Here is a 57,671-nt window from a genome sequence, read left to right as displayed (position 1 = left end):
GTTTTCACCCGGATTCTGTACAGAGCAAGCCGCTGCGCATCCTGCGAGGACGTATCCGCTCTCTTCCGCAGTATTTTCGATATCCGCACTTCCGTACTTAAGGCCGTTGATGATGATGACTTCCTTTATCCTGCCAGTAATGACCAACTCGTTGTCGATGATTCGAGCAAGATCGCCGGTAATGAACCAGCCATCCTTGCTGAAGCTACTCCGATTCTCTTCCTCGTTTGCTTCGTAGCCTGCCGTTACAGTCTCCCCATAGATTTCAAGCTGGCCCTCTTCTCCCATCTCGACGGGGGTTCCGTCATCTCCGACAATTCGCAGAGATGTTCCAGCCACTGGGCAACCTACAGCCACGAACTCAGCAGGATTTGCAGTATCGCCAATGCTAAACGAGGTGGAAAAGGTCACGCCTGAAGAAGTCTCCGTCATTCCCCACGAAGGATGCATGGCGGTTTGAGGAAGCGATTTGCTTTTCATCAATTGCATGAACCGCCTGGCCGTCCGCGCCTGGATTTTTTCTCCTCCATTTAAAATAAATCGCAGTCGACTCAAATCCCACGACCGGCGCAACACTTCCTGTTCTTGTTCGGCAATGAGTCCAAAGGCAAAATTGGGTGCCCACGTCACCGTTACTCCATAATCGTTGGCATAGTCCATCCACAACAATGGATCTTGCAAAATATGCTCTGTCTCTGCATGGATTTGGCATGCTCCTGTGTATACGTCAAGCAAATGAAACATCACGAGACCACCTACATGGTCAAGTGGCATCCAATTCAAGCTGACCTCTGTGCTGTCAAATCGATTGTGTTTTGCGACAGCCTGACTTCGTTTGAGTACATTTCGGTGGGTAAGCCGCACACCTTTTGGCATGCCCGTACTCCCAGAGGTAAACAAAATGACGGCCACATCTGCTTCCTCTATCGCGACGTTATCACTCCACTCTGTCCTAGCGACAGGGACATTCAGGATTGCAGATGGTTCCAGAATGTCCTGCTCGTGCAAAGTGATATCTCTCACATGAAAATAGTGCTGCAATTCCTCACGTTCGTCGCAAATGATGCGTGGATTCCCAAGAAAAGCCCGCACCGCAAGCAGTTTATCGACAGCGCTTCCTCCGCCCGTGTTCCTGTCCGCCATTTTGGGAACTCCGATCGGAACTGGTATCGCTCCTGCCAATACACAACTCCAAAAGATCTGGATCCATTGGTCAAGCTCGTGCACAAATAAAAGGATTCGTTCTCCTTTTTTCACTCCCGACGCTCTCAAGTGTAAGGCGCCTCTCTCTGCCAATTGGAGTAGTTCGGCATAACTGAAGGCTGTACGGCCGTTGCTGCCAACCGTCATCAACTGGTGATTGGGGAAATATGCTGCCGTTTGTCGTAACAACTCTGGCAACGTCTTCACCTGAAGTTCTTCCAGTGGAGGGCCTTCACACAGCGAGAGCTTTCGAAGAGGAGAATGACGGCTGTCAGCCAATGCATCCGTACCTTCCTTTTTTAGGTGGGGAAGACATAATTCGCGGATCGGTATGGTCAACTGTGCGAACCGGTCTTCTCCTGGAAGAACAACTACGGTTTCCGTGTCAGGATGGTCAATGAGTCGCTTTCGTTGTTGCAGTGCCTGCTCAACGGCGTCTGACCACTGCAGCCTTAGCCAAGAAATATCCGGCCATCCCCAGGCATTGGATGGGATATGACGAACTCGGCAAACGAGCCACTCACTTTCCCCTTGAACACCGCCTGCTGGTGTTGCCAACAATTGTTGAAACATACCCAACGGCTTAGCCTGTGCCGCTACATAATAAATGACGATTGCCTCTGTTCCCGTGGGGGTTATGTATCGATCCACACAACTATCCTGCAAATCTGGAAGCTTTCGTATGGCTTGCTCGAGCGAAGCAGCCGTCCACGGCTTTTGCTTTGCTGAATCGAGATACGACAGCTCCATGTGTTTCGACAATCGCAAATGCAAGCTGCCATCCGCTCCCCATTCGCCGAGGTCTCCCGAAGGCAGCCACTCATCTAATGTCTGTTCAGAAACGTACACATGTCCCGGAAATCCAGGCGGACAATCGTTTCCCTCAGTATTCAGGATTGTTACCCATCGATCGCCATTCCTCTGACACATGGACGGGTGCACTCGAAGCGTCTGTCCTTGTGCGATGGACCAAACTGGTATCAACCCTTCATCTTGCCTGACACCAATTCGTCTTTTCCATGCGTCCTCTGTTGAGGGGGACATCAAGCGGTATTCTTTTATTTTTAAGCCAGAATTATTACCGATTTCTCCTAGAAGCCCAATGAAATGCTGCAAAAAGAGCTGCATTCGCTCCTGACTGAATTTGTCTTTCTGGTAGGTCAGTCGAAATCCGATTCCCCCCGTTTGCTCAACTGCTGTCAGGATCATCGGAAGAGAAGCGTGCTCCACAATCTCATTACCTGGCAACTGCACACACACTTCTGTATCCCCGATCAATTTTGCAGGTGTTTCCAACCCTAGCGGCGATAACGATGAATTTTGCAAAAGAAACATCGCTTGCAAATAAGGGTCCATACCTGGGCGTCTCTCGGCTCCAAGGGCATCAATCACGCGATCAAAAGGAATATGTTGATGTTCAAACGCTTCTAGAACCTTTTCTTTGAAATCGTCCAGCGTCTCGCTAAATGTTCGATCGGGGTGAATGCTCTGATGAAGCAAAACTGTATTAGCAAACAACCCCATCGTTTTTTTGAATGGTTCGTTGCCCCGATTGGCTGCGGCTGTTCCGACATTGAGTGCAGATTGCGAGGTGAATCGGGACAGCGCTATATAAAAAGCGGATAACAGAACATGGAACAAGGAGCAGCGTCTGCTTCTAGCCAACTCCTGCAATGGTTCGCATTCCTCTGCGACCAGAAGGAAAAATTCTGCACCCCCTCCTGACTTCTTCTGTTCTTGATTGCGTGTATCATAGGGCAGATCGATTGAAACAGGCGCCTCCTTCAACTGTCGCTTCCAGTATGCAAGAGAATCTTGCCATGCTCCTTCGCCGATCTGTGACTTTTGCCAAACCGCGTAGTCAACGTATTGAAGATCAGGGGCCCCGGGAAGTATTTCTCCCTCCTGCTCATTGTCCTGCGCCCGCCCTTTGTACGCTTCTATCCACTCTCCAACGAATAATCCGATCGACCATCCGTCTACTGCGATATGGTGGATGGTGATTACCAATTGGGCATGACCTTCGGATATATCCAGCAAGAGAGCTCTAATCGGAAAATCGTTTTCCAAATCAAATGCCATTGCTCTTTCCGTTTTGAGCACATCTTGTACAGCATCGATTCCTTCTATCTCCGTAATTGCTTCTCGGCGGAAGTGGAACTGTTCAGCGGATAAATCAGGAATTTGAAAAGGTTGACCGTCCAGCGTGATGATTCTCGTCCGAAGCACTTCGTGTCGCTCGATAACCAGACGCAATGCCCGGAGGATTCGCTCTTCATCGACAATCCCTTTGAGTGAAAAAGTAAAGCATATATGATAGGAGGGATCGTTCGGGTTTGCTTGATCTAAGAACCACATCCGTTTTTGTTCGGCTGACAATGGAAATACGCCGTATTCCGCTCCATTCTGTTCGAGCTTGTGGAGGAGTCGTTTCTTTTGCTGTACAGACATCGACTGCCATTGGTCTTGCGATAACATCCTGTCCATCCTCCTACTTATTTGTCTAGGTCAGCGATCAGATCATCCCATGTTTTGTTACCTCGTGCGGCAGCAGATACCGTGTTTTTTTGCTCATCCTTATCGCTCTCCACGCGCTGACTAACAAAATCAGAAATCGCAGCGATCGTCTCCAACTCGAACAATTCTCTCAAACTGATAGACACAGCGTATTGCTTGCGGATGGCTCCGCCCAATTCGAGATACGCCAAGGAATCCAGACCTTCTGACAAGAGTGGCTCATGCAAACTGGATGGAATCCGACCCGTCACATCATAAAATAGGCTGGCCAATACACGATCCATATCATTGCGATAGGTCAGTTCTTCTTCCAGTCCAACTGTTGCCGTAATACCTGTGTCGCTTTCTCCCTGCTGTTCATCTAAATTTATCAACGCTATTTCCTTCTTTAACAAGCGCGGGGTTGCACTATCCGTTTGAATAGTCGGCATCATCCAGTACTTTTTGCGCGTAAAAGGATAGGTTGGCAACGAGACTCTTCGTGGTTGGCCCTGCCCGTACAACGTCTCCCAAGCAATATCAGAACCGCTTTGCCACATGCGACCGACAGTATGCAAGAAGTGATTCCATTCTCCCGTTGGTTCCACCTTATCGGGAATCGTAGCGGCGATCTGGGTTGTTTTTCGGTCCAATTGTTTTCTGGACAGCATACCGAGTTGTTCTCCCGGTCCAACTTCCAGTAATATTACTGGGCGTGAAGACCGCTTTTTCAAATTTTGCAACGCCTGAGCGAAGTGTACGGTTTGTCGGGTTTGCTTTGACCAGTAGGCGACTGTCGCCATCTCATCCTGGTCAATCCAGTTGCCAGTCAATGTAGATACGATCGGGATAGCCATCGACCCAAACGCAACGCTTGAAAGCTGTTTTTCCAAAGCTGGCAAAATCGGATCCACGAGCGGTGAATGCCCTGCTCGATCCGAAGGAAGTAACACGCTAGGTACATTCCGCTCACTTAGCTCCTGCTTCAATTGTAGAATGGCCTGTTCTTCTCCAGACAACAGGAGTCGATCAACTGCATTGACTGCTGCGATGGAGATTCCATCGTGCAGAAACGGCTGAACCACTTCTTCTTTCAAGGCAACACTCAGCATGGCCCCTTTTTCCAGTAATTGGAACTGCTTTCCCCTCGCAACGGTGAGACGAATGGCCTCTTCAAGCGGGAGAAGTCCAGATATGCATGCTGCCACGTACTCGCCAAAACTGTGCCCGATTAGTGCATAGGGGCGTATACCAGATGCCATCCACATTTTGGCGAGGGAATAGCTCAAGCTGAAGTGATAGACGAAATGTTCGGTCAGTTGCGGTTCGACTATCGTCCTTTGTTCCTTGCAAAACAACATGGCATCATAATCCGCATAGTGGAAACGCCGAGCTACTTGGAAGCAACAGTTCATTTCATCTCGGAATACCGCATGTCTCTCGTACAGTCCGGCCCCTAACCCAATGGCATTTGCTCCTGCTCCTGGGAACAGAAACACGATGTCAGCCTCGGCTGGACTGCCCTGCGTACTCAAATGCTTGAGTCCCTCCTCGACATCCTGATGCGCGGAAAAGCGCCGATAACGGTGATGCTGCCTACCGATTTGAAGGGTATAAGCGACATCATCAGGGCGTAGATTCTCGTGACGTTCGGCAAATTGCTTCAGTTCACGCTCTACCTTTTCTAACTCCTCTGGGCTATCCGCACTAATGACATACAAATGCGCAGTGTCTTCCATAGCTTTTCGCGGTATACTTGGAGCTTGCTCCAGCACAACATGGGCATTCATTCCGCCCAACCCGAATGAGCTAACGGCTGCTCGCCTGATGGGACCGCAATCCGGCCATTTCTCCAAATGACGATTCACGATAAAAGGAGAGTCCGACAATTCAGGATGCGGCTGGTCACAATAGAGCGAAGGAGGAATGCTTCCTTCCTTCAATGCCAGAATCGCTTTAATCAATCCAGCCGCACCTGCTGCTGTATTCAAATGTCCGACATTCCCTTTCACAGAACCGATGTAACATTTCGAGCCGTTCTCTCTTGATTTCCCATATAGCTCTTTCAATGCCTTCGTTTCCACGGCATCGCCTAACGGAGTTGCTGTCCCATGACACTCCAGATACCCAATCTCTCCCGGCTTCACATCGCTCATTTCCAAGGCATTGCGAATCACCGACATCTGTCCTTGAACGCTAGGCGCGGCATAGCCTGCCTTTTCATTGCCGTCATGATTGATCGCCGATCCTTTTATAACCGCATAGATTTGGTCTCCATCAAGCATGGCATCCTTCAATCTCTTCAGCACAACGAGGGCAATCCCGTTCCCAGGAACGCATCCCTGACCATTTTGATCAAACGGTCGGGTGTATCCATCTGGTGATAAGGTTCCTTCTACGGGAAGATAGCCGTCATCTTGAAAAGGAGTAATGGATACGCCACCCGCAACTGCTACATCACATTCGTAGTTCAACAAGCTTTGGCAGGCCAGATGCACGGTTGCCAGCGAAGTCGAGCAAGCTGCTCTTACTACCACACTCGGGCCTTGCAAGTTCAATTTGTATGAGATTCTGGCTGTCAATGAACTTTCCCCGAACAGCCTCATTCTCGCTCTTTCAAGTGGATGCATAGTAGTGGCGTACATGTTTTCCCAAACGTAGGTGAAGTCATCTGATCCACAAAACAGTCCGACAGTCTCCTTGCGTCTGTCACCCATATAACCCGCATCTTCTAGTGCTTCGTATACACATTCCAGCAAGAAACGCTGCTGTGGGTCCATCCATAATGCTTCGCGGTCCGGAATGTTGAAGAATTCTCCGGCAAACCATTCCATGTCTTGAAGCTTGCCAAAAGCACCAATAGATTTGTTGTCGTCAGCATCCTCATCTGCTGTCTGCCAACGAGAGACACTATCCGTTCCTTTGATAAGCGAATCCCAGAAGGCACTTACGGAGTTGCTTCCTGGAAACCTCCCGGCCATTCCCACGACAGCAATATCCCAATCACGCACATATTCTTGCGACTTATTATTTTCCGACTCCCATTTGGTCTCTATACTCATTTCTTCTCGTTTCGCCTCCTCGTCTCCCATAATTGTTTGCGCTTTGAAACGCGCGCCTGCGCCGAAAGCCCTGCTCCCTGCTGTTCTTGCTGATCTTCCGCACTCAAATAATCAGATAACTTTCGGATTGTTGGATATACCAAAAGATCAGCCGCCTCGATGGAGACATTCAACTCCTGACTAATAGCGAGAGCAGCTTGAAACAAATGCAGCGAATTACCACCCATTTCAAAAAAGCTATCATCGATACTTACCCTTTCCATGCCGAGCAAACGCCCCCAAATACCCGCTAAAGTCTGGTGCATTTCTGATTCGGGCAACTGAAAAGCATGCGCAGAAATACGATCATTTTCATTTGGAAATGGCAGAGCACGAACATCGATTTTTCCATTTACAGTTAAAGGAAGCTCGTCACACAAAACGGCATAGGCAGGAAGCATGGAAGCTGGTAGCCAGCCAGATGCGAATTCACGCAACTCTGACCGATTTAGTTGAGAACCTGGTTTCACCTGAACATAAACGACCCATTTCGCCTGTCCTTCTGTTTCGATTTGCACAGCAACGCACAAACGAATGGCAGGATGCTTGCGAATGCACGCTTCGATTTCCTCAGGATCTACCCGATGTCCGTTTTGTTTCCGCTGACGGTCCCCTCTTCCCAAATAGTAGAGTCGCTCTCCATCGACATCTTTTCGCCACACCCCTTGGTCACCTGTCTTGTACATCCACCCCTCTCTTACGTATGGATCAGGAAATACCGTGAGGCTGGCGTAGGAAGAATCAAACTCGGCAATTCCCATTCCCCCGATATAGATCTCTCCCGGAAAACCAAACCGACATAACTGCCTGTGCTCGTCTAGAACATAGATGCGTTTATGGTCAATCGGTCGACCGATTGGAATTTCTTGCAAGCTAGCAATCTCTTCTAGTGATATTTCCCCTGCTACAGAGACGCTGGTGCATTCCGTAGGGCCGTACACATTGAACAACCGGCATCGACCATTTGCCCAATTTGCCCATTCCGCCAATGGTTCTGGTCGCATCTTTTCCCCACCCAGGATCACAGCGGACAAGCTAGCGAAGTGAGAGTATCCATGCTGCTCCTCCACACCCACCCAGGCATAAAAAAGGGCAGGTACACAATTGACATGGGTGACACGATAACGGAAAATATGCTCCAGCATGCGCTGTGAGTCAGCTAGCGAACCTTCTGGGAGCACAATAGCTGCGCCGCATAATAGTGGTGCAAACAAGTTTTTTACAGACGCGTCAAATCCCATCGGAGTAGCAAGCATGACACGAGATCCTTCACACAGTCCGCATGTGTCAATGTACCAGCGGCATAAATTCATCACATCCCCTACTCGGCCATTAACCTGCTTGGGTAGGCCCGTCGTTCCAGATGTGAAGATGCTATAGCATTTACTATCTAATCGCTGCGGACTGCAAGCAGGTTGACTATCTAACCCAACCAGCTCATACCGCAAAGACGATACCTGAATATCGAGATCAGGCAATACGCTATCTTTTGCAAGAACTAGCTTGGCACCGGAGCTGTTCAGTATATATTTCTGTCTTTCTACGGGATAATCAGCTTCGATCGGCACATAGGTTGCCCCGAGCATCCCGATTGCCCATATAGCTGCCAGTGTTTCGACTGTGCGTTCAGCCCAGATTCCCACGCTGTCCCCTTCACCAATCCCTTGTCTGCTCAAATCCTGCGCAATATGACGCACAAGCTCGGCAAATTCACGATAGGTCCAAGTCCTTTTGTCAGATAGAACGGCAGGAAGATCGGGAGTTTTTTGCACCTGCTCCTCGAACTGGGCAATCAGGCTGCCGCAATGGGATGGAGCAGTTTTTCTCCCGTCAGCCATACGGAGCAAGTCATGTTTTTCCTTCTCAGTAGCAATCCGCAACTCACGGATCAGACTGTGAGGCTTTTCGGCGATCTGACTGGATAACTCCGGAAGCAGCTCCAGAGATGCCTGCATGCGATATCTCTCTGGGTGAGCTGAATTACAATCAAGGTGGACACAATATTCACCCTCACCTCGTTCAATCGTGATGAAAGGCAGCTCTTTCCCCGATTCTTTGACAAGGTGTAGACCTGTATGGACAAAGACGATTTCCGCTAATCGTCCATTCCCCTTCCACAGATTGGATAGGTCGATCTGCTGATACTGGTAAGCCTCCTTGATTTGTTCTAAGTTCCGTTGCAGAAACGCTGCTACTGTCTCATTCGGATTGATTTCCATTACGATTGGCAGTATTTGATGATTGCTTCCGGGTGTGGTCCCTACATCACCAGCGATGCCGTATGCTATGCCGTCGCTGGTGACACCTCGTAGCGCAGTATAATAGGCAGTCAGAAAGAAAGCATACTCCAGCAATTGAGAGCCACCTGTCAAGTTCTGAATGACCTGGGCCGTCTCTTTCCTGATCTCAACCGATTTTCTAATGAGTGATTCCGTCCCTACCGATTGATTGGCACCCGTTGGAAGAGAAGTTGCCCGCTCCAATATCGCAGGTAGCTTCTCTTCCCAATACCGTTTCGCTTCATATGTCTCTCTATCAAACCATTGGATCTCCCTTGTCATACCTCTCCTGCTTCCTGAAAAGTTTTTCCTTTCGTAGACATAAATCCAATTTGCCCAAAATATTCGAGCATACGTATCAAATTATGATGGGAAAACTTCTCGATTTGTGCCCCATGAGCAGACAAGATCCTATTGGTCTTCTCGGCAGTAAAATCAACATGTGGGATCTGAGAGAATACCCCTTCTCCCTGCGGGAACAATCCATACAGCCCAGACCAAAACGGATCAGGCGATTGTCGTATTTGTTCAGCCAGAGCGTGTAGCCACTCTTTGTAGGGCAGTGGTTTCAGCGGATAACCAGCATGAGTGGCCCACTCCATCAATTGATTAACCATGAGAGGCTTCTCCGGATGAAGATGATACACTTCACCATTCGTTCCATCGTAATGGAGAACAAGCTGCACAACAGCAAATGCCAATTGATCGACAGGAAGTATGTTCAACGGATAGGCGATATCCGGGTACACCCCCATCTCGATGCACCCCTTGAGCGCGAGACTAACGAACTCCTGCGTATGGCATTTTCCCGTTAATGTATCACCTAGTGTCGTTCCAATACGGAACAGGGAACCTGACAAACCAGCTAAAAATGCTTGTTGCACGAGGCGATCTGCTACCCATTTGCTCTGGTTGTACCCATTTTGTAGCAGCTTCATCAGATCGGCGGTATGCCCTTCATCTACCGTCGTACCATCTGGTAATGAATCAAAAATCGATAAGGTGGAAATATGATGAAATGTCTTTTTCTTGCCACACAGAGCAAATGCAATCAGTTCAGCCGTTCCGTTGACATTACATGCCTTCAGGCGACTGTACGGCAAGGCAAAATTGACAAATGCCCCGTTATGCAAAATTGTATCGATCTCTTCGGACCATTTGTGGTAATCCTCCTCTCTCCAGCCAAAACGCTCTCGCTCCAAGTCCCCCACTAGAGGAATAACCCGCGAGCCAAGCCATTGGCTTAGAGAATACGGCTCCAACAGCTTTCGAATTCGCTCCGTTGCCTGCTCCTCGGAATCCGCCCTTACCAGACAATACACGGTCGTTTCACTGTGTTTTACTAATGCGTTCAACAAATACTCTCCGATAAATCCTGTCGCACCCGTCAACAAAATACGAGAGGGAATCGGACTGGACGTATCAGGTGGTAACTGTTTTGGCAAGCAGGAAGCTACCTGTTCCACTTCGCTGTACAGTCGTTGTATATCAGATGCTTCCTCTTTACGCTCCTCACTGCCTCCTTCCATGCGAGCAGCCAACAAGGAGATCGTCGGCGCTTCCAGCAAATCACGGAATGAAAGCTGGACACCACACTGCTGTCGAATCTCATACAGCAATTTGGTCATGACTACGGAGCTACCGCCTGCGTCAAAAAAGTTTTCATTGATCTGAAGTTCATCAAGCTCCAACACCCGCTTCCATACATCCAGCAGCATTCGTTCACGCGGAGACAGATTGCGTTCAAGGGACTCTTTTGATTGAAGGCGATCCATACGGAGCAGCCTTTGTACATCGATTTGTTCCGCATGATTAGAGCGTCTGGGAATGCTCTCTACGAGATGCAGCCGCACCATTTCAGGATTCCAGCCCACCTGCTGTACCATCTGCTCTACTTTTTCTTCTATCAGAGAAGTCCTATCAAGCTCTGGGCAGGCTGCATAAATATCCGCACGCGGCTGCCATTCTGTCCATAATTCTCCTCGCATCGATTCACCTTCAGGGTCCAGCCCGATATAGCAGGAGTGGAGTCGTTGTTGCAGAGCAGACTGCATCGACAGAAGTGCCTTTTCCGTTGTTAGAGGGACAAAACCGTTCCGTTTCGATAATTGATTCACCTGTTCCGGGACTAAGGCACTCATCCCTGTTTGCTCCCACATGCTCCAGGAAAAACAATATGTATTCGGAAACTCACTGGAAATGGCCTCACAATAGGAATCCACAAAATGATTTGCCGCGGCATACGCACTTAACGAAACCCCACCGAAATGACCGATGACCGATGAAAATACGATTAAGGCTATTTCCGGATTATCCTTGCGTATTTCGTGCAGCTTCAGTAGGCCTTGCACCTTCGATTGAAGGACGGCATCATAGCTTTGCTTCGTCTCCTGTTCCAACAAATGCTTCTCCATCTCCTGCCAATGTGTTTTTCCCTCCGCAGTAGGTTGCGATAATTGGCCTGCGAGATGAAAAATAGCACGTAAAGGCCGACTGAATGTCGATTCAGCCTTTTTGATCGCTTCATGAAGGAAACCGGAATCGCACACGCTTCCCTGAAAAAATAACACCTCAGGATCCAGTGATCGCAGCTGCTCCAATGACTCCTTTCGTTCAGTCGTTCCGATCACGGCTAATTTGACATTAAAATGGTTGAGTAACCAGCGGCACACATGTAGACCTACATCACCAAGCCCTCCTGTAACCAACACCCAACCGTCATTCTGTAAAAAGCGTGGCATCTGGCTGTCTTTCATAGGCTCGCATGAGACGAGGCACTGGTCATACCGGACACCATTTCGATAGGCGATTGAAAAAGACGAAGTTGAAGAAAGAAGTTCCCGAGCCAATTCCTCCCTATATTTTTCCGGTTGAGCTGTATCCAAATCGATCATCCGCACCTGAAGACCAGTCGCTTCCAATGACAAGCACTTCGCTAATCCTGGCAAGATAGCCGAACTACTGAGCCAATCGTTTTCCTTGACCGAAAAAGCATTTCTCGTTACCACTGTGTATCCAATCGAACGTTGCTTTGAAGCACGAATAATAGAGCGAGATAACACTTGAAATCTCTCTAACGTCGAAGTGATAGATTCATAGCTTGGAAGTTTGCCTACTTTCTCCTGATACAGATGGGTCAAGTCGAGAATTTCATCAATCTCTTCGACCGGACTGTCCAGCCAAGCTGCGGCATCCGGCAAGGAAACGGGAATATACCTGATGGATCCATGGGGCAAGACCGCAAAGAGTGACTGCAATTGATTTTGCTCACCGATTACAAGAACAGTTTTTTTCGGCGCGACAAGAAGGCTCTGTTGGCGTAAGGACAAGCGCCATTCCTTCTGATAAAACCAATCGGGTATGAAATAGCGATCATCGAATCCACGAGATTGCAGACGAGCTGCAAATTGGCCAGATTCAAAAGCTGTTTTCAGCTTGGAGCGTTGGATCTTGCCGATATCTGATCGGGGGAATTCCTTTTCCTTTAACGGAATAACAAAGTCTGGTCGTATTCCAAAACGTTCGATTAGCTTTCTTCTTATCTGAGAAGCAAAATCCGCGAACTGTTTCTCCTCTTGCAAATCTAGCGTTTCGGTCTTTCTCGGCGTATAAAATACCGCGAGCTTTTCGCCTTCTGCTTCGTTCGTACGCACAGCACATACCGCGCAGCAGGTAGCTTTAACCACTTCGGAATCCATGACCGATTCTTCTACTTCCTGACAGTAGTAGTTGACTCCCTGAACCGAAACCATTTCTTTTTCACGGCCAGCAATATAGAGCTCCCTTTCTCGTATCCAAGCTAAATCACCCGTAATAAACCAACCATCAGCCGTAAAGGAGTCAAGTGTAGCCTGCTCATTTTTGTAATAGCCAGCCATCAAGGTAACCCCACGGATTTGGAGTCCGCCAACAGCTCCTTCCTCCGCAATATTTCCTTCTTCATTTACAATCCTGATGGATACACCTGGAATCGGGTGACCGACTGGTACAATCCCTGATACATCAGGGCATCTTTTTGTGTCAAAGCCACGTGAATACGTAATTCCAGAAGAGGTTTCGGACATACCAAACACCGGCTTCAGACTGTCGCTCGTCAATCCGTACGGCTCCAGCAATCGAGCGAATGTTTGCAAATCTTTCCACGATATATGCTCCGCTCCATTTAATAGGGAATGCAGGCAGGTCAAGTCCCAGTCTCTACCTGACAATTCATTTGCTTGCTCATTGATCAGAGAGAATGCAAAGTGTGGGGCCCAAGTCAACGTCACCCGATGACGGTCAATAAGATTCAGCCAACGTGTCGGATCACCAAGCACATAAGGTGCAGCTACCTGAAGTTGATTGCAAGTCAGATAGACATCTCGCACATGAAAGTAAATCAATCCCCCAACGTGACTGAAGGGCATCCAGTTCAAAGTCATTTCTTCGGAGCCAAAGCCATTAAACACCATGGAGCCATACGATCTAGCGACAAGATTCCGATGCGTCAGCATGACCCCTTTTGGTTTGCCACTGCTTCCAGAAGTGAACATCAGTAAAACTGTTTCTTCCGGTCGCCATTCTTCTCTCCTCATCAAGATCCGTTCCTCTGGATCTCTTTGTATCAACTCTTGCACTGTAATCAACTGAGCACTGCTCAAGTCATCGTACTGATGCCGTACGGCTTCTAAGATCGGTAGAACTTTGCAGCAGGTGGCAATAATCGGCTTGTCAAGCAATCTCCACGATTCATACATCCGGTCCGACGCGGAGTTCTTCTCTCCTTGTCCCGATGCAGCAGGCATAGCTACCGGAACCATGCCAGCCAGAATCGTTCCCCAGAACATCAAGATAAAGTCCATGGGTTCTTCCACTTGGAACAGCACTTTGGAACGTTCCGGCAACCCCTTGTCGATGAGGGAGCAGGCAATCCGTTGTGCCTTTTTCCACAACTCTGTATAAGTCAGACTGGTTTCTCTCCCGTCTTCGGCTAGAAACAACAGCTGCTTATTGCTCTTGGCAGCACGATTCAACAAATCTGGCAGTGTCAGGCTAGCTTCTCGTTCAGGCAGAATTTCTTCCTGTTGAATGATCGCCTTCGCTGAAGTCAAAACCTCCGCGTGCTCCCTCGATCGAACTGGTTGTTTTATTGGTAAAGGTTGCACCGCTATCTCTTTTTGGACAGGACTGTACGAAAATAATACGGCGGTATCTATTTGTTCAGCGGCCAAATTCTGTTGGATGGATGCAGCTTCCGCCGAATTTATAGGCTTCATTCTTGCTAGGAGAGCAAGGTCGAGCTGATTGTCGCCACCACGGGGTATCCGTGCAACTGGAAACCATTTGATCGTGAATTTTTCTATTGGAAACCATCGCTGCAATAACGTATCCAAGTCCTCTACAGCAAGCGGTTGGTTACTTTGGTAATAGATTTGCAGACAATCATTTGCAATATGTACTCCACAATCAGTAATCGAAGAGACACTTTGCAGGACAATTTCCACGTCCCTGCAGTGAATACATACTCCTGACTGATTAAGCTGTTCATTCGTTGGCGACATACGGATAATGCCATCCTGATGACGTACTCCTTGCAATCCGGTCTGATACAGAAATGCATCCGGTCGATACGGATCAGGATTCTTTTCCGAACTAACATCGACCACATCGTTTGCCTCAATAGAAAGGAAGATCTCCCCAGGAATCCGGTATGGCTGTAAAAGCAGATGCTCGTTCAGCACATAAGCAGGCCATTCTGTCATCGGCTTCCCTTGATGGGCATACGGCATTTCATATGTACCTTCACCAGTAATGCTAGTAACAAACGGTAGATGGGGAAAACCGTAAAAGTTGTACCACTTGGTTCCCATCGCTGTGAAATATTCTTTCTCCTGCTTACTAGAGATCAATTCTCTGCCGAACGAGAGGATAACGGACGGGGGACGCGTGCCAGATGCTCTCAGCCCTTCGGCAAAACGAGGTAAAAGATGAAGCGGTATCAGAGCACAACCAGAATTGGTAAAGCTGTCAGATGTAAAGAGCTCTGAGTCAAGCGTCTGAAAATGAATGGTGTTGCCTGATAATAGAATCGGGAGCCAGGATAGATGAAACACGTCCCTCATTTCTTCATAAATATAAAAACTTTCTTGAAAGTTCACTCCCAGAATTTCTGTGCAAAAGGAGAACCATTTTGCAAATATTCCTGGAAGAGATATCTTTTGTTCATCAAATAACGATTCATTCGCAAGCATATGTAAATCAGCCGTATTTATGGCAATTGGCACTGTCTTCGTTGTCATTTGGATACGATCAGCAATATTTACTGTACGGACAAATGCGCTCTCATAATGATCCGTCAATAACAGCTCTGCTTGATTTTTGATCAGCAAGTGCTCTGTTCGCCTCTGAGAATCTCCAGGCTCTAAGGGCAGAACGACCCCTTTATTCTGAAGGACACTAAGAACTGAAATAACAAATGCATACAACTCATTCGTACACACACCCACTGCCATTTGTCGGTCATGGGCAGTCTCCCATTGTTTTGCCAGTCTCCCCATATCTTCATACAGTTTCGAATGGGTATACGAGCGTGTTTGAATCGTTAGTGCATACGTATCGCTCATGGAAATACCTCCGTTCGTTGGTTGGAAGAATTAACCTAAATATAAACCATATTACTTTTGCCTTCAACCAACATTATTTACTATGAGAAAAAATAATTCCTCGGAACCACAGTTTTTCTCAGGTGCAAAACTTGCAAACACTGGATTATTCCATGTTTTATCTTGAGTAAAAAATTTTATGAGAAGCGATCTTTCAGACATTCTATAAAAACAAAAGCCAAATCTTGTCATCAAACAAGATTTGGCTCAATACCATCTCTAACCATAGCGTTTTTTCCGTATTTCTCCTTTAATTCGTTCGCAGCTTTTACTTTATCTGTTGGCAGTATTTTAGCATGGATATCATCAATGCCTATTTGTTTGGCAATCGCTTGATGAGTTGCTCGGTTATCACCCGTCATTATTACAGTGCGTTCGATACCCGCATCTTTGAAGCGTGCTACAGCATCGTAATCCTTCAATAAATTCTATCTGCACGTTAGTGACTATGCACCTTTGTTTTCACAACTTCAATTACCTGTCAATATTCTTCTCGATATCGTCTGTTGAAAGCACATTGATATTTTTCCCTTTAACATAGTCCAGTTTTGTCCGAGATACCTACGTTTTGGGACTCGCAATTTACCGGTGCCCATTCGCTAACAAATAAAAGGTTTCATCCCCGAGAGAATTATCTTTCTATTCACCAACATGTCAAGGATTCGCTTCGTCTTACTCCCTTGACTCTGTTGGCTCCGAAAAAGATTTCCAAATTAGGGGGATGAAACCTTTTGTAAAATAACGGTTGATCGAAATTACACAAAAATCTTGACAAACTCCATTCATTAACCATCATTTCTAATAATTGCTCGATAAACAAAATTCGGTAAAGTAGACTGTCTACGCCATCTTAATTTTTGAAATTTTGCCACGTGAAAGGTAAGCAAACGATGCAGCCATAATACACTCGGAATTTGACTGTTATTGTCTCAACTTAGTTTATTTCGAGGAACCCTAACCTTTCGGGTGTAACCGCAACATGGATGACAACAAATTTTTAGATATGGGGTGTTCTAACTGTTCAAGTTGATTTGTGTTATCCAGCATCTCAATGATTTGCCCTTTATACATCACCGCAAGACGGTCCGCCATGTATTGTACAGCCTGTAAATCGTGTGTAATGAACAGGTAGGCCAGTTGAAACTCTTTCTTTAGGTCGGCTAAAAGATCTAATATTTGAGCCTGTACGAAGACATCCAAACTGCTCACTGCTTCATCGAGCACAATGAGTTTCGGATGAAGAGCAATGGCTCTTGCGATGTTTACTCTCTGAAGCTGCCCGCCGCTTAATTGATGAGGATATTTATCCATGTTTCCAGGCGACAACCCCACTTTCTCCAGAAGCTCTCCAACTCTTTTTTTCTCCTCTTCCGGCGTGAGCTTCTCATAATTTTTGATGGGCTCTGCGATAATGTTGCCAATAGATAGTCTAGGATTGACGGAGCTGTAGCAATCTTGGAAAACGACTTGAAGATTTTGGCGAAGTTCTTTTTGTTCTTTGGCTGCTAGTTGAAAAAGGTTTTTACCTTGAAAGAATATCTCTCCATGATCCGGTCTTTCCAACCCAAGAATCATCTTTCCAAGTGTGCTCTTCCCTGATCCACTTTCCCCCACCAGACCTAAGCAGGCTCCCTCATGGAGAGTCAGAGAGACGTTTTTCACTGCTTCAAGACGTTTACCCTTCCCCCATAATGTGGTTTTAATCGGGTAAGTCTTGCTGATACCTTTAATCTCGAGCAAGCTCATTCTTCATTCACCTTTTATCTTCATTCTAATATTTCGCAAGCTTTCCTGGACAACGATTGTCGAGACTCTAGCAGAGCCTTGGTATATGGATGTGTGGGTCTGTTAAATAACGTAGACACTGATGCTCTCTCCACGATATTACCGCTATTCATCACTGCGACATCATCGGCAAGATAGGCAATTGCACCAAGATCATGCGAAACCAATAATATACTGGTGTTGTATGCTTTGCGCAGCCAATTGAGCTGGTCTAAAATTTGCAGTTGATTTGTCGCATCTAGTGCTGTAGTAGGCTCATCCGCAATGATGATGGAAGGCTGTAGAGAAACAGCAATGGCTATCATGACACGTTGCAGCATTCCGCCGCTTAGTTGAAACGGGTATTGCTTTAGCAATAGATCGGGTCGGGGCAGCTGCATCAGTTCTAGATACGTAATAGCCATCTCTTCTGCCTGCTTTTGAGTTACCTGAAGATGGGTTCTAAGTGTCTCCCGAAAATGTTGACCGATTGTAACCACAGGATTAAAAGCAGACATGGGGTTCTGCATAATCATGGCGATCTCTTTGCCTCGAATCTGCCTCATTTCACTAGCTGAAAGGTTTCGAAGGTCTTTATTCTTCAACTTGATGCTCCCTCGGACAACCTTGCTCTTATTCGGCAAAAGGTTTACCAAGGCCAAACACGTCATAGTTTTACCTGATCCACTCTCTCCAACAAGACCAAACACTTTTCCCGCCTGAAGATCAAAGCTCACTCCATTCAAAATGGGCACCTGACAGTGGTCCGTTGATACATAAACGTGCAAATCGTTTACCGTCAAGATCGATTGTGTTGTCAATTCCGGTTCTCCTAGTCTAGTCTAGTCTTGTCTTACATCGAGAGCATCCCGCAAGGTGTCCCCAAACAAATTAAAAGCCATGACGATTGTCAATATCATCAAGCCTGGATACATCATTAATGACGGATGGCTTCTAAAGAACTGCTTGCTGTCATTAATCATTGCACCCCACTCCGCGGTTGGGGGCTGAATGCCAAGCCCTAGAAAAGAAAGTCCGGAAATGGTTAAAATAATCCCTCCGATGTCCATAAAGAACAATACGGCTACTTGGGATAGAATAACAGGGAAAATATGCCTGATGACTATCATTGGTCCTGGTGTCCCTGATACTTTTGCGGCCAAGATATAGTTTTGCTCTTTTACACTAAGGACCATGCCGCGTATTATTCGTGCATAAAAAACCCACTGTACAAGTACCATCGCAAGGAAAAGATTCAGCGGACCTGGCCCCAAAATACCAATCAAGGCTAGTGCAAGAAACAAGCTTGGAAATGCCAACAAGACGTCACAGATACGCATGAACAGGTAATCGATCCTGCCACCTCTATAGCCTGCATAAGTTCCAATAAAAATACTAATGATCATGGTGACTCCCATCACGAGAAAAGCGGTACCCAATGATACCCTTGTTCCAAAGATCAATCTGGATAATATACATCTGCCCAAGTGATCAGTGCCAAGAGGAAAATCCCAGGAAGGTGCTTGCAGTTTGTGCTCAATATCAATTATGTTGGGATCATGGGGGGCTAATACAGGTGCGAGAAGGACAAGAATGGACATGATGAGAATGATGGCACCACTGAATAGTAGCGCCTTTTTTTGAACCAACCTTACCATCAACGTTCGAAACATCCTTAGCGCTCCCCTTTCCATCGAATCCGCGGGTCCAGTAAACCGTATCCAATGTCTACCAACAGATTACAGACGACAAAAATACCCCCCATAAGCAAGATACAAGACTGAACCACAGGATAGTCTCGGTGAGAGAGCGCGGAAACAAAAAACCTTCCCAATCCTGGCCAAGCGAAGATACTTTCGACTATGAACGCTCCAGTTAGCATGTTTCCAATGGTCATGCCAAATGCAGTGACGACCGGGAGTAAAGCCATTTTCAAAACATGTCTACCGATGATCACCCGTTCTTGCAAGCCTCTGACTCTCGCGTAGAAGACAAATGGTTGATGTAAGTTTTCCAGCATACTTGTTCTTAGCAAGCGTGTATAGGTCGAGATGTACGCAAAAGCGAGTGTCAGGGAAGGGAGCACCAAGTGCGCAAGTGATCCCCTCCCTACTACAGGCAATAAATCTAATTTAATAGAAAAGAAATACATGAAGAGAAATCCTAGCCAGAAGGTTGGCATAGAGGCGCCTACAAACGATAAAATCCTGCTAAGATGATCAAACATACTGTCTTTGTAGAGCGCAGAAAAAATCCCGATTGGAACACTTATGCAAACTGTCAAGATGACTGCTGTTATTGTGAGCTGAAGCGTTGCCGGAAAGTATAACATCAGCTCATCCCATACAGGCTGTTTCGACACATATGAATTTCCAAAGTCCAACCGTACCACTTTTCCCAACCAATCGACATATTGAACAATCAAGGGTTTATCCAATCCCAATTTGACATTCATCTCTTGAATCGCCTGATTGGTAGGAGGAATATGTGAAAGTCTCAAGTATGCTTCGGCTGGATCGCCAGGAGCTAGACGTATTAATAGAAACGTTAGTAAGGAAATACCAAATAGTATGGGGATAAGCATCGAAAGACGTTTTACAATAAACCAGATCATATCTTGTACCTCAATTACTTTACGTTAATTGTTGTAAACGGAACTTCGTACGGCTGCGGCATAAAGTTAACTCCGCTCACATTTTTGTGATATACCGCCATATTAGTCTGATACGATATAGGTAGGTACACTGCCTGTTCATGCAGGGTAGTTAAAATATCAGCATACAGTGCCCTTCTGACGTTTTCATCCGTACTTAATAAGACTCTTCCTATTTTTTGGTCCATTTCTTTCTTCATCGGTAAGCCTAACTGAATTAGGTAATCCGTATTTCCTTGTTCTGCGGCTTTACTCATAGCTGACACATAGGAGTGCGGATCATAAGGCGCGCCCCAAGATTCGTTAAAAAGCAGTTCAAACTCTCCTTGGAACGCAGTTTTCCAGTGAGCCTCTTCCTCTTGTCCAGTCAATTTCACATTGATACCTACTTTTCGTAAATCTCCCTGGATCACTTCTGCAACCGCCTTTTGAATGTTATTCGTACTGATAAACAGTAACTGTAATTCCAATGGCTTTCCGTCTTTCTCTCTAAATTCTTTTCCGGGGACTTCTTTCCATCCAGCTTCAGCTAACAGTTGCTTCGCCCTCTCAACATTGTATTCATAGGGTTTTACATGAACATCAGAATAGGGAAAATTGGTCGAAAACAAGGTATCAGATTTTTCCTCCAAGCCGTAGAACACTCTATCGATCACTGCTTGCTTGTTAAAGGCATGTTGTATCGCCATTCGTACTTTCAAGTCCTTAGTGGCCCCCCGGTTGGAATTAAGCTGTACGATTCTCGTTGATGTCGGCTCTGACAGATGAGCTTCATAATTTCCAGTATCCTTTAAGAATTTATAAGAATCCTGACTGATTAATCCGTTGCCGAAAATCAGATCAATTTCCTTGTTCTCAAAAGCCAATACTCTTGCCTCGCCATCAGGAATTACTTTAACAATGACCTTATTTAGTTTGGGTTTGGTTCCCCAGTAAAGGTCATTCCTTGTAAAAGTAGCGGATTCGCCTCTCTTGTACTCGCTTAATACCCATGGTCCTGTACCAATCGGCTGTTTGATCCCTTCAAATGTCTTCCCATTATCAGGGAATCCGGCTTCACCTAAAAATCGCAATGGTCTGATGAGAGTTAGTTCCTGAAGGGCAGGATAATACGAATTTTTCAAGATCATTCTAAAGCGAAATTCATCAACAACTTCCGTGCTTTTGATCTGATTTATTAGTTCCAGCCACTCATGTTCTTTGGCATTCCCAAGCACGGCATCAAAATTCTTTTTCACTACTGCAGCATTAAAAGTTGAACCGTCTGAAAATTTGATATCTTTTCTTAGATGGAACAAATACTCCTTACCGTCTGGGGAGATCTCCCATTTTTCCGCTAACCACGGCTCTATTTTTCCACCTTCACCGTAAGCTACCAGTGATTCATACACCATAGCTTGGGCGAAAAACTGATTAGGAAGATATGTATGGGGATTTAAGTTCCCGATGTCTTCAGACCAGGAAAAAGTTAGCGTTTTTGAATGGCTGTTACTATTTTGGGATACATTGCTGCTGCAACCTGCGAAAAGTGCGGCTAGAAGAAACAGTGGTATCAGCCGGAGAGCGAAAGAATGTAACCTTTGTAGATTCATGTTAAATACCTCATTTTTTAGACTTTCTCATCGACAACAAAAAAAGCATCTTACTCTATTAAAGAGAAGATGCTTTACGCGCAATTAAGAATAACTGAACAAATATCACCCAGCAAGCCACGTACACCTCCCTATCTCCCGTAGGTTGACAGTGTTCTAGGAATAGGCAGGTCTTCTGACTTAGGTTCAACATCTCGATGTGTCTTCCCGGGTTTACCCAGTGACATCTTACATGAGACTCAACAATACAGCGGCGGGACCGTGTCGGATTTACACCGAACTTCCCTTTTAAGATTCGTTAATGAACGAATACACCTAATCCGTCACAATATGTAGTTCGAATTTCTAAATCATAATACCAAATATAGAATTTGTCCACTCGAAATTCCAGATGCATTCCTTTCTCTTTTCCAAACTGATTTTTTTCATACGTCCACGTTCTTTTTTGGAAAGGCAAGACGGATGATTTCACTTCATGAGCGAATATTTTACGCTAAGGACAAGAGCCGGTATTCGATTTACTTATTCGTTGAAAATAAAGTTCTAGACTGGAGTTGTTGATCCTACGCAGTTCTTGGAGAAGAAAACCTCTAGTCTCAGAAAAATAAGTATTAGACTCGCCGCTGCTTTATTACGCTATCGAACCCGTCGAAATTGGCTCCATCTACTAATATTATGAGTATTTGTTCTGCCCCAATAATAAAGCAGCTGTTGTTCAAGACATAAAAATCATGACTTAGACAACAGCTGCTCATATTAAGCTATTCCGAATACAGTCATTTTCTTACGCAGCAACGTCCTTTTTGTCACTCTTATTAATAAGGTGAATCATACCTTCTATAATAACTACCACAATTAAAGAAAGTCCAAATAAAGGCATAATCACACCTAAAATCACCATGAAGATAAGGAAACTTATAGATACACCACTCGATACTTTTGGTGGAGCAGAGAATGAGCCTTGTTTTTTTCGAGATAGCCATGTTTTGAATCCCCAAAAGATGACGAGGAGGAAAGACAGACAAACAACCAAATTCATTACTTTATTTGGCCAGCCAAACAAATGACCTTCATGCAATGGGATCCCCCATGTAAACCATTTGGCCAGAATTCCGTATTCGTCATAGCCCACTTTGGAAATCAACTTTCCGCTATATTGGTCAAAATAGGTGGTGACTTCCTCGTATGGACTTACATCAAGGCCCGTTACTCCCGTATTGCTTCCTTTTGATACCGTGAATACGCCCTCTTCATTCTTCGGATACACAATGGAATAGGGTTTGGAAATCTGTTCCTTCTCAACCTCTCGCATTAACTGCTGGATACTGACCATGTTGCTGTTGTGTGTCATCATACCAGCCATATCCCCGTGGTGCGCATGAGATTGGTTGGATACAGGGGCCTCATTTTTTCGTGTAGCCCAAGGAATTTCACTCATATCTGACGTTGGCGGCTGTTGCTTTAACAGCGGGATACCAAAGGAAGGATTCTCTTGAGAAGCTGAATAAATAAAATCACCCATAAATGCAGACCAAGGCAAGCCAGTAAAGATAATGACAATCATGGGAATGGTAATAATGGTACCGATTAATGCATGCCATTTTTTATTTTTCTGTTGCTTGGTAAGGTTTTGTTTTGCCTTCAATATTTTCCCTCTAAAGGTCATATAAATACCGGAAATCAGTAAGAAAATTGCCCAGCATGCAGCTAATTCCACCAAATAGTTGACGACCGTTCCACCTACAAATAATGAGCTATGCAATTCTCTCATTACGTTCGAGAATGTATACTTGGCGTCCTGGCTTCCGACAACCTCATAATTCTTATCTAAAAATACGTATTTTTGGTCGCCATCGTTATTTGTCATTGTCAGGCGCGTATTATAAGGCTCATCCAAAACAATAACCTTGGAGACTGAGTAATCCTTGAATTGCTCTACCGCTTTCTCAATCCCTTTATCAATGGTTAGTGCTTCTGTATAATTGCTTTTTCCAAAGAACAGATCATCGTAAGCGCGATTTTCTACATCAGTATAAAATAAGTAGCCAATGCCTGTTAGTGTTAATGTAATCAAGAGTGGTGTGATAAAAAAGGCTGCATAGAAATGCCAGCGCCAAAAGCGATTATAATGGCTCACTTTCATGTATAAACCTCCGTTATGAGAATAGCAAAGCTGATTTTTACTTTTGTAGGGTAGGCGCAAACAGATCGGCGAACGCCCCGTATAATCGTTTTCATCCAATAGGGTCAAGTGAGAAGCTCGATTACATTGTGACTTCCCTTCAGAACGATAGAAGCCTCAGCACTGAGATGGTAATCCCTTTGAGTGTGACATGATCACTGTTGATAAAGACCACTGGCTCATTCTTTGGAATGGTGACGGATTAGAGATCGTGACAGAGCCTTGGGCGACCAACGTAATCGGCTTGGTAATGAGAATTGGCCCCGAATACGTGCACTCCGGTATGGTAAGGGATGAGCCATAAGTGCTTGGTCTATTTGTTGTGGCAGTACTTCCTTTGTGAATAATTCCGTTCCTCCTATATGGACAGGAGCAAGTAGGAAAAAGAAAAGAGAAGTGCCAATTGGTAAAATAAATCAAATAGTCCGTTTTATCCAACCGCGTGGCAAACTGAATCCCCCCTTTGACGACACATTTGTGGAGCTAACTCAAGCATATCAGGACATAACCATTTGCAAATGACTCAACCGGGCTATATATAATGGCAAAAAACAAAAGGATGAGCGAACCATTAAAAACATTTTTTGTTACAGCTATCATTTGTGAAAAAGCTATTTCGTTTTAAACCGATAGCGAAAAGCCAGAATGTATCCATGGATATACATATTTTTTCAGCATTCCGTTTATATCCTTCAGTTGATAGCCCGATCTCCTGATAGCTGTAATCATCTCAGCTACTTGTGGAGAGCTTTGAAACATTTCTTTCGGATTTTTCGAACATGCACATCGACCGTACGTGCTTCACGAACTCTTTGATCATTCCACACCCGGCTGAGCAGATCCTCCCGAGAGAATGTCTTGTTAGGATGCACAGCAAGAAAACGGAGCAACTCAAATTCTTTTGGAGCAAAGCCTATTGCCTTTCCATCAACAGATACGCGGTGAGCCTCGGTTCAATCAATAATCTTTCATAAGAAATTTGATTAGAACCGTTGCCCTCACCAGTTTCCTTATTAAGTTTGAAAGAATACCGTTTGCCATGCGATGCATGGTTTTCCGGAATGCCGGTATTCTGTACAAGAGGAATACCGGCATTCCTATACATCTTACATAAGCATGCTTTCAATCTGATCCTTATACAAGACCGTGACGTCAGTTTTCTTTCCGCTGAATGGAGATTCTCAGGCTCTTCTCTGAAGAAACTTATCATCGCATTCCTTAAAGATTCTAGTCTAATAGGCGAAAATCTTGAGTCTAGAACTTTATTTTTTCCGAACAATACTCTCGTTCAAAGAGGTGGATCATGAGATAATCTTAAACTCAATCCTCCAATAAACTATGAAGACCACAACTAGCTAATGTAAGCAAGTTGTGGTCTTTTTTAATGTGTGGTGCTGACTCATATTGAGACTCCGGATAAACATTGTTACATTCCCTAAACAGCAGGCTCCTTGTCCGTTATTAACTTAACAACCAAATCCATTTGCGCACGAACACGATAAGTTGGGCGGAAACGATAACAAACAGGAACCTCTACGCTCTAATCCTTCTGATAAGCCGATAATATTAACCAGCTTATAAGTTTGCAAATCACTGAAATAGACGACTTCGTAAGATGAGTAGGGACAGAATCCATTATGACGAATCAGGGTTCAATGTCTCTAAAGCCATTGGCTTAAATAATGCTTTGAGTATAGTAATTTGAATCCTTTGTCTTTAGTTCGTGTTTGATGTATTCAATACCTACGTTTACTTTTACCAAGAACCAAAATCAATTGCGACTTGGCCTGTAGGTGGTGCACAGCATAAGGATACATCGCGATGTTCGCCAGCAGACTCAAATTTCGAGCTAGCACGGGTGCAGAAAATCTCCCACTCCTAGTTGTCACTGTTAATTGAAAGTTCTAACCCCTTAGTTTATACTTCATTTTTAATGATTGCTCGATATACAAATTTCGGTAAAGCAGACTGTCTACGCCATCTTGATTTTTGACCTTTTGCCACCGGAACGGTAAGCAATCGATGCAGCCATTCGAGATTTAGCTTTTTCCAAAATAATTGGGGTAGGCTTTACTTTTCCTGCTATTACATCTAGGCTTCCACCAACTCCAAAAACAACCTTAACAGCCGCAAGTTTACTTTTATTCTCGTAAATCCATTTGTCAGAGTAGGGTGCTCCCATTGCGACAATCAGAATATCTGGATTGGTTTGTTGAATTTCATCTAATATGTGATGTTCCTCTTCTTCAGTAAAAAATCCATTATGCCGACCAGCAATCATTACATTTGGGTAGCGTTTGCAGACTTCATCCACAGCTTTCATGTTCGTTCTTTCATCGGTCCCAAGAAAGTAAAAACTCCAACCTAATGAATTTCCTTTGTCTAGTAGTTGAAGAAGCAAATCGTACCCAGTAACCCTCTCAGGGATAGGATCGCCTTTTCTTTTGGAAGCAATAACAATACCTATCCCATCGGGAGTAATCAAGTCAGCTTCTTTTACAATGGTTTGCAGAAGTTTGTCAGTTTGATTAGAAATCGTTATTTCGGGGTTCGCTGTGATTAGATGAAACAAATGGGACTGATCTCTCTGTATATGTTCCGTCAATTTTTGTATCGTTTCATTAAGGGTTAGTTTAGAAAAGGGAATTCCCAAAATACTAACTGAACCTTTCATTTGATCACCTTCAATTTGCAGGTTTTTGGTAATGTTAGTGAAAAACTCACTTAATTATGGGTGGCTTTATTCCGTGTAACCAGTCTAAAATAAATGGAGCTTGATGAGGGTTTAGGTTACTTGGCATATCCTTTTTATGTATGAATTGAAGTCGTGTACTTTCCTCATTTCCTTGAACTGTACCTTCGTATTTCGTCACGTGAAAAATAATCTGTACACTAAAAACTTTGTCTCCGTTTGCATATTGAGCAAAACCCTTCTTTCCGGAATATATTCCAAACAACTTGATTTGACTGATTTTAAGATTCGTTTCCTCTAATACTTCCCTTCTAACAGTCTCTTCGAATGTTTCTCCAATTTCGAGAAGGCCCCCAGGAAGGCCCCAAATATCTCTTTTTTGTTGTAGTAGAATTCGCCCGCAGTCATCTTCGATTATTGCTCCACAGCCAACAGTTAACAGAGTTTCATGACCAATGTACTTTCTCATTGTTCCTATATAGTCATTCAAAACAGCTTTACCTCCCAAGTGCTTTTTCCAAGATAATTTAGTCATACTAACTACTAGTTCTTGCTTCTCCATCGTATTACGTATGTAAGGTTACAATAGTAACTTATCTTCAGCACATATTGGATGCCAATCCAGTCTTGCAAATATCTTGGCCACATTTTAAAGGCGGCATAGAAATAAGAATTTCCATGCCGCCCCTCCTATTTCTTCATTTGTTGTTGTTTCTCTCGAAAAAGCTCCCTACCATTTCTTCAGAAACATCCGCTAAAGATCGGTACATATACTGCGGTTCCTGATCCTTATCGATAAGCACGGACCGAACCCCTTCAAAAAAATCACGATGCCGCAAGAAGTTATTTGCTAACATCAGATCTGTGGCAAAACAATTCGACAACGATTTTTGTTTGCCTTCCGTCAGTTGTTTTAACGTAATTTTCAGGGATGCCGGCGATTTTGACAAGAGTGTATCCTTTGTTCTCCTGGCAAAATCGCTTTGGTCCTTTTCGCATGCGCAGATTATCTCTTCTACCTTTTCAAACGAAAAATAGTGATCAATCTGCTTCTGTAGTAACACAAGCTCGCTTTCCACTGCAGGTTTCTCGGAATGTTCATGAAGCAATTGATTGAGCGCGGCATCAATATTATGACGTTCCCACTCAACCTGTTCCAGGCGGGCAAGAAAACCTTGCATCGATTCGCTTGTCATGTACACATCTGCTCCATGGATATAGATGACATCTGGAGCCTGGATGACAGTTGCCGTCAGTGCCAGGTATCGCCCCATATGTCCGGGAGCCTTGTTTAAAAAATAGGCAGCGCCTACGTCGGGGAAAAATCCGATGTTCATCTCCGGCATCGCCCATTTTGTCCGCTCTGTCACGATTTTATGGCGTGCCCCATATGTCAAACCTACTCCACCTCCCATCACGATCCCGTCAAGACACGCGATAATGGGTTTTTCATACGTATAGATCATCTGATCAACCTGATACTCTACTTCAAAAAAACGCTCTGCCCTTTGCATGGCATCTGGACTAGACGCGGCCTCATACAGAGATTTAATATCACCGCCCGCACAAAAGCCTTTTGTCCCGGCTGCTTTCATGACGACGACCTGTATATGGTCGTCTGCCGCCCATTCTTTCAATTTATCCCCGATCGCAATGAGCATGTCGTATGTCAGTGAATTGAGGGCTTTGGGCCGATTCAGCGTAATGGTGGCCACTCCATTCTCACTGACGCAAAATAGCACCTCGTCCGTCATCCTGTTCTCTCCTTTCATGAATGGGTAAATTGCGGCGACCGTTTTTCCACGAACGCCTGAATGCCTTCTTTTGCATCTGCTGTTAAAAAAAGTTCCGCAAATCGCTTCCGCTCGCGGTCCAAACTAGCATTCAATGGTTCGTCATATCCGTGCATGATGCATTCCACCGCGCGTGAAATGCTAGTCATGCTTTTCCCGTCTATCAATGACTGTGCGATAGTAACCGCTGTCTGTATCAATTCTTCTGAGGTGACAACCATTTGTACGAGGCCGATCTCGGCTGCTTCTGATGCATGCAATTGCTTGCTCGTTAAAATAAGACGTAGTGCAGTCGCTTTGTTTGTCAGCTTGCTCAGACGCTGAGTCCCGCCAAATGATGGTATCAGCCCTAACTTCAACTCGGGCAAGCCAAGGATAGCGGTCTCTGAAGCGATCCGGAAATGACACCCCATTGCCAGTTCCAATCCTCCACCGAGGGCAGGACCATTAATCGCGGCGATTACCGGCTTAGTCATTGCCTCAATTTCATTGCATAGTGCCTGACCGGCCTCTGCCATGGCCAAAGCTTTTTCCTCGTCTCCCAAAGCAGATACAAATTCTTTAATATCCGCCCCTGCCACAAAAAATCGTCCTGCCCCCGTCACGATGATAGCTCTCGTGTCATCATCGTCTGCGAGCACCGCAAACAAGGCACGCAATTCATTGATGCATGAAGATGACAACGTATTTGCTGGTGCATGATCCAGTTCAATCGTTGTCACATAATGTTCGTTCTTCACTTTAACAAATTGTAAGTCCATCTCTCTCATCCCTTCTGATTTTTTAAAACCAGCGTTCCGTTACGACTTTTTTGCGGGTATAAAATTGCACGCCGTCTTTGCCGTTAGTACCGAGATCACCGTAAAAGGACGCTTTATTCCCGGCGAATGAAAAAAATGCCATCGGTGCAGGGACATTCACGTTCACACCGATCAAGCCTGCATCGATTTTTTCACGGAAATGCTGGACATGCTTGCCGCTGGATGTATAGATGACGGCTCCGTTTGCAAACCGGGATTGATTGGTCAGCTCGATGCCTTCCTCCAGGTTTTTTACCCTGACGACTGAAAGGACGGGAGCGAAAATTTCGTCCTGCCATATCTTCATCTGCGGCGTCACATTATCGAAAATCGTCGCCCCTACAAAATAGCCAGATGCGTCCGTTTCCACCTGCCGACCGTCTACCAGCAAGGTAGCGCCTTCTTCCACGCCGCTATCGATATAGCGAAGCACACGGTCTTTGTGGACCTCGCGGATGACCGGACCTACGAAGTGTTGTTCCAAACGTCCGTCTCCCACCTGCAGCTTGCGTGTTTCTGCTACGAGCGCATCCATGAACGAATCGGCGATTTCATCGACCACCGCCACCACCGAGCAAGCCATGCAACGCTGACCACTGCTGCCGAATGCGGCTCCGACGACACCCTGCACCGTTTTTTCGAGATGGCAATCAGGCATGACAAGCGCATGATTTTTAGCACCTGCCAGCGCTTGCACTCGCTTTCCGTGTGCCGTTCCAGTCTGATAGACATGTCTGGCGACCGGCTCTGACCCGACAAAGGAAATCGCTTGAACCTCGGGATGCTCCAGCAAGCTGTTGACGACCTCTTTCCCGCCATGAACGAGGTTCAGAACACCTTTTGGAAACCCTGCCTCATAAAACAGCTCGACAAGCTCTCCAGCCAATATCGGCGTTCGCTCTGATGCTTTCAGGACAAACGTATTACCGCATGCGATAGCGAGCGGAAACATCCAGAGCGGGATCATCATCGGGAAATTAAATGGCGTAATTCCAGCCACGACTCCCAGCGGATAGCGCCAAATGGTTCCATCGATACCTTCTGCAATAGAGGGTAGAGCATCACCCATCATCAGATTGGGCGTCGTTGTCGCCAGCTCGACAGCCTCGATTCCGCGCTGTACCTCACCGCGTGCATCCTTCAACGTCTTTCCATTTTCCATCGTAATGATCTGAGCAAGTTTCTCTTTCTGCTCCTGCAACAACTGGAGGTATTTGTACAAGTATCTCGCTCGATTGGGAACGGGTACTTCCGACCATGTATGATAGGCACGCTGGGCTACCTCTACGGCACGATCCACATCCGCTTTTGCTGACAAGGGTACAACCGCAATAATCTCACCGGTGGCTGGGTTGGGCACCGCTTCTATCTCTGTACCCGTGGAATCTACCCACTGACCATCCATATGATTCTGTACTTTTTTCACGCTCGCCATGTTCATGTCACGTTCCTCCGTTTCTTATTGCGCAGCATTCGTTTGCCTGCTGATTTTTTGATACAGAACAGACATGTCTTTTTCTCCATATCCGCTCTTCTCTGCTTCCTCGTACAAGGCAAAGAGCATTTTGCTGATGGGCAAATCAAGCTGTTGTTTCTCCGCCAGCCCTAATGCGAAACCGAGGTCTTTACGTAACAGCTTCAAGGAAAAGCCTGGTGCATAATCGTCATTTGCGATAAAGCTTTTGTAATTACGCTCGTAAATACGGCTCTGGCCGTAGCTGACATTCAACATGTCGAACAGCTTTTCCAGATCGAGATTGCTTTGCTTCGCTAAGGTAAGCGCCTCTGCCACTCCTGCCGTATAAAAGCCGATGAGCAGGTTGTTAATGAGCTTTGTGGCGGTGCCACTATCAATTTGCTCGCTCACGTGAAAAACGTTTGCACCAAGCACGTTGAGGATCGGTAGCGAACGCTCAAATGCTGTTTTCCGACCACCGACCATAAAGGTTAATGTGCGATTGACTGCACCGATGACACCTCCACTGACGGGCGCTGCTAAAAAGTCGATGCCTTTACTGACAGCTGCTTCCTCGATGGTATGATTGATTTCAGGTGCTACAGTGCTTGTGTCGATCAGCAGCATGCCAGGCTGACTGCTTTCAACCAGTCCATCCTGTCCCAGATAGATTTCTTTGACGGCATCGGAGGAGGGTAAGCTCGTAAAGATGACATTGCACATCCCGGGCATTTGCGCCACAGGGATGCCAATGATTCCTCCTGCTTGCTCGAATTGAGTTTCGGCAGCCTTATTCAGATCAAATCCGCACACCGAGTAATTTGAATCAACTAAATTTTTAGACATCGGTAGACCCATATTACCGAGGCCGATAAAACCGATTTTTTGCATTGAACATCCCTCCATTTAGACAAAATAGTGGGTACGCTTGATGACCTCTTTGGCGATTGCACGTTTTTTGATAAACAAGTTCGTGTAAAGCGGCGCAGGAAGATGGCGAATTTCATCCAGTAATCGTTTTCTGTTCTGTTCATCAGTTGCCGCCCCAGAAATGATGGAGACGGCTGATTCTTGCACCCGCCGATAGCCCTCTTCGCATAATACATCTGTCACCAACTGCTTCATATGCCCGGACTCCACCCCATTTTTTGCGATCCCCTTACTCATTCGCAGAAGGGCGGACTCCATCACATAAATGTCTTTTATGATGTCTGCGAGCAACCGCATATACTCTTGCTCCTCTTCAATCTTCAGGGAAGAATGGGTAATCGAATCCAGACTTCGATACAGCATGCGTTTTGATAGTTGAATAAATGCTTCGTTTCTTCCTGCATGTACGACGCTTTCCGGCTCCATCATCGTCGATTTTTGTTGCATAAATTTCTTTACTAAAATTTTGGAGACCGTCAATCGGTTTATTTCATTCGTTCCTTCGAAAATTCGGCTGATTCTTGCATCGCGGTATAGCCGTTCCACCTCGTACTCCTGCATATACCCATATCCACCATGAATTTGGACAGCTTCATCGACAATCGCATCAAGCACTTCTGAGCTATTGATTTTATTTATCGCACATTCCATAGCATAATCTGCGATTTTCTCCATCTTGTTTTCGCTAGTGCCAAACGACTCGATGACGTCATCGAGTGCACCAGCCGTTCGGTAGGCAGCGCTCTCCGCTCCATAGATGGCTGTCGTCATGTTGGCGATCTTTTCCTGAATCATCGTGAATTCGACCAGCTCCTTGCGAAACTGCTTACGCTCTGTCCCGTAATTCACAGCTAGCTCAAGCGCCTGCTTGGCCGCACCAATGTTGGAAAAAGCCAGCTTGAGGCGCGCCATATTCAAAATATTCAAGGCAATTCGATGCCCCACCCCAGCTGTCCCAAGTACATTGTTGTTCGGGATGCGTACTTGATCCAAAATCAGAGTCGCTGTCGAGGACCCCTTAATGCCCATTTTCTTTTCTTCCGGTCCGACCGAGACGCCGTCAAACGATCTTTCCACGATAAAGGCCGTCATTCCTATGCTCGTGTTGGCAAAGACAACGTATACATCAGCGACTTGTGCATTCGTAATCCACTGTTTTTCACCATTCAGCAGCCATTCCGTGCCGTCCTCGCTTCGTACTGCGCTTGTTTTCGCACTAAGCGCATCCGAGCCTGCACCTGATTCCGTCAATGCGTATGCTCCGATCCATTCGCCAGAAGCGAGCTTCGGCAAGTACTTACGCTTTTGCTCCTCAGATGCGAAATATACATAGGGTAGGGTGCCCACTCCAGCATGAATGTTATAGGATACACTGAAAGAGCCTCCGAATCCCATTTTTTCCGCAACGAGCCCAGCGACCTTTTTATTCAGGGAAAGACCGCCATACGCCTCTGGTACCTCAATGCCAAGCAATCCTAGCTCGCCTGCTTTTTCAAACAGCGTGCAGGTGGCTTCATGATTCTGCTGTTCAATCGATGTCAATTGAGACGCTACTTCTTTTTTGACAAACCGTTCCGTCGTTTTCGAGATCAGCTGTTCTTCTTCCGTAAAATCCTCCGGCGTAAACAAATGTACGTACTCCTCGGGTTGCAGCAAAAATAACTGATTCCAGCGAAGCTCTGTTTGTTTCATCCTGTCCTCCCGTCTTCCTGATTGACGAAGGAAAAAAGGCGATGATTGTCTTCACATCAAGACATACGGTATTGCCCAGAATGCTAATCATCGCCTTTCTATTTTGTTTCATTCCTGCAAGTGTACGTGCGCGGCCCTATTGTTCCTTGGACAATACTGTTTTTGCAATCTGGTTATCCAAATTCTCAAATTTGTCATAGGAGATGGCCTGATAGAGTTCGCTTCTCATTTGCATATCAGGCACCCCCTCCTGTTGCGATCCGTGCATTCGAATCATCTGAAAGATCCGTTCATACGCTTTAGCGGCTACTCGTAAAGAAGTCACGGGATAAATCACTATCCGGTACCCCATGTTCGCAAATTGTTCTGCGGAATAATAAGGAGTTTTTCCAAATTCGGTCATGTTGGCAAGCAGCGGTACAGTCATCTTTTGTGCGAACAAGCGAAATTCTTCCTCGGACTGAAGCGCTTCCGGAAAGATCACATCTGCACCTGCTTCTACATAAGCCGAAGCGCGGTCGAGTGCTCCTTCCACTCCTTCCTCTGCACGTGCATCCGTACGGGCAATGACAAGAAGTGATGGCGCCACTTCTTTGATGACCTTGATTTTTTGGATCATTTCCTCAGTTGTGACCAGTTGTTTGCCGTTTAAATGTCCACATTTTTTCGGTAACTGCTGGTCTTCGATCTGTACAGCTGCCACGTTGGCTTCGAACATTTCTCGCGCAGTGCGGGCTACATTTAAAACACCGCCAAAGCCTGTATCGATGTCTACCAATAATGGCAAGTTCGTCGCACGGATGAGATCTCTCGCCCGGTCGGCCACTTCCGATGACGTTACAATCCCCAAGTCTGGAAGACCCCTGCTTGCGGTATAGGCAGCACCTGACAGATATAGGGCAGAAAATCCCGCTTGTTTGGCCACAAGTGCCGCCATTGCATCATGTGCACCTGGAATTTGAACAATGTCTGGTGCCGTGATGAACGCGCGTAATTGCTCGGCCAGCTCCTTTTGGCTAAACGGTTGGTCCACGATCCAAGCCAATTGAAATTCCTCCTCCTCAATTCAGGAACAGATTCACAAATTCCGGTACGCTCATTTTCTCCAATGCTTTTTGATCCGCGCATCCTTCTTCAATTTTTTGTAGCTGCTTGCTTGTATAATGGCTCTTTAAATTGTTCGAAAACTTATCGATGATTTTTGGAATTGCTTCTTCTCTGCGGAAACGATGGCCTAGCGGGTACTCGCACTCTTCCACCTCTGTTGATGATCCGTCCTTGAAAAAGACTTGAACCGCATTGGCGATTGAGCGTTTGCTCGGATCAAGATAATCAAAGGTGTACTGTTTGTTTTCGATTACTTCCATTTTTTTGCGTAAACGGTCGATAATCGGTTCAGAAGCGGTTTCATCTTCGTAGTGTTCAGCTGTAATGTCACCTTTGATCAAGGCGATCGCCGTAATGTATTGCAGGCAATGGTCACGGTCTGCCGGATTATGCAGTGGACCTACCTTATCGATAATGCGAATAGCGGATTCGTGCGTGGTGATTTGGATCCCATCAATGTCCTCTAGACGGTTCTTCACTTGCGGATGCAGTCTGACCGCGCATTCAGCAGCCGTTTGCGCATGGAATTCTGCTGGATACGAAACTTTGAACAGTACATGCTCCATCACATAGGAATCGAGTGCACGTGCCAGCTTCAATTCCTTCTTGTTGAACAGTACATCCTGGAAGCCCCACCCTGGAGCCGAAAGTGCTGTCGGATATCCCATTTCCCCTTTTAGGGCCATCATAGCGAGGTGAACGCCCCTGCTAGTAGCGTCCCCTGCTGCCCATGATTTGCGGGAACCGGTATTCGGAGCGTGCCTGTATGTACGCAGGCTTGAATTGTCTAACCACGCGTTGGATAATGCGTTGATAATTTCGTCCCGGCTACCTCCCAGCATTTTTGCAACAACTGCCGTGGTGGCTATTTTTACAAACAATACATGATCCAAGCCTACGCGGTTCAAGCTGTTTTCGAGCGCCAGCACACCTTGAATCTCATGCGCCTTGACCATCATTTCCAGCACTTCTCGCATATTCATTGGCTCTTTGCCCTCTGCAATTCGCACGCGGCTCAAGTAGTCCGCGACCGCCAAAATACCGCCGAGATTGTCCGATGGATGGCCCCATTCTGCGGCAAGCCACGTGTCGTTGTAATCGAGCCAGCGAATCATGCATCCGATGTTAAATGCACCTCTCACCGGATCAAGCACGTAAGAAGTACCAGGTACCCGGCTACCGTTTGGCACAACTGTACCAGGCACAATCGGCCCAAGCAATTTCGTGCACTCCGGATAGCTGAGAGCCAATATTCCGCATCCGAGTGTGTCGAGCAAAACATAACGCGCAGTTTGGAATGCCTCCTCGCTTTCAATTTCTTTATGGAGCACGTAATCAGCGAGTTCTCCGAGTAATGCGTCTGTTTTCGATCGTTCATTCAGCTTTAACAAGTGAATCATCCCTTTCAGTGCTATTTGTTTTGTGAGATAGATAGTCTATATGCTAGTTTCGTTGTTAGGCGCGCCGCATGCCGATGTAATGGACGCGCGGTCTAAAGAGGCGATTGTGGTTGTGCTGTTCAATGACATGCGCGCATAATCCAACCGTTCTGGCTGAGAAAAAGATCGGTGTGTACAGCGGAATGGGAATCCCAAGCATCCAGTACACGGGAGCAGCATAATAATCGAGATTCGGATAAATCCCTTTTTCCCGTTCCATGATTTTTTCTCCAGCTTCGCACATGCGATACAACAGATCGTCACCTTTTGCGTCGCATAAATGTTGCAATGCTTCTTTCATCAGGAGCGCTCGCGGGTCCATTTTCTTCATGTACACACGATGACCAAAACCCATGATCCGATCTTTATTGCGCAATTTGGATTCAAGCAATTCTTCAAATTTTGAGACCGAGCCAGCTTCCAGAAGCATGTGCATGACTGCTTCATTTGCACCGCCATGCAAGCTTCCTTTCAAAGAAGCCACCGCTCCAGTCAAGGCTCCATACAGATCAGAAAGTGTGGAAGCAATCACTCTCGCAGTAAATGTAGAATTCGGCATTTCATGCTCGCTGTACAACACAAGTGAGCGATCAAAAATGCTTTCTTCCAACGCTGTTGGCTGCTTGCCTGTTATCATGTAAAAAAAGTTAGCGCTGTACGACAGCTCCTGGAGTGGAGAAATCGGCTCATGCTTGTTAATGATCCGATAGCTATTCGCCACAATGCCCGGTACTTTTCCCAGTAGCTTGTAAGCTCGATTTACATTCACCGCTCGCGTGCAATCATCCAGTTGAGAGTCGTAGCCGGATAGAGCGGATAGTCCTGTTCGCAAGCCATCCATTGGATGAGTGTGTTCAGGCAACAGTTTGATAATATTCAGTACTTCAGCCGGTAGGTCGTACTCCTGCTTCAGCTTCGATTCCACTTCTGCTTTTTGATCTGCATTCGGTAGTGCTTCATCGAGCAAAAGATGGACGATTTCCACGTAGCTTCTCGTCTTGGACAACTCGATAAGATCGTATCCTTTGATCACAATTTCTCCCTGTACCGTATCCAGAAAGGAAATCCTTGTTTCTGCTGCCACTACACCATCCAGTCCCGGAAAAAATCTCTCTTCAGCTCCCATTGTTTTCGTCCCCCAAGCCAAATAGAATTTCTTTCATATGATCAAATGCGGTATCAAGATTTCTCAAGAACCTTTCTTTGTCTTCTGACCGGTCCACTCGTTTTATGATCTCATCGTGTAGCTGGTTATAAGTAGCATGCATCGTAGAGGGATTTTCCACGATGAGATTGTTCATGATGCTTGATTTAAAAAAATTGGTAAAGTATTCGATTGATCCAAACAAAGAAACCCTCCTTCGTCACCCACCCATAATCGGCCAATAAAAAAACAACTTCCAACGAAGTTGTTAAGGCGCGAATGGGATACTGAAATAAGCATGTTAAAATGAAAAATTTTAAACACGCTCGCTCATTTCGCACTTAACACCCCCTATCCTCGTAGGTATAACGATGTGTGCTAAAACAGGCAGGTCTCCTGGCTTATGATCATCGCTTTTCGAACCTTCCCATTTTCATTAGAGAAAACAGTGGTATCCTCGAATCGCTCCCAAATACAGTTGCGGGACAGCGCCGGACTCTAACCGAACTTCCCTTTTAAGCAAATAACCTAGATCCGGTTATCTGCACCTGTTTGTACACGATATTTAGTTTTCGCTATAACTATAGCAATGATTCTAAAAGTTAACAATTGTTTTTATTTACAGTTTTTATGTTACAAAAAACGACATATATTCATTGTCTATTGGATCAGGAACAGTAATAGTTTTGAACAATCCGTTTTTCTACCGGGTTCAGAGATTTTAATCAGGTCTGAAGATAGTGTAGAATATAGAATTTATCACATAGTATTAGACTAATTCTGTGAATTTATTCTTTGAAATGAATCATGTGTTAATTTATATTTCGATGAAATTTAAGTATATGTAGAAAATATGTTATATTCACTGTCAGACCAAAGGTATCGACAAAGTTTCTAATAATAAGACAATTTTGCAATAGAACCATGTACGCGGATTCATCTTTCGACTTTTATTTGAACTGGTTTATGGTAATTTCTCAGTTTCAGTTCGCTGGACAGCGCATATAGATTCGCATGTTATAGCAGTATGTTTGTGTCTTCATTAATACGACACAAACATACTGCTATAACATGCGTGATAATTGCGTATAAATTTCATAGAAGGTTTTAAAGTCCACATAGATAAACAAATGTCAAGGCACATTAAAGTACTTAGCATTCTTTATAAGGTAATTATTCGAGAATAGACTCTCTATGTACTTGCTCCTCTACTAGTGAATGATCCGTTTTCATTTCAGTTCATGAAATGTCGATTTTATGAACTGAAAGTCATTATAACGAAATAAATAAATTTTACTGTGACTCAAATTTCAATTTGTGATGAAAAAATTGATTTTTTCATTCAACCTCTGCTTCCTTTTCTCATCAATCCTCCTCTCCATGACTACTTAATTGAACTAGTTATTCAGTCATGATCCTCCACCCTTTAGATGGTGCGGTCAGTAACCTTTTCAACAAGGCAACTATGCCTGTGTGGCCGCGTCTATTCCAACTTAGTTTCCTATTAGACTATCCGTGGCAACTCATCAATAAAGAATATTTTTTAACGATACGTTTCATTACCCCCGCGTAATTTGTAAAACCCTCAAGTTGATATTTCCTGACAATGTGATTATTTACGTAGTTGAAGAAATCCCTTTCAGAGAGTTCTCCTCCTTCGTAATCATTTTTGCCAAACAGAAAGATGTCAATCGAGTGATTATCATCAAACTTCACACCAAGCGCAAACTGCTCGATAGAAAGCTGTGATTCGACCATACAAAGCGTGCCATAAAATGCTAAAATCAAGACTATATAGGGAACCCAACTAGGATGGGTCAAATCGCATACCCAACTCATTGTTCCTCCCTTATTGATGGCTCTCTTATTTGAGAATTTCTTGTCGAAAGACGAAATAGACATCTTTACATATTTTTTTGTCATGTTATATATGGTTTACAAGGTTTCCGATAAACAAGTAAGAAAGAGAGGATAAAAGATGAAAAAAAGAATTAGATACAGAAAAAGATATGCATTCCTTGGTGCTGTAGCGGGATATTTCATAGCTTTACTTGCATCCACGATACTTCCGACTTTTATTATGTTAGCCATACCTTTGCTAACAGCAGCCATAGGGTTTGTCTTTGCTGAAAAGAAAGAGCAGCAATTAAGTAGATTCACGGTACCAGAACCGGACCAGAGAATTACTTCTACTGAAGCGGAGAGTGAACAAACGAAAAGGGAACCGGAATCTACCTACTCATCAGAAATACGAGAGTATCTACAAATTATTAAGGAAATTGTGGTTAACGAAAATGACAAGCGCAACCTCGATGATGAAATTTCCGAAAAGACAACAAACCTTTGTTCTAAGATCGATACTCTCCTCCCCTACATAGAAACGCTCGGTAGTGCGCAAACGAAGCATGATATTAAAATGCTCGTTATGAAAGACTTGAATAGTGTCATCAACCCCTTCTTGAGGCTGAGTGTTGAAAACAAGTTGAATAATAGGCGTAAATTATTAGACGGTCTCCGTGACATCAACCTAAAGCTGAAAGTGATCTCTACATCCATTGAACAACACGACATCTATGAGTTGGAGAGAAAGCTTAATCTTATTACCGAAAAATATAATGCCAAAGAAATTTACTAATTACTGTTAAGGAGCGTGTTATAGCAATGACGACACAGGCTATCCAATTAGTTAAACAAGAAGACATCATCAAGATCCAATCTGAAGCAGAAAGTGTGGTGCGCCAGCTGCAAACTGATAATCAAAGCCAGATGGATTCAATTTTTGAGCAGCTGGGTAATTTGGGTGAAAGCACCCAACGAAATGCCGCTGAATCTCTCGAAATTCTAAAACGACCTGTGAAAGATCTGATGGATGGGAAAAACAATGATATTCCCAATACACTCTTAAAGCTTCGTTCTTGCACAGAAGAATTGAATCCTAATAAAATCTTTCAAAGCGGTGGGATCAGTAATCTTTTCAACAGAATCTTAGGGAAAAACCCAATTTCCACATATATTCGAAAATATGAATCCGTTAGAACACAAATTGATAACATCATTTCCTCCTTGCTTAATGGCAGTGACAAGTTAAAAGAAGATGTAATTAACTTGAAATACATTAAGAAAAAATCCGGTGAAAATATTTATGAATTAGAGAAACGGATTTACTTCGGTAACAAGTTGCTTGAGATGCTTGAAGTTGAAAGCAATAAGCCTGAAAATCAACTTCGCAAACCCGAATTTGAAAAAGCAATGGTCAAAGTCGTAACAAGAGTAAAAAATATGAGTCAAATGATCAACATTTTACAACAATCCATCGCTTCTGTTGATGTTATTGCGGACAATAACGAAAAGTTGGATGAAGCTGTCTTTAACGCGATTACAATGACGCAAAACGTTGTCACAGTGTCCGCTGCGATTCAGTTGGCCTTGAATAATCAGAAGAAGGTAATCGAAGCCGTACAAAATACCAATCAAGCCATTGAGGATATGCTGGTAGCCAATGCTCAAAGCTTAAAACAGAATACACAAGAAATCACCTCGATGCTGGAGCAACCAAGTATCGCAATTAATAAACTACAGCAGGCATTTAATGATGTGTATAGTGCAATCCAAATTACCGAAGATTCAAATCGGAGAATTATCAATTCTAGTAAAAACTTCATCCAAGAGATGGATAAGCTCAATGCAGAAATGAGAGTAAAACTCGGTATGGCAGATCCAAATCAACTTTCTGCACCAGCCAATCAGCCAACCTCACTTCTGCAGTAAATAAATAAAAGAGGAAACCAAGTGATCTTTACGTGGTTTCCTCTTTTGTTTACCTCTTTTTGTTCGTTGAAATATTGTATCAGACAGAATGTAATTCTTGCATCTTCTGAGGTGCAGCAACATTGGGAAGGGATTTTGGATGATAGCCACACACAAACTTGCTATTACCCCGTTTACTTCTTCTTCCTTCTACGAATATTTGGCAGGTATTGATCGGTCTTTGAGATAGGTATCTTGTCATTTAAACCAAGCAATCCTCCTCCCAACCAGGGCCGTAATAGTATTATTACTAACGATATAAGTTATTTCCTGACATTCTTCTAAAAGTCCTTCCTCTCCTCCTCAGTCACTGGGACTGTTTATCTGGCGTAATCTTGAAGGACAAGAATTCATCAGCTACTTAGTAATATGTAAATCACTTTACTTAAATATCAATCCATTTTTCTTGGAATGTAGAAGCAGAACCTCCCACCTGAACATATATAATATCACCTAAGTGAACAGATACATTTACAGTAATTTCTGAGGAGCTGTTCATTGTATACCCTTGTTCAAAATCAAAGGTTCTTTCTCTGCTTTTTTTCTTGTCATTATATTTTACTAAGTAACAAGCTAAAGCAGCATTTGATGTACCAGTAGCACTTTCTTCAGGAATGTCGTATAAAGGTGCAAAGTTCCTACAATGAGCTGTGGAATCATGTAGGGTTTCTAGTGTAAATAAATGATACCCCGTTACATTATACTTTTTACTTATTTTAGTGATGCCTTCCATATCAGGGTCTATTTCTAATAAGTCTTTTAGACTTTTTACAGGTACAATGATGTCGCGTAAGCCTGTAGAAACAATTTGGATAGGCATATTAGGCATTAATTGGTCCTCATTTATACGTAATGATCCTATTATCTCTTTAGAAGGAAGTATTTCTAAAAAACTCGGGAGGTTTTGCTGTAAGAAAATCATCTGATTTTCATAAATTTGTACATGTAGTACCCCCGCTTTTGTTTCCGTGGTATAAATTCCTGGATGTACGATTCTGCTTTGAGCTAGTAAGGAAAAAGTTGCAACCGTGGCATGCCCACATACATCTACTTCTTCATTCGGTGTAAAATACCTAATTTTATAATCTGAATTTATAGAAGGGAATATAAAAGCAGTCTCTGAAAAACCTAATGTACTTGCGATAACTTGCATATCTTTCTCTGTGAGATCTTTTGTATCTAGAACTACTCCCGCAGGGTTTCCCCCTTCTCCGTTTTTAGTGAAAGCAGATAAAACGTATACTTTAGTTCTCAATGCATTTTCCTTCTTTCGTAATTTTTACATTGATTATTTCCTATGTTACAAAGTTTGGATAGCATTTCGTCAAAAATATTATTAATAATATGAACACTTTGCTTATTTAGCGTCTGAAAAAGGCAGCCTTTAAAGCTGCCTCAGATAAAAGTAAAAACTCACTTAATTATGGGTGGCTGTATTCCATGTAACCAGTCTAAAATAAATGGGGCTTGATGAGGGTTTAGGTTACTTGGCATATCCTTTTTATGTATGAATTGAAGTCGTGTACTTTCCTCATTTCCTTGAACTGTACCTTCGTATTTCGTCACGTGAAAAATGATCTGTACACTAAAAACTTTGTCTCCATTTGCATATTGAGCAAAGCCATTCTTACCGGAATATATTCCAAACAACTTTATTTGACTGATTTGAAGATTCGTTTCCTCTAAAACTTCCCTTCTAACAGTCTCTTCGAATGTTTCCCCAATTTCCAGAAGGCCACCAGGAAGACCCCAAATATCTCTTTTTTGTTGTAGTAGAATTCGTCCAGAGTCGTCTTCGATTATTGCCCCACAGCCAACGGTTAAAAGAGTTTCATGACCAATGTATTTTCTCATTGTTCCTATATAGTCATTCAAAACAACTTTACCTCCCAAGTACTTTTTCCAAGCTGAATTCGTCATACTAAGCTGAACTCCTTGTTAGAATAACCTTGATCATGTTACGCGTTAATACTTGTTGATTTTTATCGATAATATTGCCTTTTGTCCTTTTCTTTTACTGATACTCTTAGTTTCCAAAGTTCTTGAGCCAATTGAAAAGCTTCTTTATCATTTCCTTTTTCAATTGCTATTCCCCTTGCTTTTAATAGAGCATTCGCAGCAGGAGATAGGTCAGGAGAATCCACAACCCATATTTTAAAATCATGTTGAAATGGATCGGTATCGCTCCAAACATAATCATGTTTTCTAAATGCAGCACCTACTGTGCTTTTAGTAAGCTCTTGCTTAGAACGAAATAGTTCTTTTTCATCATTACCTAAAAACACCAATTGATTTTTATCCATAAATACAAGGGAGATATCTTTCTTTTTGAAAAGAATTTCATCATCTCTAAGTTTACAGGTAACTTTATCATCGTATACAGACGTTTCTAAGCTTTCATGAAAAGAGAGTAGAGTCAAGGCAATGCCCGCAATCAAGCCAAGGATCATTGTAACAATGCCTACCCATGCTCCACTATAGGATGCAATGAGTTTTAAGGGCCCCTGGAAAGGTATCCAAGGCAAAGAACTGCCCCATTTAGCAATACTCGGAAGAAACCAGCCGAACACTAAGCCGATAAGAGGGAAACCAAGCCACAAGATAACCTTGTCCGTTTTTGAAAAATTTAATAATGTATGATTCTCACTCATTTAAAGTCTCCTTTTTTAGATAATACACTTGTAATAGTTTCTCTCCATACAGCTGAAACATCAAGTTGAATGCCAATCATCGGATAATTTGATAAGTTATCAAGTGTTAACGCTAATACACATGCTTTTTCACGTAAGCCTTTTGAATCAGTGTGACCAAATTCTTCACCTTTTTGTAGTAGTCTTAAAAAACCGTCAATAAAGCCTTCCTGTACGGCCTTAATTTTTAATCTGTACCCTTTATTATGGGAAGATTCTCGGTTTCCATATAAAAGAAACTCATTTAATACCTGTACAACAAGCATTTGTGTATCTGTAGTCTCTTCACCCAACAATTGCAAGCCGTCACTAATCATCTTCTCTACAAAATTATTTTTCGTATACTCATTAATCTGAAAATATTTTTCAAAACTATATCCTTCTAAAATCCAAGCGAATACAGCGTCTACTAGTTGTTCTTTCGAAGAGTAATAATAATAGATGGATGGCTTCTGTATGCCTACAGAATTAGCAATCATGGAAAGTGAAGCTTTTTCAATTCCATACTGTCCGATCAACCATGTGGTCGTTTCAAGAATTTTTTGTCGTGTTGCTTCGCTTTTATTCATTTCCTCACCATTTTCTACCTAACGTTAGTTAGATAACATCGTCTGCTTTCACTGATTGTCAAGATGATTCATTAGAGGATTTGCTTATCCCCTATGCGTGGTTGTTTTATTCGCTTCCCAACATAAAAAGGAGCCGAGAGAATACGGGATAACTTCCTGCATTCTTCTCGGCTTTTCGCCTTACTGCCTATCCTTTTTCACCACAAACTCAATGCTTCCGAGGCCACCCCATTTGGCGCTTACGACATCCCCTTCCCGTAGCTGGTGGGAACCGGTAATGCCCCCGGACAAAATCAAATCTCCCTTGTGCAGCTTCCGTCCTTCGCGAGCAAGCATGTTCGCCAGCATCGCGACCGAGTGGGCTGGATGACCGAGAACTGCCGCACCAGCCCCCAAGTCTTTGAGCTCGCCATTGATCGAAAGAGTAACACCTACCAAATCGAGTTCAAGTTCATCAGGCTTTCTCCACGTCGATCCGATAAACACGCGGGAAGACGAAGCATTGTCGGCAATGACATCAGGCAAGGTAAACTGGAACTGCGCATACCTGCTGTCGATAATCTCCAGTGCGGGAACCACATAGTCAGTGGATGTCAGGACATGAGCCTCATTGATGCCGGGACCTTCCAAATCCTCACTCAAAACAAAGGCGATTTCCGCTTCCACCTTGGGATGAATCAATTCATTGATCGGCAGAATGCCGTCCTCGATATTCATATAGTCAAAAATGTAGCCCCGAATCGGTTCGTGCACATTCATCTGCTTCATTTTTGCCAGACTGGTCAAACCCATTTTAGAGGCAAAGATTCGATGTCCCTGCTCAAGCTTGAGGGAGACCAGTTCACTTTGGATACGATATCCATCTTCCACTGTCAGCTCGGGGTATTCAGCCGTCAGTTTCACGACCTCCTCCCTATTCAACTCCGCATCCACCAGCTTCTGAGCCAACCTTTTGTACAATAGTTCCGATTGCACGCTGATCACCCCCTATCTGATTTTGGTAGAGCTATTCAATTGGGCGATTTCCGCTGCGACATCCACGATCATGTCTTCTTGTCCCCCCACGGCCTTTCGTCTTCCCAGCTCGATCAAAATGTCCCGGGAGTCGATGCCGAACTTCCTGGCTGCACGCTCGGCATGAAGCCGGAAGCTGGAATAGACACCCGCGTATCCGAGAACGAGAGCGTCTCTGGTAATTTCCTGTGGTACTTGAAGAATCGGCGATACGATTTCCTCTGCCAGGTCCATCATTTTGTACAGATCGACGCCCGTCTGAATGCCCATTCGATCCAGTACAGCAAGGAGAACCTCGGTTTGTGTATTGCCCGCACCTGCACCCAAGCACCGAACACTGCCGTCAATCCAGGTGGCACCCTCTTGAATGGCGACGAGTGTATTGGCCATGGCTAAAGACAAATTGTTGTGTGCATGGAAGCCGATAGGAATATTCAGACATTGCTTCAATGCCCGGACTCGTTCCCCTGCTTGATCAGGTAACAGAGCGCCAGCAGAATCGACGATGTACACGACATCGGCTCCATAGCTTTGCATGAGTCCTGCTTGCTCCGCCAGTTTTTCCGGAGCAGCCATATGCGACATCATCAAAAAGCCAACTGTTGTCAAGCCAAGCTCTTTCGACCGATAAATATGCTGAGCGGAGACGTCCGCTTCGGTCGCATGTGTGGCGATTCGTGCCATGCCTACGCCTAGCCCTGCTGCCGTATTCAAATCTTTGATCGTGCCGATTCCCGGCAGCAAGAGCACGCCCACTTTCGCTTGTTTACAAACGGAAACGGCAGCCTCAATCAGCTCCAGTTCATGGGTCCTGGACAGCCCATACTGCAGGGACGATCCGGCCAATCCATCTCCATGGGAGACTTCGATATGCGGTACGTTCGCTTCATCTAATCCTCGCGCCACCTCGACTACTTGCTCCACAGTAAACTGGTGATTGATCGCATGGCTCCCATCTCGAAGCGCTACCTCGGTGAGGACAATATCACGACTCATATGCGGTTCCTCCTTTCATTCGTGGCTATATACCCGTGCCGGTGCCGACAGCATGCTGGGCATATTCCTCTGCTACTTTCACCGCTGTCGCCGTCATGATATCCAGATTGCCTGAATACGTAGGGAGGTAGTCACCCGCGCCTTCCACTTCCAAAAAAACGGTGATTTTGTTTTCATCAAAGATCGGTTCTGAGCGCAGGCGGTAACCAGGAACGAAAGATTGAATATAGGCAACGGTCTGGTGAATAGCCTTCACGATCTCCTGTCGATCCGCCTCTTCCTCCACTATTGCATAGATCGTATCTCTCATCAGGATCGGCGGCTCCGCCGGATTCAGGATGATGATCGCCTTGCCTTTCTTCGCTCCGCCGATCGCTTCGATACCATGTGCGGTCGTCTCCGTAAATTCGTCGATGTTGGAACGTGTGCCAGGACCCGCGCTTTTGCTGGAAATAGTGGCCACGATCTCTGCGTAGCTGACCGGACTCACACTCCCTATTGCATGAACGAGCGGAATAGTAGCCTGGCCGCCGCATGTGATCAGGTTGATGTTCTTTTCATTCAAATGCGTACCGAGATTCACAGATGGTACTACATAGGGCCCTACAGCAGCAGGCGTCAGATCGATGGCGAGCTTTCTTGCCTCCCTGAGCCCCTTGGCATGCCCAATATGTGCTTTGGCAGAAGTAGCGTCAAAGACGATATCCGCAAGATCCGCATCGCTTTCCAAAAACGGTTTCAATCCGTCGTCAAATACATAGTATCCAGCTGCCTTTGCTCTATGCAGACCATCCGAATCAGGATCGATTCCAATCATGGACGTCAGTTCAAGAACTGGCGACCTTCCTAGCTTGATCATCAGGTCTGTCCCGATGTTACCCGAGCCCAGTATTGCTACTTTTACTTTCTTCATGCATGCACTCCTTTCCTATTTTTTATCTGCCAAACCTGACTCCTACTGAACCAAGTCCAGCAATCCGTGTGTGAAATACATCGCCAGGCTTAGCTTCAACCGCTGCGGATAACGCACCAGACAAGATGATTTCTCCTGCTTTGAGTGTAATCCCTAATTCGTACAGCTTGTTCGCCAACCACGCCACACAGGATGCGGGATTGCCCAATGCGGCGGCACCCACACCGGTATTGACCAGCTCCTGATTTTTGTAAAACGCCATTCCTACTAGGGGAAGATCCAGATCTTGCGGTTTCACGGGATGCCCACCCAGCACATAGAAGCCCGAAGAGGCATTGTCCGCAACTGTGTCTTCTAGTTTGATTTGCCAGTTGGCTATCCGGCTGTCCACGATTTCTAAAGCAGGCACTACATATTCCGTTGCCATCATGACGTCATAGATGGTTACATGTGGCCCTTCCAGATCGCGCTTCAGCAGGAAGGCAATTTCTGCTTCTACCTTTGGCGAAAGGACATACTCGAAAGGCAGTTCTCCGTTGTTTTCCACCACCATGTCGTCCAAAAGATGTCCATAGTCTGGCTGATCCACGCCAAGCAGTGTCTGCATAGCACGAGAGGTCAGGCCGATTTTCTTTCCTCTAATCTTCGCGCCTTCTTTCACTTTTCGCTCAATCGTCTTCAATTGAACGTGATATGCCTCTATCTCGCTGATTTGCGGATCCAGTAAAGTGAGTGGTGCTACTCCCACCCCTTCACGACTCGCCGCCGCTAAATGATCGGCGAATCGCGTGATCTTTTCTTTGTCCACACGGTTCCCTCCCTGATTTGCTGTCCTTGTCCTTCTCGCTATAATTTCATGGTGACTGTCTTGACCTCGGAGTAGAATTCGAAGCTGTGACGCCCGCCTTCGCGGCCAATCCCGCTGTCCTTGGCACCGCCAAACGGAGTTCGCAAGTCACGGACATACCAGCAATTGATCCATAAAAGACCTGACTTCACTCGATCAGCCACGCGATGCGCGCGCCGCAGGTCGTTGGTCCAAACCACTCCTGCCAAGCCGTAAGCCGAATCATTAGCGATCCGAATAGCGTCTTCTTCTGTACGGAATGGAATGATCACGATGACAGGACCGAAAATTTCTTCCTGGGCCACCCTCATTTTGTTGTCTACATCATAGAGAACGGTTGGCTCTAGGAAATTGCCGTCACCCAGCCCGCTGATCCGTTTTCCGCCGTAACCGAGCTTGGCTCCTTCTTCCAGTCCGAGCTGAATGTAGTGCTCCACCGACTCCATGTGACTGCGGGACACCAATGCTCCCATATCCGTGTCTGGTTCCAGAGGATTTCCCACCTTGATCTTTTGAACAGCCGCCACAAATTTGTCCAGAAACTGATCATATACGCTTTCTTGTACCAATAAACGCGATCCCGCGAGACAAATCTCACCCTGGTTGCGGAATATTGCCTCGATCGACCCTATTACTGCTTCATCAAGATCGGCATCTTCAAATACGATATTGGCTGATTTTCCTCCCAATTCGAGCGATACCGGAATCAATTGCGAAGCGGCATTTTGCATGACAGTCTTGCCGGTGTTAGATTCTCCCACAAAAGATATCCGGCGCACATGGGGATGCGTCGTCATCGCAGCCCCGACAGTCCCGCCCGGACCAGTGATGATGTTGAGCACGCCAGGAGGAAGACCTGCTTCATTGGCAATCTCTCCGAGCATCACCGCAGAGAGAGGCGTGTACGAGGCTGGCTTTACAACGACGGTATTTCCTGCCGCTAAAGCCGCCGATGCTTTCCAGGTCATCTGCATGAAGGGCAGATTCCATGGAATGATCAGACTTGTCACACCTGCCGGAGCATATTTGGCGTAGGACATAAAATGACGCATTTCATAATGCTCATGAACCATGTACTTGGCCATTTCGGCAAAGAATCGCAAATTGGCCGCCGCTCTCGGAATATCAAAGCCCCGGCTTTCTTTGATCGGCTTGCCGACATCGAGCGTCTCCACCAAAGCCAGTTCGTCCACACGTTCCATCACCAGGTCAGCCATTTTGCAGAGAATCTTGGCGCGCTCATCTACAGACATCGCACTCCAAACGCCTGACTCAAACGTACGCTGCGCCACGTCGATCGCCCTTTTTACATCCTGTTCATTTGCATTAGCTACAGAAGCCAGCTTGAGATTTGTCGCTGGGTTGATCGTATCAAAGGTTTCACCGGAAACAGCGTCCACGTAATCTCCGTCTATGAATAGCTTGGCGTCTTTTCGTACCCGGTTTTCCTTGGCAGTCTGACTCATGGGAATCCTCCTAATTCTCGATTTCCAAGATCATCTCTACTTCTACGGCGTTATTTAGCGGGAGCTGGGCCATCCCTACAGCGGACCGCCCATGCCTACCCTTCTCGCCGAATAGTTCCACCAACAAATCGGATGCCCCATTCATGACTGTAGGCTGATCTATGAAAGCTGGATCGCTGTTAACGAATCCGAGTATTTTGACTACTCGTTTGACTCTCCCCAGTTCCCCTAGCTCATGTTTGGCAACAGCTAGCAGATTGAGCATGCACTGCCTGGCAGCTAGGTAGCCTTCCTCTATCGTGATATCCTGTCCCAGCTTCCCGCGATATTCGTTTGTCCCTTGGCCTGCCAGAAAGAGGAGATTGCCCGCTTGGACACAACCGACATAATTACCGGCCGGCTGTCTCGGTTTTGGTAGGTCAAGGCCCATTGCCTGTAGACGTTGTTCCGGCGTTTCAGTCTGATGCTTCACTGTCCGTTCATCTCCTTTATGTTCAGGAAGCGTAGCGCGTTTTCACCCAGCAACGCCCGCTTCTGTCCGTCCGTCAGCTCCAAAGTATGATCGATGACATCCCCGGGAGGTGTTTCACGAAGCAGGAAGGGATAATCCGAGCCCATCATGATTCTATCTTCGCCAAAGCGCTTCATCATGTATGGGATGTTCAATGGGTCGTACGTCAAGGAATCAAAGTAGAATTGTTTCGCGTACACACTAGGTGGTTGATCGGTCAGACGCAGATGCGGCCATACCTTCCAGCCTTGGTCCAGTCTGGGAAGGATATAAGGAAAAGAGCCGCCGCCATGGGCAAAGCAGATTTTCAGGCGCGGAAACTTCTCGATCACGCCTCCCAAGATAAGACTTGCTGCGGCAAGCGCTGTCTCGCTTGGCATCCCGACAGTGTACATCAGGTTGTGCCGCGGCATCCGTTCTCTGCCCAGCGTCTCCCATGGATGTACGAAGAGTGGCACATCCCATGTCTGACACATTTCAAAAAAAGGAATCAGTCCCGGATCGTCCAGATTGTTGCCATTTACGTTGGTACCGATTTCGATTCCTCTCAGGCCGAGCTCGTGCATGCAGCGATCCATTTCCCGAATGGCTACCTCCGTGTCTTGCAATGGAACGGTACCCAATCCGATGAAATGATTTGGATGTTGGTTAACCGTCTCTGCGATAAAATCATTTTGAATCCGCGCCATCACTTCCGCTTCGGCTGCCGGGGCCCAGTAGGAAAACGTAACCGGAATGGGTGACAGCACCTGCATATCTACGCCTTCTCGCTGCATGTCATGAATCCGTTTTTGGGGATCCCACACCTGATCCGTTACTTCGCGAAATACTTTTCCCCCGACCATGATATTTGCCCCGCATGTGCAAGTGCGGTGCAGAACTGGCCAGCGCTCCCCATGAAATCGCTCAGCCAGGTTGGGAACATCCTCTGGAATAATGTGGGTATGGAAGTCTACTCGCATTTCCACTCACTCGCTTCCGGAGACATGACGTGCCCGCATTTTTGGCATGTCCGCAGCTCCAGATTGCTGTTGAATCCTTCGATCGCCTCTTTTACCTGCACCTCTATGTTGGTCAGTTGAATCCGTACACGATGCATTTCTTGGTCGCAGTTTTCGCAGAACCAAGCAAAGTCCTCCAGTTCTCCCTCAGATCTGTTGCGCTCAATCACGAGTCCGATCGTATCCGCGATCCGGTGTGGGGAATGCGGAACATTCGCAGGAAGAAGAAACATTTCGCCTTCTCTGACCGTAATGATCTCACGCTTCCCATCCTGGTTCATGATCTCAACAAAGCAATCACCCTTGAGCTGGTAAAAGACTTCCTCGGATGGATCAATGTGAAAATCCCGCCGTTTATTCGGCCCTCCCACTACCATGACCATTAGTTCTGCATCTTTCCAAATCACCTTGTTATTCACCGGTGGCTTGAGCTGATCGATGTGATCCTCGATAAACTTCCACAAATGGATAGGTGCCAATGTATGCATGTTGTATTCCCTCCTTTGTTTTTTAACTCCTAGCGATTATGTGAGATCGTTTCTCCTGCTGGTTTCAATGCCTTTTGCATATGAACCAGCTCTCGTGCCAGTTCGTTGATTCTGCGCAAAACATCTTCGTCTGAAATTTCGTTTTGTGAGTTGAAATGATCGGCGTGTACATACACCGATCCTGGTGCTACGTAAGCGCGAAAGAAGCCCGCAATTGGTTTCAGCTGGTTTTCGATCACGAGGTAATGCTGATACGTCCCACCATTTGCCACGAAGCCCATTACTTTATGTCGAAGAACCTGAGGCTGAATATGATCAAACAAATTTTTCAGCGCCCCTGTCATCGAGCCTTGGAAAATAGGCGTACCAATCAGATAAAAGTCAGCGGAGGATACCTTGTCGATCACCTTTTTCGTATCATCTGTGTATGTCGCCGGATCTCGTCCATCACACAGAGACATCCGGTGCTCGCGCAGGTCGAGTAGCTCCACTTCGATTTCCGGTGCCGTTTTTTTCACTTCATCCAGTACGCTTTGCACGACGATGCTTGTTTTCGCCCCAATTACTGTGCCTGCTATGCCCAGTAGTTTCATGGTGTTCCCTTCCTTTTCGTCTGGACTTGTTTAAAGAACCTGCTCTCTCTGCGATGCCGATTTGGCAGCAAAAACACTGAGCGCGTCATCCACCATCGTACATGCATGAGACTTCTTATAATTGTTGTAAAAAATCGCTAATTTGCGCACCGGATCACCGGTATAGTATCGCTCGTATTGCAGCAAACGTTGTCCGAAGGCTTCCCCGCACAGGTCCCAAGCGAGCTTAAACAGGCGAACCCGATCTGTACCGGAAATACCGTCACGTCCCGCATAATATTTTTCCATGTCCGCCGCAAGCTCGGAATGCTCCATGTCACTGTCTGTCGGGGACATGAGCAAACCGCCTGCTCCAATAATTTGGATGACTTCAATCGCCCGTGGGTACAGCTTCGGAAGCAGTCCGCGAATGGTTTCGAGCTGTACGTAACCCGGCATGAGCTCGCCCGACGGCAAGGTCTCGTATTCCAGTTCAGCTGTCCTCAGGAGCGCTCTGACCGATTCCAGTGATTGCGCTAGCTCCCCGAGAATGTTTTGGACATTCGGATAGACGTCTACCCCGATGGAATCTGCCAGCCGCATGGCAACTTCCGTGGCAAATTGGAGCTTCAACAGTCCTCTCACCCCTGTCTGGTGCGCCGGCTGCTGTCCGATGCCTGTCTTTGGATAGAGCAGGTTGGCTGCTTCTACATTGTTGTACAGGAATAATCGCTCCCAAGGCACGAGTACATCATTGAAGACGAGAACAGCATCCATTTCCTCGAAGCGCGATGCCAAAGGATGGTCATAGACCGAACGATTTCCATCTTGCATGGGCTCCCTGCAAATGATGCGCAAGCCAGGCGTGTCAATTGGAATGGCAAATGCCAGGGCATAACGCTCATCGCCAGGCTTGAACCCAGGGAACGAATAAATAATGACTTCGTCCGTGATCGGTGCCAATGTTGCGAGCATTTTCGCTCCTTTGACAATCAACCCTTCCGGTGTCTCCTCTACTGCCCCCAAATGGGTGTACACATCGTTTTGTTCGTGCGAGGACTTGCTGCGGTCATTTTGCGGATTGATAATCGCATGCGTTAAAAATAGGTCTTGGTCGCGAACATACTTGTAATAATTCTTCACGTTTTCCGCCCATTGCGGATTGTACTTCTCCAAGAAAGACGCATTGCTGTATAGCGACGTCAAGACGATATTGAGAAAATCCGGCGTTCTTCCCATCAAACCAAAAGTGGCTTCCGCATAAGCTTCGTATATGGCTCGTTTCGCCTGCAATTCCTCAGGGGTCTTTGCAACGAGAAAGGCGTTGTTCACACGCTCACCAGTCTCCTGACAAATATGGGTAATCTTCGCTTGATACTTCTCGTCATGCTGCATGTCATACAGTTTCGCTATTTCATGAATCGGCTGTCGAAAAACAGCTTCCTCACATACCTTTGTCACCTTTTTTCCTTGCAGCCAAATCTCCGGTTGCCGTGATTTCAAGCCCCGAATGTATTGGTCACCTGTACGGATCCCCACCACAATTCCTCCCTGTTGGTTTTGGTTGGTTGAGTCGATTTTGTTCTTAAACCGCATTATAGTGTTTGGCTTTTCTGAAAAATGTAACCCGCTTAACATTACGGCTGAAAAATATAAAAGGCCGCTCACCTGATTCGTGGGCAACGGAGGATATGTAAACGAATTAACATCAATTCTGTTTTTCTTTCGAATGCTCGTCATTTTCACGTTGAAATATTGGTAAAGAGCTTTTTATTTTCATATAATCAAAAGTGATAAGTTCAGAAAATTAAGACTTAATCTTGGGTGGATGATTGGAAGAGGCAAGATCATTGATGAGGAAAGGAGCGGTGATGATGGTATCTCCTTTTGAAACGGATTTGAAATGGGAATCCCTTTTAGCATACGGCACCCGTCAATTTGTGAAAGGAAAAACAGCTATCTATAAGCAAGAGACGATGGGAGAAGGTTTTTATTATCTACATAAGGGATTAGTCAAGATTGTGACCTCTACCTTCAAGGGGAACGATCGTCTGGTGAACATCGTAGTCCCTGGTCAAATCATGGGACTTCAAACCATGGATCAACAACCTCATTTCACCACAGCTATTGCTGTAAAGAATGCAGTCGTCTACCATTTCTCCTGTTTGCAATTCCTCGAAATGCTGAAGGTACGCCCTGAACTCTTGTCTCTTTTCACCCAAACTATCAATCAAAAAATGCGGATTCTTCTAACTGCCATTAACATGAAGGCACTTACTTCAGAAGAGCAAATCGCTCGTCTCCTGCTCAACATTTGCGAAGACTTTAAAAACCACGAGGTTCCCCTCACTCAACAAGAGCTAGCTGAATGTGCTGGCCTCACCCGTATCACTGTCTACAAGATCCTGAAGGCATGGAAGGAACAAGGTATCATTGAAATCAATAACCGATCCTTTGTCGTCAAACGCCCAGATATGCTGAAGCCTCCACAACTCACAGCAACTCCCTTCCCTTCTATCGAGAAGCGCCGTAACATCCATTAAGTGTGAAAGGTGGTCACAATGGCCTGTCTCCGCTATCAGTGGACCCCGTACCTCATGTATGGCAAGAAGATCGAAATGGGAAAACATACAACGATCTACCATCAAGGCGATGTGGGAACTGGATTTTATTATCTAGACAAAGGGAGCGTAAAGATCACTCTCTTATCTGAGAACGGGCATGAGCGGACTATCGATTACATTCCCACAGGTGGGTTGTTCGGGGAGCACGGCGCCTATAACGGCTCATACCTGACATCAGCCATAACTACTTCTCCTTCCGTCATTTACTTTTTCTCCGACGAGGTCTTATCGCGCATATGCCAAGACTACCCACAGTCGGCAGTGATCTTCACCAATTCACAAATCTATAAGCTCCGTCTCCTAGCTGAAATCATCGCATTTACTGACAGTCCAATTGAGCTTGCGATGGCTAATTATCTGCTCAAACTGATAGCTGTGCACGGAACTAATCATATCCCTATCGATCAGACGTCTTTTGCACGCTATATCGATACGTCTCGCATTACGGTGAACAAGACTTTGCAGAAATGGCGACAGCAAGGCTTGATTGAGCTATCTGAGCGGAGTGCCATTCGAGTTGTGGATGTAGAGGGACTGCGTGGGATTTATTCTCGCATCCAATGTAAATAGGGCGAAGCCTAATCAGGCTCGCCCCTCCGCATTGAAAATAACCGTTGAAAATCTTGATACAGCCCTGTTCAGTTCTGCCTAGAGCAGATGCATCTTGGCTTCTGCCTCGTCCCACGGTACCGAGTAGCCTGCCCCCTTGGCACAAAAGATCGAGGAGGATGTATAAACCGGATCTGCATCCTTTTCATAGCTTTTCCTTTCCATCACTTCCTCCGCGTTATGGCAGTGATCGTATCCGCCAAATACACAGCGGATGCTGCCTCGTCCATGGGTGAAAGAAGCGAATTCGGTACTGTAATTCATGAATGTTGCTACGGGCACCCTTCCCGTAATCACCGCATGCGTATCCGACATCTGCGGTGGCTCGAACGAACCTGAGGCACGCTGAATATCCGAAAGTACCCTCCCCATCTCGTTCATTCCCACCTTTATTTTGAAGTCATAATAGGGTTCTAACAGCATATTCTCCGCTTTCTCCAACCCCTGCCGCAGCGCGCGGAAGGTGGCCTCACGAAAATCGCCCCCATGGGTATGTTCGTTATGCGCACGGCCTCTTAGGAGCGTAATTTTCATGTCGGTGACTGGCATGCCTGTCAATAGCCCATGATGCTCCCGTTCGTAGAGATGAGACCGAACCAGATTCTGGTAGTTAAAACTCAGTTCATCAGGATGACATACACTAGTGACGTGGATTCCGCTGCCTCGCTCTCCCGGTTCAAGCAGGATGTGCACCTCCGCGTAATGCCTGAGCGGCTCGAAGTGTCCATATCCCGTCACAGCAGACTGTATCGTTTCTTTATACAAGATTTCTGGTTGTCCGAAAGAGACCACGAAACCGAAGCGTTCCTTCACAACCTGCTCCAGCACTTCTAATTGGATCAAACCCATGACGCGAATGTGAATCTCTTGCAAACTCTCTTCCCAAACCACATTCAGAGACGGGTCCTCCGCATTCAGAATGCGAAACGCACCGAGCACTTGCTGCACGTGAAGCGAACCGTCAAACTGTACTTTCGACTGTAGTGTCGGCTCAGTCTCATAAGCAAACTTGTCTGAGTAGAGCCCCACCCCTTGTCCAGCTTCGGCCTCGGACAAGCCGACGACCGCAAACAAATCGCCGGCAGCTACTTGTTCAACCGAGTGTGATTTCCTACCATTAAACATGAAGATTTGTGTGATCTTCTCTTCGTATCGCAGTCCACCGCTCTCATAGCTAAGCAGCTCCCGTACCTTCAGCTTGCCGCTCAGCGCTTTGACGAACGTTAGCCTCAACCCGTTTGCAGCGTGTTGAATTTTATAAATGCGCCCCCCGAACGGAGCCGTCTCGTCATAAGAAGCAGTCGTCAACAAGGACAGTTGATTCAGGAACTCTACAACGCCATCATCCTGCAGTGCCGAGCCGCAGGTGCAGGGGAAAAGACTCCCATCTTGTATCATCTCCTGCAAGGCACCCAGCCAAAAAGCTTGATCGTCCCTTTCCTCTATGAACGCTTCTAGCAATGACTCGTTCCGCTCCGTCATCATCTCCCGTAGCCCCTCACCGACGAAACCGTTGGCGAAGTTGTCCTTGACGGAACAGACATCCCTTGTCAACTGACTGCGTATCTCCTCTTCCGTCCTGCTGGCATCCGCGCCTATGCGATCTGTTTTATTGATGAAGAAAAATGTCGGTATCCGATGTTTGCGCAACAACTGCCAGACTGTCTCGGTATGACCCTGGACACCTTCTACCGCACTGACAATCACGATAGCGTAATCCATTACCCCAATCGCCCGCTCCATCTCGGAAGAAAAATCGACGTGTCCAGGCGTGTCGATCAAATAATAAACGTCGCCCTTATGGTGCATAACCGCCTGATCGGCGAACACGGTAATGCCTCTTTTCCTCTCGATATCGTGGCTGTCCAAAAAGGCATCTTGATGATCCACACGGCCCCGTGACCGGATGCTGTTCGTATGATATAGCAACTGTTCGGCGAAAGTAGTCTTGCCCGCATCCACATGGGCAAACAAGCCGATCGTTAGACGCTTCATGTTATCCCTCTTCCATAGCTACTTGACTGCCATTTCTTTTCTCATTAAAACATAAGAATGGAGAAGAAGAATAGTTGACTAACACTTTCTTGTAAATTGCCGTATCGATTCGCACATTTTCATTTAGCATAGGCTCGTATCAGTTGCCAAGCTTCCCCCATTTGCATGCTCTATATCATGCAGAGAGAAGCGAGGTGATTAATATGACTGACGTGGTAGTGATACTATTTAGACGTATCAGAGTGAATGGCGTACGGAGGCGAATTATTCGCGATGTTAGCATCATTGGAAGTGCCGCACCATGTAATAGATTTTTAATGATTGGTAGACGTGTGGGTCCTGCTGCACGTTGTCTTTTGAATAACGGGTTCCAACGTGTGTTATCAAGAGATAATGTTTTGGTGTTTATCCGAGTAAGATAAATGGGTCTGTATGAAAACGGTAGCTAATAGGGTTACCGTTTTCTTTTGTTACAAAATACTACGCATGAGGACGGTTTGTCAGAAAAAGGACCCACCCTGTCAGATGGTCAAGACCCCATTTAGTGGACATTGAAAAAAGCCCTAGGCTATAAGCTGACGTCGGTATTCAACTGGCGTCAGCTT

At 45.6% G+C, this 57,671-nt stretch carries 44 protein-coding genes and 2 riboswitches (1 of these 46 running past the window's edge); of the genes, 5 read left to right on the top strand and 39 right to left on the bottom strand.

Annotated features, from left to right (window positions below):
* The 11 genes from C7R92_RS02415 to C7R92_RS02365 all read right to left on the bottom strand — a co-directional run.
* Positions 1 to 3,681: the 5' portion of an SDR family NAD(P)-dependent oxidoreductase gene (locus tag C7R92_RS02415; RefSeq protein ID WP_158265720.1), read on the bottom strand. The gene continues 2,163 nt to the left of window position 1, outside the view; 3,681 of the gene's 5,844 nt are visible here — the first part of the coding sequence; the start codon lies at positions 3,679 to 3,681; the stop codon falls past the left edge of the window.
* A 17-nt stretch (positions 3,682 to 3,698) separates the two neighbouring features.
* Positions 3,699 to 6,761, bottom strand: coding sequence for a type I polyketide synthase (locus tag C7R92_RS02410; protein ID WP_158265719.1), 3,063 nt, complete (start codon positions 6,759 to 6,761; stop codon positions 3,699 to 3,701).
* On the bottom strand, positions 6,758 to 9,361 hold the full coding sequence (locus tag C7R92_RS02405) for an AMP-binding protein (protein ID WP_106833114.1): 2,604 nt from the start codon (positions 9,359 to 9,361) through the stop codon (positions 6,758 to 6,760). The genes C7R92_RS02410 and C7R92_RS02405 overlap by 4 nt, the downstream gene beginning before the upstream one ends.
* Entirely contained in the window at positions 9,358 to 15,681 is a 6,324-nt protein-coding gene (locus tag C7R92_RS02400) for a thioester reductase domain-containing protein (protein WP_106833113.1), read from the bottom strand. Before C7R92_RS02400 ends, C7R92_RS02405 begins: the two co-directional genes overlap by 4 nt.
* A gap of 230 nt (positions 15,682 to 15,911) precedes the next feature.
* Complete coding sequence (locus tag C7R92_RS02395; protein ID WP_106833112.1) at positions 15,912 to 16,142, bottom strand: HAD family hydrolase; 231 nt, start codon at positions 16,140 to 16,142, stop codon at positions 15,912 to 15,914.
* A 532-nt stretch (positions 16,143 to 16,674) separates the two neighbouring features.
* Positions 16,675 to 17,466 carry a nickel import ATP-binding protein NikE gene (gene nikE / locus C7R92_RS02390; RefSeq protein ID WP_106833111.1) on the bottom strand — a complete coding sequence of 264 codons (792 nt, stop codon included), beginning with the start codon at positions 17,464 to 17,466 and terminating at the stop codon, positions 16,675 to 16,677.
* Between the two features lie 20 nt (positions 17,467 to 17,486).
* Positions 17,487 to 18,305, bottom strand: a complete 819-nt coding sequence (locus tag C7R92_RS02385) for an ABC transporter ATP-binding protein (RefSeq protein ID WP_106833110.1) — start codon at positions 18,303 to 18,305, stop codon at positions 17,487 to 17,489.
* A gap of 21 nt (positions 18,306 to 18,326) precedes the next feature.
* Positions 18,327 to 19,157: a nickel transporter permease gene (gene nikC, locus C7R92_RS02380; RefSeq protein WP_106833109.1), complete on the bottom strand. Its 831-nt coding sequence runs from the start codon at positions 19,155 to 19,157 to the stop codon at positions 18,327 to 18,329.
* A 2-nt stretch (positions 19,158 to 19,159) separates the two neighbouring features.
* Positions 19,160 to 20,098: a nickel ABC transporter permease gene (gene nikB, locus C7R92_RS02375; protein ID WP_106833108.1), complete on the bottom strand. Its 939-nt coding sequence runs from the start codon at positions 20,096 to 20,098 to the stop codon at positions 19,160 to 19,162.
* A 14-nt stretch (positions 20,099 to 20,112) separates the two neighbouring features.
* On the bottom strand, positions 20,113 to 21,729 hold the full coding sequence (gene nikA, locus C7R92_RS02370; RefSeq protein WP_106833107.1) for a nickel ABC transporter substrate-binding protein: 1,617 nt from the start codon (positions 21,727 to 21,729) through the stop codon (positions 20,113 to 20,115).
* A 148-nt stretch (positions 21,730 to 21,877) separates the two neighbouring features.
* Positions 21,878 to 22,063, bottom strand: a riboswitch (cobalamin riboswitch).
* Positions 22,064 to 22,513: 450 nt separating this feature from the next.
* Entirely contained in the window at positions 22,514 to 23,872 is a 1,359-nt protein-coding gene (locus C7R92_RS02365; RefSeq protein WP_106833106.1) for a PepSY-associated TM helix domain-containing protein, read from the bottom strand.
* Positions 23,873 to 24,062: 190 nt separating this feature from the next.
* Between C7R92_RS02365 and C7R92_RS31945 the strand changes: the two genes are divergently transcribed.
* The gene (locus C7R92_RS31945) at positions 24,063 to 24,215 is read left to right on the top strand and encodes a hypothetical protein (RefSeq protein WP_158265718.1); all 153 of its coding nucleotides are present in this window, start codon (positions 24,063 to 24,065) and stop codon (positions 24,213 to 24,215) included.
* Between the two features lie 430 nt (positions 24,216 to 24,645).
* On the opposite strand, the gene C7R92_RS33360 is transcribed toward C7R92_RS31945, so the two are convergent.
* The 13 genes from C7R92_RS33360 to C7R92_RS32650 all read right to left on the bottom strand — a co-directional run bounded on the left by C7R92_RS33360 (position 24,646) and on the right by C7R92_RS32650 (position 38,803).
* Positions 24,646 to 24,783, bottom strand: a complete 138-nt coding sequence (locus C7R92_RS33360) for a winged helix-turn-helix domain-containing protein (protein WP_412678984.1) — start codon at positions 24,781 to 24,783, stop codon at positions 24,646 to 24,648.
* Positions 24,784 to 25,883: 1,100 nt separating this feature from the next.
* Positions 25,884 to 26,585 (bottom strand): WecB/TagA/CpsF family glycosyltransferase, encoded by a 702-nt coding sequence (locus C7R92_RS02355; protein WP_244195622.1) that lies wholly within the window; start codon positions 26,583 to 26,585, stop codon positions 25,884 to 25,886.
* A 46-nt stretch (positions 26,586 to 26,631) separates the two neighbouring features.
* Positions 26,632 to 27,093, bottom strand: a complete 462-nt coding sequence (locus C7R92_RS02350; protein WP_106833104.1) for an NUDIX hydrolase — start codon at positions 27,091 to 27,093, stop codon at positions 26,632 to 26,634.
* 208 nt (positions 27,094 to 27,301) lie between these two features.
* A complete protein-coding gene (locus C7R92_RS02345) occupies positions 27,302 to 28,357 on the bottom strand; it encodes an enoyl-CoA hydratase/isomerase family protein (protein WP_106833103.1) in 1,056 nt (351 codons plus the stop codon).
* A 14-nt stretch (positions 28,358 to 28,371) separates the two neighbouring features.
* The gene (locus C7R92_RS02340) at positions 28,372 to 29,157 is read right to left on the bottom strand and encodes an enoyl-CoA hydratase-related protein (protein WP_106833102.1); all 786 of its coding nucleotides are present in this window, start codon (positions 29,155 to 29,157) and stop codon (positions 28,372 to 28,374) included.
* A gap of 22 nt (positions 29,158 to 29,179) precedes the next feature.
* A complete protein-coding gene (locus C7R92_RS02335; protein WP_106833101.1) occupies positions 29,180 to 30,637 on the bottom strand; it encodes a CoA-acylating methylmalonate-semialdehyde dehydrogenase in 1,458 nt (485 codons plus the stop codon).
* Between the two features lie 18 nt (positions 30,638 to 30,655).
* Positions 30,656 to 31,543, bottom strand: a complete 888-nt coding sequence (locus C7R92_RS02330) for an NAD(P)-dependent oxidoreductase (RefSeq protein ID WP_106833100.1) — start codon at positions 31,541 to 31,543, stop codon at positions 30,656 to 30,658.
* A 15-nt stretch (positions 31,544 to 31,558) separates the two neighbouring features.
* Complete coding sequence (locus C7R92_RS02325) at positions 31,559 to 33,274, bottom strand: acyl-CoA dehydrogenase family protein (protein ID WP_106833099.1); 1,716 nt, start codon at positions 33,272 to 33,274, stop codon at positions 31,559 to 31,561.
* 136 nt (positions 33,275 to 33,410) lie between these two features.
* Positions 33,411 to 34,319, bottom strand: a complete 909-nt coding sequence (gene prpB / locus C7R92_RS02320) for a methylisocitrate lyase (RefSeq protein ID WP_106833098.1) — start codon at positions 34,317 to 34,319, stop codon at positions 33,411 to 33,413.
* A gap of 16 nt (positions 34,320 to 34,335) precedes the next feature.
* Complete coding sequence (locus C7R92_RS02315; protein WP_106833097.1) at positions 34,336 to 35,772, bottom strand: bifunctional 2-methylcitrate dehydratase/aconitate hydratase; 1,437 nt, start codon at positions 35,770 to 35,772, stop codon at positions 34,336 to 34,338.
* A 64-nt stretch (positions 35,773 to 35,836) separates the two neighbouring features.
* Positions 35,837 to 36,946, bottom strand: coding sequence for a citrate synthase (gene mmgD / locus C7R92_RS02310; RefSeq protein ID WP_106833096.1), 1,110 nt, complete (start codon positions 36,944 to 36,946; stop codon positions 35,837 to 35,839).
* The gene (locus tag C7R92_RS02305) at positions 36,936 to 37,169 is read right to left on the bottom strand and encodes a hypothetical protein (protein WP_106833095.1); all 234 of its coding nucleotides are present in this window, start codon (positions 37,167 to 37,169) and stop codon (positions 36,936 to 36,938) included. Before C7R92_RS02305 ends, mmgD begins: the two co-directional genes overlap by 11 nt.
* A 164-nt stretch (positions 37,170 to 37,333) precedes the next feature.
* A riboswitch (cobalamin riboswitch) is annotated at positions 37,334 to 37,531 on the bottom strand.
* 942 nt (positions 37,532 to 38,473) lie between these two features.
* Positions 38,474 to 38,803 carry a vWA domain-containing protein gene (locus C7R92_RS32650; protein WP_244195621.1) on the bottom strand — a complete coding sequence of 110 codons (330 nt, stop codon included), beginning with the start codon at positions 38,801 to 38,803 and terminating at the stop codon, positions 38,474 to 38,476.
* Positions 38,804 to 38,942: 139 nt separating this feature from the next.
* Here C7R92_RS32650 and C7R92_RS02295 point away from each other — a divergent pair, with 139 nt between their 5' ends.
* The gene (locus tag C7R92_RS02295; RefSeq protein ID WP_106833094.1) at positions 38,943 to 39,599 is read left to right on the top strand and encodes a hypothetical protein; all 657 of its coding nucleotides are present in this window, start codon (positions 38,943 to 38,945) and stop codon (positions 39,597 to 39,599) included.
* A 26-nt stretch (positions 39,600 to 39,625) separates the two neighbouring features.
* On the top strand, positions 39,626 to 40,732 hold the full coding sequence (locus tag C7R92_RS02290) for a toxic anion resistance protein (RefSeq protein WP_106833093.1): 1,107 nt from the start codon (positions 39,626 to 39,628) through the stop codon (positions 40,730 to 40,732).
* A 424-nt stretch (positions 40,733 to 41,156) separates the two neighbouring features.
* On the opposite strand, the gene C7R92_RS02285 is transcribed toward C7R92_RS02290, so the two are convergent.
* From C7R92_RS02285 to C7R92_RS02220, 14 genes are all read right to left on the bottom strand, one after another.
* Positions 41,157 to 42,026, bottom strand: a complete 870-nt coding sequence (locus tag C7R92_RS02285) for a PhzF family phenazine biosynthesis protein (protein ID WP_106833092.1) — start codon at positions 42,024 to 42,026, stop codon at positions 41,157 to 41,159.
* 158 nt (positions 42,027 to 42,184) lie between these two features.
* Positions 42,185 to 42,691, bottom strand: coding sequence for an NUDIX hydrolase (locus C7R92_RS02280; RefSeq protein ID WP_017248587.1), 507 nt, complete (start codon positions 42,689 to 42,691; stop codon positions 42,185 to 42,187).
* A 62-nt stretch (positions 42,692 to 42,753) separates the two neighbouring features.
* A complete protein-coding gene (locus C7R92_RS02275; RefSeq protein ID WP_106833091.1) occupies positions 42,754 to 43,422 on the bottom strand; it encodes a YqeB family protein in 669 nt (222 codons plus the stop codon).
* A complete protein-coding gene (locus C7R92_RS02270; RefSeq protein WP_106833090.1) occupies positions 43,419 to 44,030 on the bottom strand; it encodes a TetR/AcrR family transcriptional regulator in 612 nt (203 codons plus the stop codon). Before C7R92_RS02270 ends, C7R92_RS02275 begins: the two co-directional genes overlap by 4 nt.
* Positions 44,031 to 44,210: 180 nt before the next feature.
* On the bottom strand, positions 44,211 to 45,005 hold the full coding sequence (locus C7R92_RS02265) for a 2-keto-4-pentenoate hydratase (protein ID WP_106833089.1): 795 nt from the start codon (positions 45,003 to 45,005) through the stop codon (positions 44,211 to 44,213).
* Positions 45,006 to 45,017: 12 nt separating this feature from the next.
* Complete coding sequence (gene dmpG / locus C7R92_RS02260) at positions 45,018 to 46,040, bottom strand: 4-hydroxy-2-oxovalerate aldolase (RefSeq protein WP_069844950.1); 1,023 nt, start codon at positions 46,038 to 46,040, stop codon at positions 45,018 to 45,020.
* A 25-nt stretch (positions 46,041 to 46,065) separates the two neighbouring features.
* Positions 46,066 to 46,953, bottom strand: coding sequence for an acetaldehyde dehydrogenase (acetylating) (locus tag C7R92_RS02255; protein WP_106833088.1), 888 nt, complete (start codon positions 46,951 to 46,953; stop codon positions 46,066 to 46,068).
* A 22-nt stretch (positions 46,954 to 46,975) separates the two neighbouring features.
* On the bottom strand, positions 46,976 to 47,761 hold the full coding sequence (locus C7R92_RS02250; protein WP_106833087.1) for a 2-keto-4-pentenoate hydratase: 786 nt from the start codon (positions 47,759 to 47,761) through the stop codon (positions 46,976 to 46,978).
* A 38-nt stretch (positions 47,762 to 47,799) separates the two neighbouring features.
* Positions 47,800 to 49,266 carry an aldehyde dehydrogenase gene (locus tag C7R92_RS02245; protein WP_106833086.1) on the bottom strand — a complete coding sequence of 489 codons (1,467 nt, stop codon included), beginning with the start codon at positions 49,264 to 49,266 and terminating at the stop codon, positions 47,800 to 47,802.
* A 10-nt stretch (positions 49,267 to 49,276) separates the two neighbouring features.
* Positions 49,277 to 49,738, bottom strand: a complete 462-nt coding sequence (locus C7R92_RS02240; protein WP_106833085.1) for a RidA family protein — start codon at positions 49,736 to 49,738, stop codon at positions 49,277 to 49,279.
* The gene (locus C7R92_RS02235) at positions 49,735 to 50,739 is read right to left on the bottom strand and encodes an amidohydrolase family protein (RefSeq protein ID WP_106833312.1); all 1,005 of its coding nucleotides are present in this window, start codon (positions 50,737 to 50,739) and stop codon (positions 49,735 to 49,737) included. Before C7R92_RS02235 ends, C7R92_RS02240 begins: the two co-directional genes overlap by 4 nt.
* Positions 50,730 to 51,266 (bottom strand): 3-hydroxyanthranilate 3,4-dioxygenase, encoded by a 537-nt coding sequence (locus tag C7R92_RS02230; protein ID WP_106833084.1) that lies wholly within the window; start codon positions 51,264 to 51,266, stop codon positions 50,730 to 50,732. Before C7R92_RS02230 ends, C7R92_RS02235 begins: the two co-directional genes overlap by 10 nt.
* A gap of 29 nt (positions 51,267 to 51,295) precedes the next feature.
* Positions 51,296 to 51,859 (bottom strand): NADPH-dependent FMN reductase, encoded by a 564-nt coding sequence (locus C7R92_RS02225; protein ID WP_069844956.1) that lies wholly within the window; start codon positions 51,857 to 51,859, stop codon positions 51,296 to 51,298.
* A 30-nt stretch (positions 51,860 to 51,889) separates the two neighbouring features.
* Positions 51,890 to 53,377, bottom strand: a complete 1,488-nt coding sequence (locus C7R92_RS02220) for a 4-hydroxyphenylacetate 3-hydroxylase family protein (RefSeq protein ID WP_106833083.1) — start codon at positions 53,375 to 53,377, stop codon at positions 51,890 to 51,892.
* Between the two features lie 335 nt (positions 53,378 to 53,712).
* Here C7R92_RS02220 and C7R92_RS02215 point away from each other — a divergent pair, with 335 nt between their 5' ends.
* A complete protein-coding gene (locus C7R92_RS02215) occupies positions 53,713 to 54,381 on the top strand; it encodes a Crp/Fnr family transcriptional regulator (protein ID WP_106833311.1) in 669 nt (222 codons plus the stop codon).
* Between the two features lie 18 nt (positions 54,382 to 54,399).
* Positions 54,400 to 55,032: a Crp/Fnr family transcriptional regulator gene (locus C7R92_RS02210; protein ID WP_106833082.1), complete on the top strand. Its 633-nt coding sequence runs from the start codon at positions 54,400 to 54,402 to the stop codon at positions 55,030 to 55,032.
* Between the two features lie 78 nt (positions 55,033 to 55,110).
* Here C7R92_RS02210 and C7R92_RS02205 read toward each other — a convergent pair whose 3' ends face one another.
* Positions 55,111 to 57,066: a GTP-binding protein gene (locus tag C7R92_RS02205; protein ID WP_106833081.1), complete on the bottom strand. Its 1,956-nt coding sequence runs from the start codon at positions 57,064 to 57,066 to the stop codon at positions 55,111 to 55,113.
* Between the last annotated feature and the right edge of the window lie 605 nt (positions 57,067 to 57,671).

The sequence above is a fragment of the Brevibacillus porteri genome (genome assembly GCF_003013475.1).
Classification (GTDB): Bacteria; Bacillota; Bacilli; order Brevibacillales; family Brevibacillaceae; genus Brevibacillus; species Brevibacillus porteri.
Note: the sequence above shows the minus strand (reverse complement) of the source record. Positions and strands in the feature narration are given on the sequence as shown.

Excerpts from the sequence above, each read along its gene's own strand:
- C7R92_RS02410 (WP_158265719.1), bottom strand. The coding sequence starts at position 6,761 with ATGAGTATAGAGACCAAATGGGAGTCGGAAAATAATAAGTCGCAAGAA.
- C7R92_RS02405 (WP_106833114.1), bottom strand. The coding sequence starts at position 9,361 with ATGACAAGGGAGATCCAATGGTTTGATAGAGAGACATATGAAGCGAAA.
- C7R92_RS02400 (WP_106833113.1), bottom strand. The coding sequence starts at position 15,681 with ATGAGCGATACGTATGCACTAACGATTCAAACACGCTCGTATACCCAT.
- nikE (WP_106833111.1), bottom strand. The coding sequence starts at position 17,466 with ATGAGCTTGCTCGAGATTAAAGGTATCAGCAAGACTTACCCGATTAAA.
- nikC (WP_106833109.1), bottom strand. The coding sequence starts at position 19,157 with ATGTTTCGAACGTTGATGGTAAGGTTGGTTCAAAAAAAGGCGCTACTA.
- nikB (WP_106833108.1), bottom strand. The coding sequence starts at position 20,098 with ATGATCTGGTTTATTGTAAAACGTCTTTCGATGCTTATCCCCATACTA.
- nikA (WP_106833107.1), bottom strand. The coding sequence starts at position 21,729 with ATGAATCTACAAAGGTTACATTCTTTCGCTCTCCGGCTGATACCACTG.
- C7R92_RS02365 (WP_106833106.1), bottom strand. The coding sequence starts at position 23,872 with ATGAAAGTGAGCCATTATAATCGCTTTTGGCGCTGGCATTTCTATGCA.
- C7R92_RS31945 (WP_158265718.1), top strand. The coding sequence starts at position 24,063 with ATGATCACTGTTGATAAAGACCACTGGCTCATTCTTTGGAATGGTGAC.
- C7R92_RS02355 (WP_244195622.1), bottom strand. The coding sequence starts at position 26,585 with ATGAAAGGTTCAGTTAGTATTTTGGGAATTCCCTTTTCTAAACTAACC.
- C7R92_RS02345 (WP_106833103.1), bottom strand. The coding sequence starts at position 28,357 with ATGACGGACGAGGTGCTATTTTGCGTCAGTGAGAATGGAGTGGCCACC.
- C7R92_RS02340 (WP_106833102.1), bottom strand. The coding sequence starts at position 29,157 with ATGGACTTACAATTTGTTAAAGTGAAGAACGAACATTATGTGACAACG.
- C7R92_RS02335 (WP_106833101.1), bottom strand. The coding sequence starts at position 30,637 with ATGAACATGGCGAGCGTGAAAAAAGTACAGAATCATATGGATGGTCAG.
- C7R92_RS02330 (WP_106833100.1), bottom strand. The coding sequence starts at position 31,543 with ATGCAAAAAATCGGTTTTATCGGCCTCGGTAATATGGGTCTACCGATG.
- C7R92_RS02325 (WP_106833099.1), bottom strand. The coding sequence starts at position 33,274 with ATGAAACAAACAGAGCTTCGCTGGAATCAGTTATTTTTGCTGCAACCC.
- mmgD (WP_106833096.1), bottom strand. The coding sequence starts at position 36,946 with ATGGGAGCTGAAGAGAGATTTTTTCCGGGACTGGATGGTGTAGTGGCA.
- C7R92_RS32650 (WP_244195621.1), bottom strand. The coding sequence starts at position 38,803 with ATGAGTTGGGTATGCGATTTGACCCATCCTAGTTGGGTTCCCTATATA.
- C7R92_RS02295 (WP_106833094.1), top strand. The coding sequence starts at position 38,943 with ATGAAAAAAAGAATTAGATACAGAAAAAGATATGCATTCCTTGGTGCT.
- C7R92_RS02290 (WP_106833093.1), top strand. The coding sequence starts at position 39,626 with ATGACGACACAGGCTATCCAATTAGTTAAACAAGAAGACATCATCAAG.
- C7R92_RS02280 (WP_017248587.1), bottom strand. The coding sequence starts at position 42,691 with ATGACGAATTCAGCTTGGAAAAAGTACTTGGGAGGTAAAGTTGTTTTG.
- C7R92_RS02275 (WP_106833091.1), bottom strand. The coding sequence starts at position 43,422 with ATGAGTGAGAATCATACATTATTAAATTTTTCAAAAACGGACAAGGTT.
- C7R92_RS02270 (WP_106833090.1), bottom strand. The coding sequence starts at position 44,030 with ATGAATAAAAGCGAAGCAACACGACAAAAAATTCTTGAAACGACCACA.
- dmpG (WP_069844950.1), bottom strand. The coding sequence starts at position 46,040 with ATGAGTCGTGATATTGTCCTCACCGAGGTAGCGCTTCGAGATGGGAGC.
- C7R92_RS02255 (WP_106833088.1), bottom strand. The coding sequence starts at position 46,953 with ATGAAGAAAGTAAAAGTAGCAATACTGGGCTCGGGTAACATCGGGACA.
- C7R92_RS02245 (WP_106833086.1), bottom strand. The coding sequence starts at position 49,266 with ATGAGTCAGACTGCCAAGGAAAACCGGGTACGAAAAGACGCCAAGCTA.
- C7R92_RS02235 (WP_106833312.1), bottom strand. The coding sequence starts at position 50,739 with ATGCGAGTAGACTTCCATACCCACATTATTCCAGAGGATGTTCCCAAC.
- C7R92_RS02230 (WP_106833084.1), bottom strand. The coding sequence starts at position 51,266 with ATGCATACATTGGCACCTATCCATTTGTGGAAGTTTATCGAGGATCAC.
- C7R92_RS02225 (WP_069844956.1), bottom strand. The coding sequence starts at position 51,859 with ATGAAACTACTGGGCATAGCAGGCACAGTAATTGGGGCGAAAACAAGC.
- C7R92_RS02215 (WP_106833311.1), top strand. The coding sequence starts at position 53,713 with ATGGTATCTCCTTTTGAAACGGATTTGAAATGGGAATCCCTTTTAGCA.
- C7R92_RS02210 (WP_106833082.1), top strand. The coding sequence starts at position 54,400 with ATGGCCTGTCTCCGCTATCAGTGGACCCCGTACCTCATGTATGGCAAG.
- C7R92_RS02205 (WP_106833081.1), bottom strand. The coding sequence starts at position 57,066 with ATGAAGCGTCTAACGATCGGCTTGTTTGCCCATGTGGATGCGGGCAAG.